Annotated in this window: 50 protein-coding genes and 2 tRNA genes; 30 read left to right on the top strand and 22 right to left on the bottom strand. The window is 66.7% G+C overall.

The window, feature by feature from the left end; translation table 11 throughout:
• Positions 1-257: 257 nt before the first annotated feature.
• From OGL92_RS04620 to OGL92_RS04595, 6 genes are all read left to right on the top strand, one after another.
• Positions 258-629 carry an antitoxin Xre/MbcA/ParS toxin-binding domain-containing protein gene (locus OGL92_RS04620; protein ID WP_263141096.1) on the top strand — a complete coding sequence of 124 codons (372 nt, stop codon included), beginning with the start codon at positions 258-260 and terminating at the stop codon, positions 627-629.
• 4 nt (positions 630-633) lie between these two features.
• Positions 634-1,392 (top strand): RES family NAD+ phosphorylase, encoded by a 759-nt coding sequence (locus OGL92_RS04615; RefSeq protein ID WP_263141095.1) that lies wholly within the window; start codon positions 634-636, stop codon positions 1,390-1,392.
• 538 nt (positions 1,393-1,930) lie between these two features.
• On the top strand, positions 1,931-3,094 hold the full coding sequence (locus OGL92_RS04610; RefSeq protein ID WP_263141094.1) for a DUF5610 domain-containing protein: 1,164 nt from the start codon (positions 1,931-1,933) through the stop codon (positions 3,092-3,094).
• Positions 3,095-3,141: 47 nt separating this feature from the next.
• Positions 3,142-3,378 carry a glutaredoxin family protein gene (locus OGL92_RS04605; RefSeq protein WP_263141092.1) on the top strand — a complete coding sequence of 79 codons (237 nt, stop codon included), beginning with the start codon at positions 3,142-3,144 and terminating at the stop codon, positions 3,376-3,378.
• Positions 3,379-3,554: 176 nt separating this feature from the next.
• Complete coding sequence (gene mprF / locus OGL92_RS04600; RefSeq protein WP_263141091.1) at positions 3,555-6,215, top strand: bifunctional lysylphosphatidylglycerol flippase/synthetase MprF; 2,661 nt, start codon at positions 3,555-3,557, stop codon at positions 6,213-6,215.
• Entirely contained in the window at positions 6,215-7,492 is a 1,278-nt protein-coding gene (locus OGL92_RS04595) for an AcvB/VirJ family lysyl-phosphatidylglycerol hydrolase (protein WP_263141090.1), read from the top strand. The genes mprF and OGL92_RS04595 overlap by 1 nt, the downstream gene beginning before the upstream one ends.
• Positions 7,493-7,527: 35 nt before the next feature.
• Here the strand turns inward: OGL92_RS04595 and OGL92_RS04590 are convergent, their stop codons facing one another.
• Positions 7,528-9,429 carry a potassium transporter Kup gene (locus OGL92_RS04590; protein WP_263141087.1) on the bottom strand — a complete coding sequence of 634 codons (1,902 nt, stop codon included), beginning with the start codon at positions 9,427-9,429 and terminating at the stop codon, positions 7,528-7,530.
• A 206-nt stretch (positions 9,430-9,635) separates the two neighbouring features.
• Here OGL92_RS04590 and rimO point away from each other — a divergent pair, with 206 nt between their 5' ends.
• Both rimO and OGL92_RS04580 read left to right on the top strand, forming a co-directional pair.
• On the top strand, positions 9,636-10,958 hold the full coding sequence (gene rimO / locus OGL92_RS04585) for a 30S ribosomal protein S12 methylthiotransferase RimO (RefSeq protein WP_263141084.1): 1,323 nt from the start codon (positions 9,636-9,638) through the stop codon (positions 10,956-10,958).
• Positions 10,927-11,241 carry a DUF4345 domain-containing protein gene (locus tag OGL92_RS04580; RefSeq protein WP_263141082.1) on the top strand — a complete coding sequence of 105 codons (315 nt, stop codon included), beginning with the start codon at positions 10,927-10,929 and terminating at the stop codon, positions 11,239-11,241. The genes rimO and OGL92_RS04580 overlap by 32 nt, the downstream gene beginning before the upstream one ends.
• 115 nt (positions 11,242-11,356) lie before the next feature.
• On the opposite strand, the gene OGL92_RS04575 is transcribed toward OGL92_RS04580, so the two are convergent.
• Positions 11,357-12,124: a class III extradiol ring-cleavage dioxygenase gene (locus tag OGL92_RS04575; protein ID WP_263141080.1), complete on the bottom strand. Its 768-nt coding sequence runs from the start codon at positions 12,122-12,124 to the stop codon at positions 11,357-11,359.
• Positions 12,125-12,223: 99 nt separating this feature from the next.
• Between OGL92_RS04575 and OGL92_RS04570 the strand changes: the two genes are divergently transcribed.
• Entirely contained in the window at positions 12,224-12,877 is a 654-nt protein-coding gene (locus OGL92_RS04570; protein ID WP_263141078.1) for a thiopurine S-methyltransferase, read from the top strand.
• Here the strand turns inward: OGL92_RS04570 and OGL92_RS04565 are convergent.
• The 4 genes from OGL92_RS04565 to OGL92_RS04550 form a co-directional block, all read right to left on the bottom strand.
• A complete protein-coding gene (locus OGL92_RS04565; RefSeq protein ID WP_263141076.1) occupies positions 12,874-13,521 on the bottom strand; it encodes a DUF2959 domain-containing protein in 648 nt (215 codons plus the stop codon). The two genes, OGL92_RS04570 and OGL92_RS04565, sit on opposite strands and share 4 nt — an antisense overlap.
• A gap of 94 nt (positions 13,522-13,615) precedes the next feature.
• A complete protein-coding gene (gene htpX, locus OGL92_RS04560; RefSeq protein WP_263141074.1) occupies positions 13,616-14,503 on the bottom strand; it encodes a protease HtpX in 888 nt (295 codons plus the stop codon).
• Positions 14,504-14,618: 115 nt separating this feature from the next.
• Positions 14,619-15,065 carry a hypothetical protein gene (locus OGL92_RS04555; RefSeq protein ID WP_263141072.1) on the bottom strand — a complete coding sequence of 149 codons (447 nt, stop codon included), beginning with the start codon at positions 15,063-15,065 and terminating at the stop codon, positions 14,619-14,621.
• A gap of 77 nt (positions 15,066-15,142) precedes the next feature.
• Positions 15,143-16,354: a pyridoxal phosphate-dependent aminotransferase gene (locus OGL92_RS04550; protein WP_263141068.1), complete on the bottom strand. Its 1,212-nt coding sequence runs from the start codon at positions 16,352-16,354 to the stop codon at positions 15,143-15,145.
• A gap of 289 nt (positions 16,355-16,643) precedes the next feature.
• Between OGL92_RS04550 and msrB the strand changes: the two genes are divergently transcribed.
• Complete coding sequence (gene msrB / locus OGL92_RS04545; protein ID WP_263141066.1) at positions 16,644-17,051, top strand: peptide-methionine (R)-S-oxide reductase MsrB; 408 nt, start codon at positions 16,644-16,646, stop codon at positions 17,049-17,051.
• Between the two features lie 118 nt (positions 17,052-17,169).
• A complete protein-coding gene (locus tag OGL92_RS04540; protein WP_263141064.1) occupies positions 17,170-17,655 on the top strand; it encodes a glutathione peroxidase in 486 nt (161 codons plus the stop codon).
• 107 nt (positions 17,656-17,762) lie between these two features.
• On the opposite strand, the gene OGL92_RS04535 is transcribed toward OGL92_RS04540, so the two are convergent.
• A complete protein-coding gene (locus tag OGL92_RS04535) occupies positions 17,763-20,078 on the bottom strand; it encodes a response regulator (RefSeq protein ID WP_263141061.1) in 2,316 nt (771 codons plus the stop codon).
• 118 nt (positions 20,079-20,196) lie between these two features.
• Between OGL92_RS04535 and OGL92_RS04530 the strand changes: the two genes are divergently transcribed.
• On the top strand, positions 20,197-21,087 hold the full coding sequence (locus OGL92_RS04530; RefSeq protein ID WP_263141059.1) for an ATP-binding protein: 891 nt from the start codon (positions 20,197-20,199) through the stop codon (positions 21,085-21,087).
• A complete protein-coding gene (locus OGL92_RS04525; protein ID WP_263141056.1) occupies positions 21,084-21,566 on the top strand; it encodes a GAF domain-containing protein in 483 nt (160 codons plus the stop codon). The genes OGL92_RS04530 and OGL92_RS04525 overlap by 4 nt, the downstream gene beginning before the upstream one ends.
• Positions 21,567-21,620: 54 nt before the next feature.
• Here the strand turns inward: OGL92_RS04525 and OGL92_RS04520 are convergent, their stop codons facing one another.
• Positions 21,621-22,280 carry a glutathione S-transferase family protein gene (locus OGL92_RS04520; protein ID WP_263141054.1) on the bottom strand — a complete coding sequence of 220 codons (660 nt, stop codon included), beginning with the start codon at positions 22,278-22,280 and terminating at the stop codon, positions 21,621-21,623.
• A gap of 37 nt (positions 22,281-22,317) precedes the next feature.
• Positions 22,318-23,094 carry a hypothetical protein gene (locus OGL92_RS04515; protein WP_263141051.1) on the bottom strand — a complete coding sequence of 259 codons (777 nt, stop codon included), beginning with the start codon at positions 23,092-23,094 and terminating at the stop codon, positions 22,318-22,320.
• Between the two features lie 219 nt (positions 23,095-23,313).
• Here OGL92_RS04515 and OGL92_RS04510 point away from each other — a divergent pair.
• Positions 23,314-23,389: transfer RNA gene (locus tag OGL92_RS04510), tRNA-Glu, on the top strand.
• A 4-nt stretch (positions 23,390-23,393) separates the two neighbouring features.
• Positions 23,394-23,469: transfer RNA gene (locus OGL92_RS04505), tRNA-Gly, on the top strand.
• A gap of 215 nt (positions 23,470-23,684) precedes the next feature.
• On the opposite strand, the gene OGL92_RS04500 is transcribed toward OGL92_RS04505, so the two are convergent.
• A complete protein-coding gene (locus tag OGL92_RS04500; RefSeq protein WP_263141049.1) occupies positions 23,685-24,632 on the bottom strand; it encodes a 3-hydroxyacyl-CoA dehydrogenase in 948 nt (315 codons plus the stop codon).
• A 34-nt stretch (positions 24,633-24,666) separates the two neighbouring features.
• The gene (locus tag OGL92_RS04495; protein WP_263141046.1) at positions 24,667-25,779 is read right to left on the bottom strand and encodes an ATP-NAD kinase family protein; all 1,113 of its coding nucleotides are present in this window, start codon (positions 25,777-25,779) and stop codon (positions 24,667-24,669) included.
• A 101-nt stretch (positions 25,780-25,880) separates the two neighbouring features.
• On the opposite strand from OGL92_RS04495, the gene gcvPA reads away from it, so the two are divergent.
• Both gcvPA and gcvPB read left to right on the top strand, forming a co-directional pair.
• On the top strand, positions 25,881-27,290 hold the full coding sequence (gcvPA, locus tag OGL92_RS04490) for an aminomethyl-transferring glycine dehydrogenase subunit GcvPA (RefSeq protein WP_263141045.1): 1,410 nt from the start codon (positions 25,881-25,883) through the stop codon (positions 27,288-27,290).
• On the top strand, positions 27,283-28,818 hold the full coding sequence (gene gcvPB, locus OGL92_RS04485) for an aminomethyl-transferring glycine dehydrogenase subunit GcvPB (RefSeq protein WP_263141043.1): 1,536 nt from the start codon (positions 27,283-27,285) through the stop codon (positions 28,816-28,818). The genes gcvPA and gcvPB overlap by 8 nt, the downstream gene beginning before the upstream one ends.
• Positions 28,819-28,909: 91 nt before the next feature.
• On the opposite strand, the gene OGL92_RS04480 is transcribed toward gcvPB, so the two are convergent.
• The 4 genes from OGL92_RS04480 to OGL92_RS04465 are packed head-to-tail and all read right to left on the bottom strand — an operon-like array spanning position 28,910 to position 32,852.
• On the bottom strand, positions 28,910-29,176 hold the full coding sequence (locus OGL92_RS04480; RefSeq protein WP_263141040.1) for a hypothetical protein: 267 nt from the start codon (positions 29,174-29,176) through the stop codon (positions 28,910-28,912).
• Positions 29,177-29,217: 41 nt separating this feature from the next.
• The gene (locus OGL92_RS04475) at positions 29,218-30,417 is read right to left on the bottom strand and encodes an MFS transporter (RefSeq protein WP_263141037.1); all 1,200 of its coding nucleotides are present in this window, start codon (positions 30,415-30,417) and stop codon (positions 29,218-29,220) included.
• Complete coding sequence (locus tag OGL92_RS04470; RefSeq protein ID WP_263141035.1) at positions 30,414-31,532, bottom strand: alkene reductase; 1,119 nt, start codon at positions 31,530-31,532, stop codon at positions 30,414-30,416. Before OGL92_RS04470 ends, OGL92_RS04475 begins: the two co-directional genes overlap by 4 nt.
• Positions 31,533-31,535: 3 nt before the next feature.
• Positions 31,536-32,852, bottom strand: a complete 1,317-nt coding sequence (locus OGL92_RS04465) for an SGNH/GDSL hydrolase family protein (protein WP_263141032.1) — start codon at positions 32,850-32,852, stop codon at positions 31,536-31,538.
• Between the two features lie 122 nt (positions 32,853-32,974).
• On the opposite strand from OGL92_RS04465, the gene OGL92_RS04460 reads away from it, so the two are divergent.
• Positions 32,975-33,898, top strand: a complete 924-nt coding sequence (locus tag OGL92_RS04460; RefSeq protein WP_263141030.1) for a LysR family transcriptional regulator — start codon at positions 32,975-32,977, stop codon at positions 33,896-33,898.
• A 154-nt stretch (positions 33,899-34,052) separates the two neighbouring features.
• On the opposite strand, the gene OGL92_RS04455 is transcribed toward OGL92_RS04460, so the two are convergent.
• Positions 34,053-35,456 carry an aminotransferase gene (locus OGL92_RS04455; protein ID WP_263141028.1) on the bottom strand — a complete coding sequence of 468 codons (1,404 nt, stop codon included), beginning with the start codon at positions 35,454-35,456 and terminating at the stop codon, positions 34,053-34,055.
• A 116-nt stretch (positions 35,457-35,572) separates the two neighbouring features.
• Here OGL92_RS04455 and OGL92_RS04450 point away from each other — a divergent pair, with 116 nt between their 5' ends.
• The 12 genes from OGL92_RS04450 to OGL92_RS04395 all read left to right on the top strand — a co-directional run bounded on the left by OGL92_RS04450 (position 35,573) and on the right by OGL92_RS04395 (position 48,029).
• Positions 35,573-37,027, top strand: coding sequence for an NAD-dependent succinate-semialdehyde dehydrogenase (locus OGL92_RS04450; protein WP_276583769.1), 1,455 nt, complete (start codon positions 35,573-35,575; stop codon positions 37,025-37,027).
• 63 nt (positions 37,028-37,090) lie between these two features.
• Positions 37,091-37,882, top strand: coding sequence for an IclR family transcriptional regulator C-terminal domain-containing protein (locus OGL92_RS04445; RefSeq protein WP_263141022.1), 792 nt, complete (start codon positions 37,091-37,093; stop codon positions 37,880-37,882).
• 358 nt (positions 37,883-38,240) lie between these two features.
• Positions 38,241-39,008 carry an SDR family oxidoreductase gene (locus OGL92_RS04440; protein ID WP_263141020.1) on the top strand — a complete coding sequence of 256 codons (768 nt, stop codon included), beginning with the start codon at positions 38,241-38,243 and terminating at the stop codon, positions 39,006-39,008.
• A gap of 144 nt (positions 39,009-39,152) precedes the next feature.
• Positions 39,153-39,959, top strand: a complete 807-nt coding sequence (locus OGL92_RS04435; protein ID WP_263141018.1) for a transporter substrate-binding domain-containing protein — start codon at positions 39,153-39,155, stop codon at positions 39,957-39,959.
• A gap of 64 nt (positions 39,960-40,023) precedes the next feature.
• Positions 40,024-40,698 (top strand): amino acid ABC transporter permease, encoded by a 675-nt coding sequence (locus OGL92_RS04430; protein WP_263141017.1) that lies wholly within the window; start codon positions 40,024-40,026, stop codon positions 40,696-40,698.
• Positions 40,698-41,453 (top strand): amino acid ABC transporter permease, encoded by a 756-nt coding sequence (locus OGL92_RS04425; protein ID WP_263141016.1) that lies wholly within the window; start codon positions 40,698-40,700, stop codon positions 41,451-41,453. The genes OGL92_RS04430 and OGL92_RS04425 overlap by 1 nt, the downstream gene beginning before the upstream one ends.
• Positions 41,365-42,102, top strand: a complete 738-nt coding sequence (locus OGL92_RS04420; protein ID WP_263141013.1) for an amino acid ABC transporter ATP-binding protein — start codon at positions 41,365-41,367, stop codon at positions 42,100-42,102. The genes OGL92_RS04425 and OGL92_RS04420 overlap by 89 nt, the downstream gene beginning before the upstream one ends.
• Before the next feature lie 73 nt (positions 42,103-42,175).
• A complete protein-coding gene (locus tag OGL92_RS04415) occupies positions 42,176-43,864 on the top strand; it encodes an FAD-dependent oxidoreductase (protein WP_263141010.1) in 1,689 nt (562 codons plus the stop codon).
• Positions 43,865-44,037: 173 nt separating this feature from the next.
• Positions 44,038-44,973 (top strand): dihydrodipicolinate synthase family protein, encoded by a 936-nt coding sequence (locus OGL92_RS04410; protein ID WP_263141008.1) that lies wholly within the window; start codon positions 44,038-44,040, stop codon positions 44,971-44,973.
• Positions 44,974-44,988: 15 nt separating this feature from the next.
• The gene (locus OGL92_RS04405) at positions 44,989-46,116 is read left to right on the top strand and encodes an NADH:flavin oxidoreductase/NADH oxidase (protein ID WP_263141005.1); all 1,128 of its coding nucleotides are present in this window, start codon (positions 44,989-44,991) and stop codon (positions 46,114-46,116) included.
• A gap of 19 nt (positions 46,117-46,135) precedes the next feature.
• Positions 46,136-47,266, top strand: a complete 1,131-nt coding sequence (locus OGL92_RS04400) for an FAD-dependent oxidoreductase (RefSeq protein ID WP_263141002.1) — start codon at positions 46,136-46,138, stop codon at positions 47,264-47,266.
• A gap of 34 nt (positions 47,267-47,300) precedes the next feature.
• Positions 47,301-48,029, top strand: coding sequence for an SDR family oxidoreductase (locus OGL92_RS04395; protein WP_263140999.1), 729 nt, complete (start codon positions 47,301-47,303; stop codon positions 48,027-48,029).
• Between the two features lie 12 nt (positions 48,030-48,041).
• Here OGL92_RS04395 and guaD read toward each other — a convergent pair whose 3' ends face one another.
• From guaD to lipA, 6 genes are all read right to left on the bottom strand, one after another.
• Positions 48,042-49,346 (bottom strand): guanine deaminase, encoded by a 1,305-nt coding sequence (gene guaD, locus OGL92_RS04390; protein WP_263140997.1) that lies wholly within the window; start codon positions 49,344-49,346, stop codon positions 48,042-48,044.
• Positions 49,347-49,444: 98 nt separating this feature from the next.
• A complete protein-coding gene (gene xdhC / locus OGL92_RS04385) occupies positions 49,445-50,287 on the bottom strand; it encodes a xanthine dehydrogenase accessory protein XdhC (protein ID WP_263140995.1) in 843 nt (280 codons plus the stop codon).
• A 108-nt stretch (positions 50,288-50,395) separates the two neighbouring features.
• A complete protein-coding gene (xdhB, locus tag OGL92_RS04380; protein ID WP_263140993.1) occupies positions 50,396-52,786 on the bottom strand; it encodes a xanthine dehydrogenase molybdopterin binding subunit in 2,391 nt (796 codons plus the stop codon).
• The gene (gene xdhA, locus OGL92_RS04375) at positions 52,779-54,218 is read right to left on the bottom strand and encodes a xanthine dehydrogenase small subunit (RefSeq protein ID WP_263140991.1); all 1,440 of its coding nucleotides are present in this window, start codon (positions 54,216-54,218) and stop codon (positions 52,779-52,781) included. The genes xdhB and xdhA overlap by 8 nt, the downstream gene beginning before the upstream one ends.
• A gap of 262 nt (positions 54,219-54,480) precedes the next feature.
• On the bottom strand, positions 54,481-55,002 hold the full coding sequence (locus OGL92_RS04370) for an ankyrin repeat domain-containing protein (protein WP_263140988.1): 522 nt from the start codon (positions 55,000-55,002) through the stop codon (positions 54,481-54,483).
• A gap of 112 nt (positions 55,003-55,114) precedes the next feature.
• Positions 55,115-56,011, bottom strand: an 897-nt coding sequence (gene lipA, locus OGL92_RS04365; RefSeq protein WP_263140986.1) for a lipoyl synthase, incomplete at its 5' end; no start/stop codon positions are given.

The raw sequence follows: 56,011 nt of genomic DNA, 5'->3' as shown, positions 1-56,011 counted from the left end.
TCTCTGGAGACGGGCTGGCGGCCGATCCCCCATATAGTCCTTTACTGCGTCATCCGGACGAAAACGAGCCTAGACGCGCTTTGGGAAAAATCCCGGCTCGCGTTCATTTTTGAGACGAAGTGCAGATTTTCGGCAAATTTCGCTTCTGTTGATTCATCTGCTGGAAGAGCGTCGTTACAGGTTTCCTGTTCATGGATGAGTGTGAAATCGACAGAAACCGGTTATTTTGTGAAAAAGCATCTGAGGAATAGGAGCACATGACCGCGCTGACCCGGCCACAGCCAGAGGCTGACGAGGTATTGGCCAAGGCCCTGCTGAATACCCGCGAGCACCTGGGCCTGACCCAGCAGGAGCTCGCTGCCATCGTAGGGGTGCATCGCACGGCGTTGACACGCTGGGCGGAAAGCGGCGGCCTGCGTCCGCAAAGCAAGACCGGGGAATTGGCGCTGCTGCTGATTCGCGCCTATCGCTCGCTCTTCGCCCTGTTCGGCGGCAGCCCCGAGGACATCCGGCATTTCCTGCGCACCGAAAATCGCCACCTGGATGGCGTTCCGCTGGACCTGATGAGGCAGGTGCAGGGGCTCGTCCGGGTGGTCGAGTATCTGGATGCGATCCGTGGCAAGGTCTGATGCGGTGTCCGAGATTTGGCTGGCCTGCGAGGGCGAGGGGTGCATCCAGCCTTTGCGTGGCCGCCTGGTGCGCATGGTGGAAAGCCAGGAGCAGGTGGCGACGTCCAGGCTCGTGGATACCTTGGCGGAACAAGCCCTGCTGGAGGAGTTGATCGAAACCTGCAAGCCGCCCTTGCCCGTGGATAGCGATCCCGGGCTGCACTATCTATTGAAAACCCCGTTCCGCTATCCGCCCCTGCGCTGGGGGTCGCGGTTCGGCAGCCGCCAGGAGCCCAGTCTGTTCTATGGTGCGACGCGGGTGGAGACGGCCATGGCGGAGGCCGCGTACTACCGATTCGTGCTCTGGGATGGCATGGTCCTCCCGCCGCCCGGTGGGCGCTTGCTGTCGGAGCACGTGTCGTTCGGTGCCCGCTACGGCGTGGCGAGAGGTGTGCGCTTGCAGGCCGAGCCTTTCTCGGCCTTTGCCGAGGTTCTCACCGATCCCTGCCGCTACAGCGCTACCCAGGCACTGGGCGCGGCGATGCGGGCCGCTGGCGTCCAGGCGTTCGAGTATCGGTCGGCGCGACAAGCATCTGGCGTCAACGTGGCGCTTTTCACGCCACAGGCATTTCTCGAAAGAAAGCCCTTCAATCTGGAGCCGTGGCTGTGCGAAACCACGGCCGACCAGGTGGCCTTCAAGCTGGCGCATTTTCCCAATCAGCCCAGAAGCTTCATGCGTGAAGCCTTCATGACAGCCGGCGGGTTTCCATCGCCCGCGAGCTGAGCGGTCCAATGCCGGCGGGGGCCGCGTGCCCCAAAAAGGGCCGTCCCACGCGAGCAGGCGTAAGACTTGTGCACAATCCGAAAATGGCTTGTCAAGCTTTAGTTCTTTTCTGGCATAAACTCAGCCGGGTTAGTAATTTATACATAACCTATTGATTTATAACGATTATTTTTATTGGTGAAAAAAGCGCCAATTTGACTGAAAGCCCCGTCCTCTCGGCCTTGAGGGGATTTTCCACCACCTTTTGCACAGACTTATCCACAGTTTTTGTGGATTGTCTGAGAGTGAGTTTCAAGATCAACTGCCGGTGTTTTTGACAAGTTTATTTCTTCATAAGAACTGAGGAAAAATCACCGTTTGTCCATCGCTTCAGCATGCTTGCTTGCCCCTTGGCCGCCCGTTTCGCCACGAGCCGCCGAAAGTCAGGAGAGCAAGGCCGATTTTCGTTTCGCGCCGTCTGTCGAAAGGCGATTCACGGTCTCAACTTTTGGCGACGCCTGCCGTCAACCGGTTACATGCCAGCTTTCGAGATACCGCCATGTCCGCCTTGAGCCTCCCCAACTCGACTTCTACCGCTCGGCAAGCCTTTCCTACCCAGCCGACCATACGCAGTAGCGCCGATGCGCAAAGTACCCTCGCCAATCGACTGGCCAATCGCCTGGGTATGGACCCGAGTGCCCTGTCCGGCAAGAAAGAGGACTACACACCCGACAAGGTCTCCGACCGGCTGCTCGGTTTCATCGAGGGACGCCTTAAAAGTGAATCCGCCTCGGGCGCCGACTCCGAGAAAATGCAGAAACTGTTGACCCAGGCCCGCGACGGCATCGAAAAAGGCTTCTCCGAGGCGCGCAAGATCCTTGATGGGATGGGCCTGCTGAAGGGGCAGGTCGCCGAAGACATCGACACGACCTACAACAAAATCCAGGCCGGCCTGGACAACCTGGAAAAAGCCTACGGGGGCGGAAGCGCGGCCAGCGTCCCGGACACTGCGTCCATCTCGTCGGCCGCCTACAGCGAGCGCTCCACTGCCAAGGCGCAGACCTTCGATCTCCAGGTCACGACGAAGGAAGGGGATAAATTACGCATTTCCATCGCCCAGGCATCCTCCGAATGGTCGAAGAGCGCCAGCGTCGGCGATGGGCAGAACAGCGCCACCGCGAGCCGCTCCGGCAACCTGCAGATAGGCGCCTGGAACGTGAGCGTCGAGGGCGATCTCAGCGACGACGAGAAGGCCTCGCTCAAGGATTTGCTGAACCAGGTCCAGGACATTTCCAACAAGTTCTATTCCGGCGACCTATCCGGCGCGTTCGACCGGGCCATGGACCTGCAGCTCGACGGCACGCAGCTGGCGTCCATGTCGCTGAACCTTACCCAGAGCTCGGTCCGCAAGGCGACCGATGCCTATAGCGACGTGGCGCAGCAAGGTGTCGACCCGAGCCAGGGCAGTGGCGCTGCCAGTGCCGTCAACGGCAGCTTGCGCGAATACGCGCAAAACCTGCTGGATGCCATGAACACCGCCAACGATTTCGCCGAAGACGGCAAGAGCACCCTGCAAGACTTGCTCAAGGGCGGTTTCTCCCTCGACGAGCGGTTCGACCAGTCGCTCCTGGACAAGGCGGATACCCTCAACGGCAGCTTGCTGGACGGATTGCAGAAGCTCTTCCCCACGGATACCGCCAAGGCCTCTGGATCGCTTTCCTGAGGCGCGTGGTAGACTCCGCGCCCTGTCTCTAGGAGGAGTGCGCGGCGATGGCTCCCGAATGCCAATTGTTCGGTACGCTGGGTTGTCATTTGTGCGAGCGAGCGGAAATGCTCCTGCACCCCTTCATCGAGCGAGGGCTGACGTTGACCCACGTGGACATCGCCCAGCGCAGCGAGTGGGTCGAGCGGTACGGGCTGAGAATCCCGGTGTTAGTGCGCCTGGATACGGGTGCCGAACTGGGTTGGCCCTTCGCGTCCGAGCAGGTGAACGCGTTCTTGAATTGAGTCGTCCCGTTGTCCGAAAAGCCACTCCTTGGAGTGGCTTTCGTCTTTGTGCCCGACATGGACGAAAAAACACATTGGCAAGGATGCACAGGCGATCGCCTTGACCAAGCCTCCGGAAAGTTTGCTCAAACCCTTGGAACCGGGCATTACGCCTCCTACTCTGAGGGGCATATAGCATGAGGTGCTCGATGCACGCCGATTCACTGCCCAGCGATACCCCCGTTCCTTCCCTGGATATTCCCATCGTCGAACAGCCCGCGCGCCTGCGCTGGCTCGAGCAGGTCAGCGCCTACCGGCAGGCCTTCGGGCTGGGCTTCGCATTGTTGCTGTTCGCCCTGGGCCTGATCGCCTGCTGGCACCTGCTACACGAGCTCGACCCGGAAAGCCTGCGCGGCGCAATGCTGGATGTGCCGCGCAGCAGCCTGTATGGCGCCTTGCTGGCGACGGCCGTGGGCTTCCTCAGCCTGCTCGGCTACGAATGGTCGGCGAGTCGTTTCGCAGGCGTTCACCTGCCGCCGTCGCGTCTCGCGCTGGGTGGGTTCTGCGCGTTCGCCGTGGGCAACGCGGTGGGCCTTTCGCTGCTTTCCGGAGGGTCGGTGCGTTATCGCCTTTACATTCGCGAGGGGCTGGGCGCGGGCGATATCGCGCGGATGACGCTGTTCGCCAGCCTGTCCCTGGGGTGCGCGTTGCCTCCGCTGGCCGCCCTGGCCGCGTTGAGCGACCTGCCGGATGCCGCGCTGGCGCTGAAGCTGCCGGAATGGAGCGTGGCGCTCATTGCCCTCGCGATCCTCGTGCCGATCGCGTCGTTGCTGGTGTATCTGTCGCGGCGGCGTACCGCGGAAATCCCGGCGCCCGGTTGCATCGAGGTGCGCCTGGGGCGTCGACTGGTGCGCTTGCCCGGGCTGCGCCTGAGTGCGCTGCAAATGCTCATCACCCTGGTGGACGTGTGCGCCGCGGCGACAGTGCTGTACCTGATGCTGCCGGAGGCTCCGCCGCTTGGCGCCTTCATGCTGGTCTACCTGCTGGCGCTGGCGGCCGGCGTGCTCAGCCACGTACCCGGCGGGGTCGGGGTCTTCGAGGCGGTGCTGCTGGCAGCCTTCGCCGGCCAAGTCGGCGCCGCACCGCTGGCGGCGGCATTGCTGCTTTATCGATTGATCTACGTGGGCCTGCCGTTGGTGCTGGGCTGCCTGCTGCTGCTGGCCAACGAGGCTCAGCGCTACTTCCCCGCCGGACGCCAGGCGTTTCGCCTGGCGTCCGGCCTGGCCGCGCCGGTGCTCTCGCTGATGGTATTCCTGTCGGGCGTCGTGTTGCTGTTTTCCGGCGCCACGCCGGCGGCGGACATGCGCCTGGAGCACTTGAGTTTCCTGATCCCGAGCCGGTTGATCGATGCTTCGCACCTGGCCGCCAGCCTGATCGGCATTCTCTGCCTGTTGCTCGCCCATGGCCTGCGCCGCCGGTTGTCGGCCGCCTGGGTGCTGACGGTGATCCTGCTGCTGGTGGGCGCCGGGCTTTCCCTGCTCAAGGGGTTCGACTGGGAAGAGGCGAGCCTGCTGACGCTTACCGCCGCGCTGCTGGCGGTATTCCGGCGCGCCTTCTACCGGCCGAGCCGGCTGCTGGAGATGCCCTTTTCGCCGTTCAACCTGGCGGCCAGCGCCTGCGTGCTCGGTGCGGCGATCTGGCTGATGTTCTTCGCCTATCAGGACGTGCCCTACAGCCATGAACTCTGGTGGCAGTTCGCGGTGGACGGCGATGCGCCGCGCACCCTGCGCGCCACCCTCGGCAGCGGGCTGCTCCTGGTGGGGATCGGGCTGGTGTGGCTGTTGCGCCCGGCGCCTCCGGTCATCCATGTACCGGACGCCGAGGAGTTGCAGCGCGCCGCGACCATCGTGCGCCATTCCGAGCAGCCCGATGGGGGCCTTGTGCTCACCGGGGACAAGGCCCTGCTGTTCCATCCCACGGACGAGGCCTTCCTGATGTTCGCCCGCCGCGGTCGCAGCCTGGTGACGCTGTTCGATCCGATCGGTCCGCCGCTGCAGCGTGCCGAGCTGATCTGGCAGTTCCGCGACCTCTGCGATCGCTACCATGCGCGGCCGGTGTTCTATCAGGTCCGCGCGGAGAACCTGCCGTATTACATGGACATCGGCTTGACCGCGCTTAAGCTGGGCGAGGAGGCCTGTGTCGACCTGGTTCGCTTCGATCTCGACAGCAAAGGCAAGAAGGACCTGCGCTACACCTGGAACCGCGGCCAGCGGGACGGACTGAGCCTGGAACTCTATGCGCCCGGTTGTGCGCCGCTGGACGAGCTGCGGATCATTTCCGACGCCTGGATGCTGGGCAAGCAGGTGCGCGAAAAGGGGTTTTCCCTCGGCCGCTTCGACCCCGCCTACCTGCAGCATTTCCGCATCGCCGTGGTGCACGACCAGGGCAAGCCGGTGGCTTTCGCCAACCTGCTGGAAACCGACAGCCTGGAAATCGCCAGCCTGGACCTGATGCGCGTTCACCCGGATGCGCCCAAGCTGACCATGGAATTCCTCATGCTCGGGTTGATCCTGCACTTCAAGGCGCGCGGCCATCAGCGCTTCAGCCTGGGCATGGTTCCCCTGGCCGGCCTGCAGCCGCGGCGTGGCGCGCCCTTGCCGCAGCGCCTCGGAGCCCTGGTATTCCGCCGTGGCGAGCAGTTCTACAACTTCCAGGGGCTGCGGCGTTTCAAGGACAAGTTCCAGCCTGACTGGGAGCCCCGCTACATGGCCGTGCCCGCCGGCCTCGACCCGCTGCTGGCGCTGGCCGACACCGCTGCGTTGATTGCCGGCGGCCTGACTGGATTGGTGAAACGCTGATGTTTTCCTTCAAGCGCGTTTGGCCGCGCCTGCTCGTCGTCTTACTGCTGGTTCTCCTCGCGGCCGGGCTATGGATCTGGTTGCGTATGCCCTCCCAGAGTCGTGTGGAGCCCTTGGCGCTGGAGGACGGGACGCCCGCCCTGCATGCCATGCCCGGCACCGCCCGTGGCCAGCGGGTGCTGCTGGCGGTGCCCGAAGGTCAGGGCTTGAGCGAGGCGGAGCTGTTGGCGCTCGCGGACAGCACCGGAGCCGAGTTGCTGCAATTCACCCTGGCCGGCAACGACTGTTCGCTGCAGGCCGCGCGCTTGCGCGACGCCGGCGGCAAGTTGCAGGCGCCGCCGACTCTGGTGGCGGGCATTGGCCCGGGCGCCGCGCTGGCTTGGCGCTGGCTGGCGGGGCAGGGTGACGATGCCGCGCGGGCGCTGTCCGTGGATTTCTCCCTGGAGCATGCCGACTGCCCCCAGGCCTTGCCGCCGCATACCGCCCACGGGCGCTGGAGCATCGCCTGGAACGACTCGCCGGATGACGACAGCGCACGCTTCGCCCGCGGCGTGGAGAATGCTGAAACCCTCATCGCCGACTACGACGCGGCGTTGCCGGCCTTGCTGCGCAGCGAGTTGCAGCGGTTGTTGCAGGGCAACGGGGAGTCGATCCCGGTGGTGGAGGTGCCGGTCGACAAGGCCAAGGCCAGCGATACCGTCATCCTGTTCTATTCCGGCGATGGCGGCTGGCGCGACCTGGACCGCGACGTCGCGGCGCAGATGGCCGAACTCGGTTACCCGGTGGTGGGGGTGGATACCCTGCGTTACTACTGGCAGCACAAGACCGCAAAGCAATCGGCGGCCGATCTGTCCCAGCTCATGCGCCACTACCGCGAGAAATGGGCCGCCAAGCGTTTCGTGTTGATCGGCTTTTCCTTCGGCGCCAACGTGCTGCCGTCGATCTACGGGCAACTGAGCGAAGGCGAGCAGAAGCAGGTGGACGGTATTTTCCTGCTGTCCATGGAGCGCAGCCTGAGCTTCGAGATTCGCGTCCAGGGCTGGCTCGGCAAGGCTGGCGAGGAAGCGCCGGTGGGGCCTGAGCTGGCCAAGTTGCCGGCGGAGAAACTGCTGTGTATCTACGGCGAGGAAGAGGCCGAGGAAAGCGGCTGTACTTTGCCCGAGTCCCACGGCGAGAACCTGCGGCTGCCCGGTGGCCATCACTACGACGAAGACTATCCCGCCCTGGCCAAGCGCCTGGTCCAGGCGATTCTCCAGCGCCAGCGCGCGCAGCCTTGATGGAACCCGGGCCCGCCTGCGCAGGCCCGGCGCCCTCAGATTTCCACCTGGGTCCCCAGTTCGATCACCCGGTTCAACGGCAGGTTGAAGTAGCGCAGGTTGCTGTTGGCGTTCTTCAGCAGGAAGGCGAATAGCGCCTCGCGCCAGCGCGCCATGCCCATGCGTCGGGTGGGGATCACGGTTTCCCGGCTGAGGAAATAGGTGGTGCGCATCGGCGCGAAGTCCAGCTCGCTCAGCGGGCAGAGCGCCAGCGCCGCCGGTACGTCCGGTTCCTCGATGAAGCCGAAATGCAGCAGCACGCGGAAGAAACCATCGCCGTATGTATCCACCTCGAAGCGGTTTTCCGGCGCGACCCGCGGCTGGTCCGCGCTGATCACCGTGAGCAGCACCACCTGTTCGTGCAGCACCTGGTTATGCAGTAGGTTGTGCAGCAGGGCATGGGGTACGGCGTCCGGCCGCGCGGTGAGGAACACCGCGGTGCCCTGGACGCGATGGGGCGGCTGGCTGCGGATGCTGCCGATGAACAACGGCAAGGGCAGGGCGCTCTCGTCCAGGCGCTCCACCAGGATCTGCCGTCCGCGTTTCCAGGTGGTCATCAGGGCGAACAGGGCGATGCCGGCGATCACCGGGAAGGCGCCGCCCTCGATGATCTTCGGCACGTTGGCGGCGAAGAACAGGCTGTCGACGAAGAGGAAGCCCACCAGCAGCGGAATCGCCAGCCAGAGCGGGGTTTTCCAGAGCAGCAACATGACCGCGGTGACCAGCAGGGTGGTGATCAGCATGGTGCCGGTCACCGCGACGCCGTAGGCCGAGGCCAGGGCGCCGGAGGATTCGAAGCCCAGCACCAGCAGCACCACGCCGACCATCAGGGCCCAGTTCACCGCGCCGATGTAGATCTGTCCCTGTTCATGGCTGGAGGTGTGCTGGATGTGCATGCGCGGCACATAGCCCAGCTGGATGGCCTGCCGCGTCAACGAGAAGGCCCCGGAAATCACTGCTTGCGAGGCGATCACCGTGGCCAGGGTCGACAAGCCCACCAACGGCAGCAGGGCCCAGGACGGCGCCAGCAGGTAGAAGGGGTTGCGTGCCGCCTCGGGGTTCTCCAGCAGCAGCGCGCCCTGGCCGAAGTAGTTCAGCACCAGCCCGGGCAGCACCAGGGCGAACCAGGCGCGGGCGATCGGCTTGCGGCCGAAATGGCCCATGTCCGCGTACAAGGCCTCGGCCCCGGTCAGCGCCAACACGACCGCGCCGAGGATGGCCACGCCGATGGCTGGGTGGACGATGAAGAAGTGCACGCCCCAGTAGGGGTTCAGTGCCTTGAGGACTTCCGGGCGTTGGAGGATGCCGTAGAGGCCGAGGATGCCGAGCACGCTGAACCAGAGCACCATGATCGGCCCGAAGAGGATGCCGATCTGCGCGGTGCCGCGCTTCTGGATCAGGAACAGACCGATCAGCAGGACCAGCGCCAGGGGCACCACCCAATGCTCCAGGCCGTCGAAGGCGATTTCCAGGCCCTCCACCGCCGACAGTACGGAAATGGCCGGGGTGATCATGCTGTCGCCGTAGAACAGCGCCGCGCCGAACAGGCCGAGCAGCACCAGCACGGTCTTCAGCCGCGGGTAGGGCAGGGCGGCGCGGCGGGCCAGGGCGGTCAGGGCGATCACGCCGCCTTCGCCCTGGTTGTCGGCGCGCAGGATGAACAGCACGTATTTGATCGAGACGACCCAGATCAACGACCAGAAGATCAGCGACAGAATGCCCAGCACGCCGTCGTGGTTGGCCTGCACGCCGTAGTGCCCGGCGAATACCTCTTTCAGGGTGTACAGGGGGCTGGTGCCGATGTCGCCATACACCACCCCTACCGCGGCCACTAGCATTCCCATCGAGGACGAGACCGGTCCGGCATGCTGAGCCGGTCGTGCGACGTTTTCGCTCATTCAACCCATCCTGCGAAGAAAAATGTTGCGCATCCTCGTCCAGCCGTCCCTCGCAGACAAGTGCCGGATGGCGAGATGTCGCAGTTTCGATCTTTTAGCCTAGCCGGCGACCGGTCGCTCGGAAGACTGTTCAAGCCTTCGAGCTGCCGCTAGAATTGCGCACTTTTTGATCAGAGGCGCCCCCTGAGCGCCCGTCGAGGTTAGCCATGTCCACCCTGTCCACGCCCAAAGTCGGCTTCGTTTCCCTGGGATGCCCCAAGGCCCTCGTCGATTCCGAACGTATCCTCACCCAGTTGCGCATGGAAGGGTACGAAGTCGTCTCGACCTACCAGGACGCCGATGTGGTGGTGGTCAACACCTGTGGGTTTATCGACAGCGCCAAGGCCGAATCGTTGGAAGTCATCGGCGAGGCCATCGCCGAGAACGGCAAAGTGATCGTCACCGGCTGCATGGGGGGGGAGGAGGGCTCCATTCGTAATGTGCATCCCAGCGTGCTGGCGGTGACCGGTCCACAGCAGTACGAGCAGGTGGTGTCCGCCGTCCACCAAGTCGTGCCGCCGCAGACCGAGCACAACCCGCTGATCGACCTGGTACCGCCCCAGGGCATCAAGCTGACGCCCCGGCACTACGCCTACCTGAAGATTTCCGAAGGCTGCAACCACAGCTGCAGCTTTTGCATCATCCCGTCGATGCGCGGCAAGCTGGTCAGCCGCCCGGTGGGCAGCGTGCTCGGCGAGGCCGAGCGCTTGGTCAAGGCGGGGGTGAAGGAGTTGCTGGTGATCTCCCAGGACACCAGCGCCTACGGCGTCGACCTGAAATACAAGACCGACTTCTGGAACGGCCAGCCGGTGAAGACCCGCATGCTGGAGCTCTGCGAAGCGCTGTCGAGCATGGGCGTATGGGTGCGCTTGCACTATGTCTATCCCTATCCCAACGTGGACGACGTGATCCCGCTGATGGCGGCCGGCAAGTTGTTGCCGTACCTGGACATTCCGTTCCAGCACGCCAGCCCCAAGGTGCTCAAGGCGATGAAGCGCCCGGCGTTCGAGGACAAGACCCTGGCGCGGATCAAGCAATGGCGGGCCATCTGCCCCGAGTTGACGATCCGCTCCACCTTCATCGTCGGGTTTCCCGGCGAAACCGAGGAAGATTTCCAGTACCTGCTGAACTGGCTGACCGAAGCCCAACTCGACCGGGTGGGTTGCTTCCAGTATTCGCCCGTGGACGGGGCGCCGGCCAACGCGCTGGGCGATGCGGTTCCCGACGAGGTCAAGCAGGATCGCTGGGAGCGTTTCATGGCCCACCAGCAGGCCATCTCCGCGGCGCGCCTGCAGCTCAAGGTCGGTCGGGAAATCGAGGTGCTGATCGACGAGGTCGACGAGCAGGGCGCCGTGGGCCGCTCCTATGCGGATGCGCCGGAAATCGACGGCAACGTGTTCATCGATACCCAGGCCGTCAAGCCGGGCGACCGGATACGCGTGCGCATCACCGATGCCGATGAATACGACCTGTGGGCCGAACCCCTTTGAACCGGGGTGCGTGAAGGGTTTGCGGGTATTCCTCGCCGCGTCGGGCGTCGCGATCGGCGCGCTCTACGGCATCGCCCCGCGCTTCGTCGTCGAGCCTGTGCTCGGCTTGAGCCTGCGGCAGGAGCAGTTGCACATTTTCCGTGCCATCATGGGGCTTTACGCGGGGATAGGCGGGCTGTTGCTGTACGCCGCGGGCGATGCGCGTCGATATCGCGCCGGGCTGTTGCTGGAAACGGTGTTCCTCGGCCGCCTTCAGCGGGCGCCTGCTCAGCTTCGCCGTTGACGGCACCGTTTACGGGGTTCGCCTGGCTGGCGGTGGCCGTGGAGGTGCCGATGTTCCTCATCGGCCTCTGCCTGCTGGCACGCAGTGCCGGGCACGAGCCCGAAGCGCCCTGCGCTCAGTCGAAACGGTAGATATCCATACCCAGTGCCCCCAGGGTGAACCCCTGGTGGGCCAGGCCGAAGCGCTGGCCGGCGCCGCGGGCGAAATACAGCGGCAACAGATGCTCGTCCCGCGGATGGTTGCGGACGGCGTGGGGCGCACGTTGCCGATAGTCGTGCAGCGCGCTTTCGTCGTCCTCGGCGAGACGCGCGACCATCCAGTCGCGGAAGGCCCCGGCCCAGGGCTCGATGACTTCGGGCCCGGCGCGCCAATCCAGTTCGCCCAGGTTATGGGTGATGCTGCCGGAGCCGATCAGCAGGACGTCTTCGCCCCGCAGGCTCGCCAGCGCTCGGCCGATGCGAGTCTGCAGGGTCGGGCCGAAGGCGCTGGGCAAGGACAGTTGCACGACCGGAATGTCGGCCTGCGGATACATCAGGGACAGCGGCACCCAGGCGCCGTGGTCGCGCGGGCGTTCGCCGTCCAGTCGCGCCGGCAGTCCGGCGGCGGCCAGGCGCTCGACGATCGTCCGGGCGAGTCGCGGGTCGCCCGGCGCGGGATATTCCACCCCGTAGAGCGCCGGGGGGAAGCCATGGAAGTCGTGCCAGGTGGCCGGTTGGGGATTGCCGCTGACCAGCAGTTCGTTGCTTTCCCAGTGGGCGGACACCACCAGAATCGCCCGGGGACGTGGCAGCTCGGCGGCCAACCTGGCCAATGCCGGGCCGCTGGCGCCCGGCTCCAGGGCGAGCATGGGCGATCCGTGGGAGATGAACAGACTGGGAAGCATGATGTGGACGACCTCCGCTGGAAGGGCTTCCATCTTCCCCAGCAGGCCTATCCTGAACCAGTATAAATTCCTGTGCATTTTGATCGAATCGGTGGAGCAATGGACCCGGCATTCTGGCAAAGGCGGTGGACCCGCAACGAAATCGGCTTTCACCTCAACGAGGTGAACCCCTACCTGATCCGCCACTGGCCCTCGCTCGGCCTGGCATCCGGCTCGCGGGTCCTGGTACCGCTGTGCGGCAAGACCCTGGACATGGCGTGGTTGGCGCACCAAGGCCACAGGGTGCTGGGTGTGGAGTTGATGGAGAAGGCGGTGCAGGACTTCTTCGCCGAGCAGGGATTGCAGGCGGAAATGCAGGCCCAGGGGGCTTTCGTGCGCTACCGAGCCGCGGGCCTCGAGCTCTGGTGCGGCGATTTCTTTTCTCTCACCGCCGAGGATGTCGCCGATTGCAGCGGGCTGTACGACCGGGCTGCGCTGATCGCGCTCCCGGCGGACATGCGCGCGCGTTATCGGACCCATCTGGCGGCGATACTGCCGACGCCGCTCAAGGGCCTGCTGATCACCCTCGATTACGAGCAGGACGGGATGGCCGGTCCGCCCTTCGCCGTCAGCGACGCGGAAGTGCGCGAGGGCTACGCCCCGGCGTTCGGCGTGGAGTTGCTGGAAAGCCCCGATGTGCTGGCGGAAAACTGGAAGTTCCTCAAGCGCGGCCTGGACCGGCTCGAGGAGCGCATCTATCGAATCGACCGCTAGTCCTTGCTCGATTGCAGATGGCGAATGAAGGCATCGGCCTCGTCGATCGAGCGCTGCATGTCACGCATCAACTGGTCGACGTTGCCTTGCAGGCTGACGTACTCGCCCTGCAAGGCGCCGATGGCCCGCGCATTGAGGTTGTGCTTGAGGAACAGGACTTGGTCGTGCAGCACGCTCAGTACCGGGTCGATGCGTTTCTCCGCCGCCTTCATGCGCTGCAGCAGCCCTTTGTATTCTTGGCGGGTACGGCTCAGTTCCTTGGCGCTGGTGGCCCGCAGACTGGCGTTGCTGTATTCGCCCAGCTCGTCGTTCCATTCGTCGAACAGCGCCTCGGCGACATCCTCCACCGCGGCGATTCGTGCCTTGACGTCGTTGGCGCTGGCCACGCTGGCCTCGTATTCGGCATTCAGCGCGTCGTAGCGGGCCTCGAGTTCGCCGCCCTGCACCTGTACCACGCTGCGGTAGCGTTCCAGGGCATCCTTGAATTGCTGCTTGGCGTCTTGCTGGGAATCACGGGCCGCCTCCACCCGGTCGACGAGGATGTCGCGCTTGTGCACGCCGGCTTTTTCCATCGCGGCGTAGTAGGTGCTCTGGCATCCGCCCAGGGCGAGCAAAGCGGTGAACAGGAGGACGGGAAAACGCATGGCTGACTCCGGAGGAAGGTAACGCGCCACCTTAACCCGGATCGCCTGACAAGAAAAAAGGCGGCTGTCGAGCCGCCTTCTTCCGCCGCCGGATTCAACCGCGCCGACGCAGCGCCTCGATACGCTCCTCGAGGGGCGGGTGGCTCATGAACAGGCCGGCCAAACCGTGCTTGAGGGCGCCGTTGATGCCGAAGGCGGCGAGGCTGTCGGGCATCTGCACCGGGACGCCCTGTTCGGCGCGCAGGCGTTGCAGGGCGCCGATCATCGCGGCATTGCCGGCCAAGCGGGCACCGGCTTCGTCGGCACGGAATTCGCGTTTGCGGGAGAACCACATGACGATGATGCTGGCGAGGATGCCCAGCACCAGCTCCGCGACGATGGTGGCGACATAGTAGGCGATGCCATGGCCTTCTTCGTTCTTGAAGATCGCCCGGTCGACGAAGTTGCCGAAGATCCGTGCGAAGAACATCACGAAGGTGTTCACCACGCCCTGCATCAGCGCCAGGGTGACCATGTCGCCATTCGCCACGTGGCCAATTTCGTGGGCCAGCACCGCCTTGACTTCGTCCGGCGAGAAACGCTCCAGCAGGCCCTGGCTGACCGCCACCAGGGCATCGTTCTTGTTCCAGCCGGTGGCGAAGGCGTTGGATTCGTAGGCGGGGAAAATCCCCACCTCGGGCATCTTGATGCCGGCATCGCGGGACAGTTGTTCGACGGTTTGCAACAGCCACTGCTCGTGACGAGTGCGCGGCTGGCTGATGATCTCGGTGCCGGTGCTCATTTTCGCCATCCACTTGGAGATGAACAGCGAGAACAGCGAACCGGCGAAGCCGAACACGGCGCAGAACACCAGCAGGCTACCGAGGTTGAGATCGATCCCGTTGGCCGCCATGAAACCGTTGAAGCCCAGAAGGCTCAGGGTGATGCTGGCAATCAGCACCACCGCCATATTGGTGGCTAGGAACAGCAGGATGCGCATCATGGTCGGAACGGACTCCTCACGGCGAAGACATAGTTATGCCGGGTTATATAAGGGGCACCCGACCTCGATTCAACTTGCAGCTATTTCAAACTGTGTCGCTTGCCGGCGCTGGGGCTCATTCGCCCGGGTCGGGCAGGCGGCTTTCGAACAGATGGCGGATCAGCCGGGCGAGGCGCTCGGTGTTGCCGGCGAGCAGCGCTTCGCGCAATTGATAGGCGAGGGTGCCATGGACGCGCCGCACGCTGGGCGGGAGCGCGTCGCCCGCGGCCAACGCGTGGGGGAGGCTGCGCGACAGGCGCAGGAAGCCCTTTTCGCTGAGCACCGCCTGGTCCAGGGCCTCGTAGCGAATGGCCGAATCGAAGCGGATATAGCCTTCCTCGGCCAGCCACAGCAACGCGCCCAGGCAACCCTGGTGGCGCTTGCTCGGCAGGCCGAACTCGTCCGGCTCTTCCAGGCCGATCAGGTCCTCCACGTACAGGGCTACCTTGCGCGGGAACGCCTGGTACAGGTGCAGCAAGCCGCTGGTGCAGTCCTTGTAGAAGTCGTCGATGTGCAGGTCCATGGTGAAAGCCTGGCTGGGGAGTGTGGGGGGCCGGAGCCGCTGCGAACCGGCCGCGCGGCTTCGGGGGCGGTCGGCGTCTATTGGCGATAGCTCTTGAGGAAATGCCCGATGCGGCCGATCGCCTGCTCCAGGTCGTCGACCCGCGGCAGGGTGACTACCCGGAAGTGATCCGGCCAGGGCCAGTTGAAGGCGGTGCCCTGGACGATCAGCAGTTTCTCGGACAGCAGCAAGTCGAGGACGAACTTCTCGTCGTTATGGATCGGGCAGATCTTGGGGTCGATCCTCGGGAAGGCATAGAGCGCGCCCATGGGCTTGACGCAACTGACGCCGGGAATGTCGTTGAGCAGCTCCCAGGTGCGGTTACGCTGTTCCAGCAGGCGCCCGGCCGGCAACACCAGGTCGTTGATGCTCTGGTAGCCGCCCAGCGCGGTCTGGATCGCGTGCTGCGCGGGGACGTTGGCGCACAGGCGCATGTTGGCGAGGATGTCGAGGCCCTCGATGTAGCTTTGCGCGCAATGCTTGGGGCCGGAAATCGCCAGCCAGCCGGAGCGGAAACCCGCGACCCGGTAGGATTTCGACAGGCCGTTGAAGGTCAGGCAGAGCACGTCCGGGGCGAGGGAGGCGGTGGCGATGTGCACGGCCTGGTCGTACAGGATCTTGTCGTAGATCTCGTCGGAGAACAGCACCAGGCCGTGTTGCCGGGCCAGTTCGACGATGCCTTCCAGCACGTCCTTGGAGTACACCGCGCCGGTCGGGTTGTTGGGGTTGATCAGCACGATGGCCTTGGTGTTGGGCGTGATTTTCGCCCGCATGTCGGCGAGATCGGGAAACCAGTCGGCCTGCTCGTCGCACAGGTAATGCACCGGCTTGCCGCCGGCCAGGGCGACCGCCGCGGTCCACAGCGGGTAGTCCGGCGCCGGGATCAGCACCTCGTCGCCGTTGTTGAGCAGGGCCTGCATGGCCATCACGATCAGCTCGGACACGCCATTGCCGAGGTAGATGTCCTCGATGCCGACGCCTTCCACTTGTTTCTGCTGGTAGTACTGCATCACCGCCTTGCGGGCGCTGAACAGGCCTTTCGAGTCGCTGTAGCCCTGGGCCGTCGGCAGGTTGCGGATCACGTCCTGGAGGATTTCCTCCGGCGCCTCGAACCCGAACGGCGCCGGGTTGCCGATGTTCAGCTTGAGGATGCGCTGGCCTTCCTCTTCAAGGCGTTTGGCGTGCTTGAGCACCGGTCCGCGGATGTCGTAGCAGACGTTGGCGAGCTTGTTCGATTTGCTGACCTGCATGAACCTGATTCCCGAGTGAAAGACGCTGCGGATCGGGCGACGCGGCCGGCCGAGCCTTGAAAAGGACGCGCGAAGCGTCCATCTAGCGCAGGTGAACGGCGATGTTCCCCGCCCGGCGCCATGGATCTGGCGCTCCGATCTGGCCGGAATGGCGGCGAATGTCGTTGATCCTTCCGTCTTGCGAGCTGCACGCGCGCGTCTGCGGAAGGTCCAAGAGTGACGCATCATACGTGCGGCCCCCCCCACCGGAAAAGGTGCGCGCGGGGCTTTTTTCACTACGAGGTGACCTATGGAAAAGCTGGATAAACCCCTGGAGTCCTGGCGCGAGGAATTGTCCGAGGAGCAGTTTCACGTCTGCCGGCTGGGCGGCACCGAGCGCGCCTTCACCGGCGAGTACCACGACACCAAGACACCCGGCATCTATCACTGCGCCTGCTGCGGCACGGCCCTGTTCGATTCCGATGCCAAGTACGACTCGGGCAGCGGATGGCCGAGCTATTTCCAGCCGGTTTCCGCCGAGGCGATCCGCGAGAAGGAGGACAACAGCCATGGCATGCGGCGCATCGAGGTGACCTGTGCCAAGTGCGACGCCCACCTTGGCCATGTCTTTCCCGATGGTCCGCGGCCGACCGGGATGCGTTATTGCATCAACTCGGTCTCGCTGAAACTCGAGCCCCGCGACCCTCCTTCCGCCTGAGCGCCATAATCCCGGGTGCGGCCCGCTCATCAGCGGGCCTGATCCACCCGATTTCCCCCGCGCATGGACCGCGCCGCAAGGCTACTCTTCGCGTTCGACTTCACACGGAGCGGCCGACATGGGCGAATCCCTTCTCGATATACCCTGCACCACCCTCAAGGGCGAACGGAAAACCCTGGCCGACTTCGCCGGCAAGGCGGTGCTGGTGGTCAACACCGCCAGCAAGTGCGGCTTCACTCCCCAGTACCAGGGGCTCGAAGCCCTCTGGCAGCGCTATAAGGATCGCGGCCTGGTGGTGCTGGGGTTCCCCTGCAACCAGTTCGGCAAGCAGGAACCGGGCGACGAGGGCGCCATCTCGCAATTCTGCGAGCTGAATTACGGGGTGAGTTTCCCCCTGTTCAAGAAGGTGGAAGTCAACGGTGCGGATGCCCACCCACTGTTCGTGCAGTTGAAACGGCGCGCGCCCGGTGTGCTGGGCAGCCAGGGCATCAAGTGGAATTTCACCAAGTTCCTGATCGGCCGCGACGGCCAGCAGGTCGAACGCTTCGCCCCCACCACCAAGCCCGAGGCGCTGGCCGGCGCGATCGAGGCCCTGCTGAAGTGACTGCGCGTCTTCCGGGCCGCTGATTCCCGAACCCTCGCGCTGCGCGGAGCCATCTTTGCGCGACGCATGCCGAATCCTCCCTGCGCGATCCGCCGCGCAAGAAGCCGCTAGCTCGGTTGCGCCGCCGGCAGCCAGGTATCCAGCAGTGCGATCAGATCCTCGCGGCGGAAGGGCTTCGCCAGGTAATCGTTCATGCCGGCGGCACGGCAGCGCTCGCGCTCGTCCGGCAGCGCGTTGGCGGTCAAGGCGATGATCGGCAGCTCCGGCCAGCGGCCGCTCTGGCGGATTCGCCGGCTGGCTTCGTAGCCATCCATCACCGGCATGTTGCAGTCCATCAGGATCAGGTCGACCGACGCCTGGGACAGGTAATTCAACGCCTCCTCGCCATGCCCGGCGACGCTCACTTCACACCCGAGCTTGCTCAGCATCCCCTTGGCCACCAACTGATTCACCGGGTTGTCCTCGACCAGCAGGATGTGGGCATTGCGCCGCACGGTGGGGGGACGGGCGCTGATCGCCGCCGGAGCCGCGGGTTCCTGGTGCAGCGCACGGCGCAGCGCGTGGTACAGCGTGCTGCGCGACAGCGGCCGGGGCAGTTGCTCCATGGGTGTCAGGGCCGCGCTTTGCGCGCTCGGCATGAAGCTTCCGTAGGCGGTGACCAGCAGGAAAGGCACCGGCAACGCCGGGCGCAGTTCGAGCAGGCGCTCGGGGCTGTCGCCGATGACCAGGTCGGCGTGGACGCTTGGCGGCTGCTCACCCAGAGGCTGGAATCCCAGTCCCCAGGCCGGCAGCCAGGCCTTGAGCATGTCCATCAGCCCGCTGTTGGCCGCGCACAGCAGCAAGGCCTGGCCCTGGAGCGGCGCCCAGTGCAGCGGTGGCGTATGGGTCGGCAACGGCAGCTCGGCGACGAACTGGCTGCCCAGGCCTTCGCTGGAGCTGACCTCCAGGGCGCCGCGCATGGCTTCGCAGAGCTTGCGGGTCAGGGCCAGGCCCAGCCCGGTGCCGCCGTACTGGCGGGTGATGATCGCGCCGCCCTGGGCGAAGGGCTGGAACAGTCGCGGCAGGGTGTCGGCGGAAATGCCGATGCCGGTGTCGCGCACCGCGATGCTGATGCCGGTGGCGCTCGGTGCGACGCGGACATCCACGCGGCCGAAACGGGTGAACTTGAGGGCATTGGACAGCAGGTTGCTGACCACCTGGCGTACCCGGGTCGGGTCGCCGTGGACCATGGCCGGCAACTGGGGGTCGATCAGGCAGGTCAGCTCGACCCCCGGCGACGCGTTCTGCGACAGCAGGCTGGCGGTTTCCTCCACCAGGGCGCCGAGGTCGAACGGAATGCGCTCCAGCTCCAGTTGCCCGGCCTCGAACTTGGACAGGTCGAGAATATCGTTGAGCAGCTCCACCAGGACTTCGCCGGAGTCGTAGGCGATATCCAGTTGCTGGCGCTGCTCGTCGCTCAAGGGGCCGTCCAGGGCCAGCGCCAGCATGCCGAGCAGGCCATTCAGCGGGGTGCGGATCTCGTGGCTCATGTTCGCCACGAAGGCGGCGCGCGCCTGGGCCATTTCCAGCGCCTGGGCGCGAGCGACATCGAGTTCCTGGTTGGACTGGCTGAGGCGATCATTGGCGGCCTTGAGCGCCGCGGTGCGCTCGGAGACGATGTTTTCCAATTCGCCTAGGTACCCGGTCAGGCGATCCTCGGCCTGCCGACGTTGCTCGTTCTCGCTGGCGATACTGGCCAGTTGGCGATTGGTCACTTCCACCAGCACGCCGATCTCGTCCTTCTCATGGCCTGGTGGGCAAGGGAGGCGATCCCGCGCCAAGGAGAGGATGTCGCGTTCGCTGAGCGAGCGGATCAGCCCGACCAGCGGCTTGGTCAGCATGGCGTAGAACAGCACCAGGAGGATCAGCGACAGCAGCAGGCTGCGCACGAAGCCGACCACCAGGGTCAGCAGCGCGCGACGCAGGAAGCTGCTGCCGAACGCGTAGGTGTCGATTTCCAGGTTGAGGGTGCCGAGGTTTTCCAGCGGGGCGTGAGTGATGTACAGCGGATCGGTGAAGTAGCGGCGTTCGCCGAAGAGGAAGTCGCTCAACATCCGGTCGCCGCTTTCGCTGCGGGGTCGTTTCACCCGGGCCAGGACCATGCCGCTGTTGTCGACGATCTCCGCGCCGATCACCGCCGGCGAGCGCAGCAAGCCGAGCACCAGTTCCTGGGCCAGCTCGGCGTCGATGTTGTAGGCGATGCGTGCGGCGGGACTGTGGCTGATTTCCAGAAGCGTGCGAATTTCCCGGTCGATGGAGGCATCTTCGGTCGCGAAGTCGATGCCGACCTGGATCAGGCTGAGCAGCAGGCCGAGCATGAACGCCACCAACACCGTCAGACTGGCTTGTTTGAATGACAGGCGTTGGGTGAGCGATATATCCATGGGCTACAAACTCGGCCTTGTTCCCTGCGCAGCCCAAGCATAGCCTATCCCCCGTCCCGGTAGACCCGTCCTGCGCCGGCGCGCGAGCGTCCGGTGCGCCGAAGCCTAGGAGTAGCGTGTGGATTCCCGTCTGAATGATTTTCTTGACCGTGTCGACCAAGTGCTGGCACGCCTCGATCCCCTGTTGCCGGCCCAGCCGCCGGTCATCGACTGGACCCAGTGTCTCGCGGCCCGTTGGCACCGCGAGGGCCGTAGCGGCTACCTGCAGCCGTTGCAGGTCAGCCTCGACCTGGATCTGACCGACCTGATCGGCATCGATACCCAGCGCGAGCACCTGGCGCGCAACACCCGCCAGTTCGTCGCCGGCCTGCCGGCCAACCACGCGCTGCTGTGGGGCGCGCGCGGCACCGGAAAATCCTCGCTGGTACGCGCGCTGCTCGGCGAGCACGCAGCGGCTGGCCTGCGCCTGATCGAGATCGAGCGCGACCACCTGGCCGATCTGCCGCGGCTGGTGGAGTGCCTGGCGGGCTTGCCGCAGCGCTTCGTGCTGTTCTGCGACGACCTGTCGTTCGACGCCGGGGAGGGCGATTTCCGCGTGCTGAAGAGCGTGCTGGACGGTTCCTTGGAGCGCGCGCCGGACAACGTGCTGTTGTACGCCACCTCCAATCGCCGCCACCTGGTGCCGGAGCACGAAAGCGACAACGAGAACTGGAAACGGGTGGACGGCGAACTGCATCCGAACGAAGCGGTGGAGGACAAGATCGCGCTTTCCGACCGGTTCGGCCTCTGGCTGTCTTTCTATCCCTTCACCCAGGATCATTACCTGGCGGTGGTGCGGCACTGGATCGAGGTGCTGGCCGCGTCGGCGCAGCTCGACTGGCAGTGGGACGACGAGCTGGGCAAGCTCGCCATTCGCTGGGCGCTGGGGCGGGGCAATCGCAACGGCCGCTGCGCCTACCAATTCGCCCGCCAGTGGGTCGGCACCGCCTTGCTGGAGTCTTCGCCATGATCGATTTGCAACACGCCGGCGCGGGTCTGCAAGGCTATGGGTTGCTGGCGGCCCAGTTGGAAGCCCTGCTGGCCGACGAGCGCGACTTCATCGCCAACGCCTCGCAGTTCGCCGCGTTCCTCTACCACGAGTTGCCGGATCTGAACTGGGCGGGGTTCTACCTGAACAAGCAGGATCAACTGGTCCTCGGGCCATTCCAGGGCAAGGTCGCGTGCGTGCGCATTCCGTTCGGCAAGGGCGTCTGTGGCGCGGCGGCGCTGACCAGGTCGACCCAGCGCGTCGAGGACGTGCACGCCTTCCCCGGGCACATCGCCTGCGACAGCGCTTCCAACAGCGAACTGGTGGTGCCGTTGCTCGACGGCGACCGGCTGATCGGCGTGCTCGACCTGGACAGTCCGAAAACGGCGCGCTTCAGCGCAGAGGATCAGGCGGGGATAGAGCGATTGGCGGAGATCTTTCTGCGCGCCAGCGATGGCTGACGAAGGCCTGAGGGTGCGTCGGGGGGCGAACCCTCAGGCGCGTAGTGCGCGGCGTCAGCGGGCGCCGCACAGCTGCGCGAGCACCTGCCGCTCGCCGGTCAGCAGGTCTCGCACCAGGGGGCGTGCCTTGATCCGGGCGTAATGCGCGGCGAGCTTTGGCCAGCGCTGCTCGTCCAGCGTCTCGCCGGCGTACTCCAGGTTCACCCACTGGCAGACCGTCGCCAGGTCCGCGACGCTCAAAGCCCCTCCGACGAAATAATCGGCATCGCCCAGGGCCCTTTCGAGGTAGTCGAGGTGCGGCGGCAGTTTCTCCAGGTGAGCCTGCACGGCCGCCTCGTCGCTCGCTTTGCCCATGATGGGTTTCAGCACCCGGTTGCGGAACACACCGAAGGTGGTGAGCGGCGCCAACTCGTAGTCGGCGTATTTCTCCAGCCAGCGCACCCGCGCGCGGGCCTCGGGATCGGACCCGCACAAGGGCTGGCGGTCGGTGTGCTTGTCCTGGAGGTATTGGCAGATGACGCTGGAGTCAGCGAGGGTGAAATCGCCGTCGCGCAGGGCGGGGATCCGCGCCAGCGGGTTCAATTCGCGATACCAGGCGGGGGCGGCCCAGGGCGTGACCATTTCCAGATGGTAGTCGAGCGCCTGCTCGGCCAGGAACAGGCGCACTTTGCGGACGAAGGGAGAAAGCGGAGCGCCGTACAACGTCAAACTCATCGGATGTCCTCGGGTTGTCCCGTAGCGAAAAGGTGAGTCACTCGTAGAAGTTCTTCTTGCGCCAGATATCTTCTTCTTCCGTCAGCTCCTTGAGCCCGTCGTTGAGTTGGCTGTTTTCCTCGTCCTCCGGGTTGGCGTTGTCCTCCATCACCAGGGCCGTGGCTTTCTCCAGATGGGCTTGCAACTGGGACAGCTGCTTCTGGTAATGGCCGGGTTCCGGCTGCTTGCGCAGGTACTGCACGCCCCGTTCGAAGGACAACCTGGCCTGGCGCGGCTGCTTCTGCATGAGCAACTGCTGGCCCATGTTGGTGAAGAACTCGACGTGCAGGTAGACCAGCATATGGCGCAGTTCCTTGGCCCAGCTCTTGGCTTCGATGGGCTGCAGGAAACCGTCCTTCACCGCCCGGCCGAGTTGGCCGTGGAGGGTTTCCAGGAGGAACCTGACTTCCTTGGCCTTGGCTTCGCTGAGCACCGGCTGGACGAGATTGCCGACGGTGATGGCGTCGCCCTTGGCGACCTCGGCGCGCAGTTCCTGGAGGCGGGCTTGCAGCGCCGCGTTGCCTTTATCCACCAGCGCCATGCGTTCGCTGAGTTGCATGAGCAGCCGGGTGAGCATCAGCTTCAGCGCGGGCGACATCAATTGCCCCGGCAGCGAGTCGGACACCTCCGCGCAGCGCCGCAGGCGATCGCTCAGGTCGGCCTTGAGCCGGGCCTTTTCCAGCTTGCTGCTTTCCATCATGTGGTTGATGTAACCGATGCCGAACAAGGCCACGACGACAACGACGATCAAGCTGGTAATCAGGAGTGGCGACACCGTTACGTTCTCCCATGGGCGGCTTTCGCCCGAGTGTAGTGCCTTAGTCAAAACGCTGATAGAGAGGTGTCGCGAATTGGCTCGAAGTCGTTGATTTGAAAAATTTTTATCGAAGGGTTGACGAACCCCGAACGGCTCCATAAAATGCGCGCCACTTCCAGCGTAAAGCCTAAAGCGAAACGCCGGAAGCCGGAAAATCTGTTGTAAGTTCCGGGCCGCGTCCCCTTCGTCTAGTGGCCTAGGACACCGCCCTTTCACGGCGGTAACAGGGGTTCGAGTCCCCTAGGGGACGCCATATTGCGGGAATAGCTCAGTTGGTAGAGCACGACCTTGCCAAGGTCGGGGTCGCGAGTTCGAGTCTCGTTTCCCGCTCCAAATCTGGAGCAATGGACTTCACCAAGGTCCATGACTCATCGAAGAAGAGGCCGAAAGGCCTCTTTTTTCGTTTCCGCTCCACTGAAAATTCCTCCGGCGTGGCGTCCTGTCGCGTTATTCGCGGCCCGCCTTTCTGCGCTCGTTCCCCGCCAGGGCGTGATCACTCTGCAAGCGTCGTGGCCTGCGGCGTCCTTGCCGCATCGCTCGTGTCGGTGTCAGTCGCGGTCGCGTTTCGCCCGTTCGCGTGCGGCCTGCATGAGCTGGCGATCACGCCAAGCCACCCGTTCCTCCCAATCTTCCAGAGGCACCAGGGCGCGTCGCTGGCTTTCGACGGTGGCGACCAGCTCCGCCGTCCAGGGGTCCTGTTGACCGCGTTCCGCGCCCATGCGGGCGTAGGCGGGTCCCATTTTCTGGGCGTGGGAGCCGATGCCGCCGCGGGTGTTGAGGTCGACGGTCTCGAAAGGGCCCATGAAGGCCCAGCGCAAGCCGAGCCCCTGGCTGACCACCTTGTCGATATCCGCCACCGAGCTTATACCGTCGCGCACCAGGCAATAGGCCTCGCGCAACAGCGCGCCCTGCAGGCGATTGAAGACGAAGCCCTCGATCTCCCGGTTCAGGCGTATCGGCGACAGGCCGGCCTCGGCGTAGAGCGCCGAGGCGCGCTCGACGACGTCGGGCTCGGTGAACGGAGCCGGGACGATCTCGATCACCGGCAGCAGGTAAGGGGGGTTGCCGGGGTGCGCCACGAGGCAGCGGGCGCGGCCGGGCAGCTCCCCGGCGAAGCGCGAGCTGGGCAGCGCCGACGAGGAACTGGCGAGGATCGCCGAGGCGGGCGCGCAGGCGTCGAGTCGGCGGAACAGCTCGACCTTGAGGTCGAGGCGCTCCGGGGCGCATTCCTGGACCAGGCTGGCGTCGGCGACCGCCGTCTCCAGGTCGGCGTGCAGGCTGATCCGTGCGCACAGCGCCGAGGGCGTTTCCTCGAGCAGGCCGTAGCGCGAGAGGTCGGCGCAGCGATCGGCGACCTCGTCCAGGGCCGTTTTCAATCTTTGAGGGTCGGGGTCTTGCAGGCGCAGGGTCCAGCCGGCGCGGGCGAAGACGATGGCGAAGGCCACGCCGATGCTGCCGGCGCCGATCACGGCGACCACGGGTGAAGAGGGGTTCATGGGCGGGTCCTGTTTCGGGGAGTGGAAGGGATTCTCAATGAACGACGCGGACCATGGCGCTCCTGCCGGGCGCGGTATGGACCCGGATGAAGCCGCTGAGGCGAGCGTCCAGTTGCGGGTCGCCGCTGTCGACGAACAGGCGGCCCTGGGGCAGGGCGGCGATTTTCGCGCTGCTCGCCAGGACGTGCAGGCGATCCGCGGGCAGGTTCGCCAGCAGCCGGGGGCCGATCTGTTGATTGCCGCGGCCGAACAGGCAGCCCTGGCCGCCGGTCACGCTGACCACGACGTGGGTGGGATGGCGCGCCGCCAGTGCCAGCAGTTCGGTTTCGCTGGCGTCGCGGCAGACCAGCTCGCGTCCCAGGTAAGCGTCCACCCCCAGCAGCGTGGCCTGGCCGTTCAGCCGCTCGGCCAGGGCCTGGATCGTCCGCCCCGGCCCGAGGATGTAGAGGTGGTCCCCCCGCAGGGTCTCGGCGAAGGCCGCGGCGACGGCTTCGGCGGCGCGGTCGGGATTCGCGCCGGAGGCCTTGGCGCTTTGCAGGTGCTGCCTGTCGGCGGGCACCCGGGCATAGCCATGCAATCGGGTGCTGACCCGGTCGGCCCGCGAGGCGCTTTCGTCGATGTCGAGCAGTTCCGCCTCTTGGGTGTCGATCCGTCCGCTCGCATAACGCAGCGCCAGTTCGCCGGCATGCTCCGGGGACAGCGCGAACACCCCGGAATACATCTTCACGCCGCAGGGAATGCCGAGGATCGGCGGCGGCTGCGGAGCACCCGCCAGGGCCTGCGCCACGTCGCGCGCGGTACCGTCGCCGCCGGCGAACAGCAGCAGGTCGACGCCTTCCTCGAGGAAGGCCGCGCAGGCGTCTTGAGTGTCGCGAGCCGAGCCCTGCGGGTGCGGCGGGCCGATCACCCGCGCTTCGATCCCGGCTTCTCGGCAGACCTGCTCGCCCAGTTCGCCGGTGGCGGTGATCACTTCCATCTGGCTGCCGGCCAGCCGCTGCAAGGCCCGCAGGGCGCGGGCGGGCGCGTTACCGTGGGCACCCAGCCGGCGGGCTCGGGCGACCACCTCGGCACCGTCGCTGCCCTTCAGGCCGACCGCTCCGCCCAGGCCGGCGAAGGGGTTGATCACCAGCCCCAGTGTGAAACCCATGGCATGCCTCGTCGAAGATTGACTGCGAAAGCGTTGCAGGATCGATTGTGCGCGATGCAAACTAAGGTTCGCATTTTCCTACTATTGCGTTCGGAGGCAGCATGAGTCAATCCGCAACAGCACATCCGTTCATGGCCAACTCGCTGGCTTCCATCAAGCAGGAGATGCTGGATGCGGTGGGGGTCCAGGATATCGAGGCGCTCTTCGAGCAAATTCCCACAGCCCATCGACTCGCCGAACTTCCCGAACTAATGGGCGCCATGCGCTCTGAAATGGCCCTGGGTCGACATCTCAAGGACATCCTGGCGCGTAATCGCAATTGCGCCGACACCCTGAGCTTCCTGGGCGGCGGGTGCTGGCGTCATCACGTGCCGGCCATTTGCAACGAAATCGTCGGACGAAGCGAGTTCCTCACCTCGGTGTGGGGCACGCCCTCGTCGGACCAGGGTCGCTGCCAGGCCTGGTTCGAGTTCAGCAGCCAGCTCGGCGAACTGGTGAACTGCGACTACGTCGGCCTGCCGGTCTACAGCTGGGGATGCGCCGCCGGTCACGCCCTGCGCATGGCCTCGCGGCTCACCGGGCGCCGCGTGGTGCTGCTGCCGGAAATCATCGACCCGGAGCGCCTGGCGGTCATCCGCAACTACTGCGAGCCGGCGATGACGGGGGAATTGACGATCGAATTCATCGCCGCCGACCCGGCGAGCGGCGGACTGGACCTGCACGACCTGCGCGCCAGGCTCGACGAGCGCGTGGCGGCGGTCTACCTGGAGATGCCCAGTTACTTCGGCCTGATCGAGGCGGCGGTCGAGGAGGTCGCGGCGCTGGTCCACGGGCAGGGGGCGGAGTTCGTCGTCGGGGTCGACCCGATTTCCCTCGGCGTGCTGGCGCCGCCGCCCGACTACGGCGCCGACATCGTGGTGGGCACCACCCAGACCCTGGGCATTCCCATGTACGGCGGCGGCGGGCTGGGCGGTTTCATCGCCACCCGTGACGAAGAGCGCTATGCCCGCGAGTACCCGACCCTGTTGATCAGCCTGACCACCACCCTGCGTCCCGGCGAGCGCGGTTTCGGCTTGTCCCTGGCCGAGCAGTCTTCCTACGGCGCCCGCGAGAACGGCAAGGACTGGACCGGCAATTCGGTCTATCTGTGGGCGATCGCCAACGCCGTCTATATGTCCCTGATGGGGCCGCAGGGCTTCCGCGAGGTGGGCGAGCTGATCGTCAGCCAAGCCCATGCCGCGGCGCGCCGGCTCGGCGAGTTGCCGGGCGTCGCGATCCGCCATGGCGAGGCCTTCTTCAAGGAGTTCGTGGTGGATTTCAACGCCAGCGGCAAGACCGTCGCGGCGATCAACGAGGCGCTGGTCGCCCGTGGCATCTTCGGCGGGCACGACCTCAGCGGGGAATTCCCGGGGCTCGGCCAATGCGCCCTGTACTGCGTGACCGAATTGCACGATGACGCCGACCTCGACCGTCTGATCCAAACCCTGAGCGAGGTACTGAGCCATGACTGAGCCCGTCGAATTGCGTCGCTACCAGGCGGCCGTGTGGGACGAACCGGTGGTGATGGAGCTGGGCCGCGCTGGCCGGCGTGGGGTGGTCTTTCCCCGGCCGGCGGGGGGCGTCGACCTCGAAGGCATTCCGCCCGGGCTGCGCCGCAAGGCCTTGCCGGGGCTGCCGGAAATGTCCGAGCCGGACGTGCTGCGGCATTACCTGCATCTCTCGCAGCAGACCCTGGGCATGATGGGCATCTCGCTGTTCGGCACCTGCACCATGAAATACAACGCTCGGGTCAACGAGGCGATCACCGCCCTGGACGACGTGGCACAGTTGCATCCCCGGCAGGCCGAGGCGACCCTGCAAGGCTCCCTGCAGATCATGCACGACCTGGAGCTGAACCTGCGCGCGCTGTCCGGCATGGATCGCTTCGTGTTCCAGGCGGCCGGCGGCGCCGACGCGGCCTTCCTGCATGTCTGCGTGACCCGCGCCTACCATGCGGCCCGCGGCGAGTTGGAAACCCGCGACGAGATCATCACCTCCATCCAGTCCCACCCCTGCAACCCGGCCACCGCGGCCACCGCCGGCTTCAAGATCGTGACCCTGCCGCTGGAGGAGAACGGCTACCCCTCCCTGGACGCGCTGAAGGCCGCGGTGTCGCCGCGGACCGCGGCGCTGATGATCAACAACCCCGACGACATGGGCATCTACAACCCGGACATCGCCGAATGGGTGCGGATCGTCCACGAGGCCGGCGGCCTGTGTTTCTACGACCACGCCAACTTCAATGGGGTGATGAGCAAGATCCGCGCGCGCGACCTGGGCTTCGACGCCTGCATGTTCATGCTGCACAAGACCTTCGGCGCGCCCAAGGGCGGCGGCGGGCCGGCGGTCGGCGCCTATGGTTGCAGCGAGGCGCTGCTGCCCTACCTGCCGGGCCCCGTGCTGGTGAAGGAGGACGACGGCTTCCATCTGCGCGCGGGCGGGCCCCACAGCATCGGTCGGGTCCGCGAATTCCTCGGCAACCTTCCGCAGATGATCAAGGCCTACGCCTGGATCAGGGCCATGGGCATCGAAGGCATCGCCGAGGCGTCCGACCTGTCGGTGCTCGCCAACAACTACATGGGCAAGGCGCTCGCGCGGATCCGTGGGGTGAGCTGTTCCCATCCGCACATTGACGCCTGGCGCCTGGAGATGACGCGCTTCAGCCTGGAGACCCTGGAGCGGGAGACCGGGATCACCGCCTACGACGTGCAGAACCGCATGGTCGACTATGGCGTGGATGCCTTCTGGCTGGCCCACGAGCCCTGGGTGATCCCGCAACCCTTCACCCCCGAGGCGGGGGAGATGTGGTCCAAGGAGGACCTGGACTACTGGATCGCGGTGCTCGCCAAGGTGTGCCAGGAAGCCTACGAGGACCCCGAGCGGGTGCGCACCGCGCCACACAATCACCCCATCGGCCGGCTGGACCCCGCTCCGCTGGAAGATCCGGCTCGCTGGGCGACCACCTGGCGCGCCTACAAGCGCAAGCACGGAGTCGAATAGCCCGCCAAAAAAGGGCCGGTGCCTAGCCCCTGGCGATGCCGCGCCTCAGTGGATCGCTCCGGACGGGCCAGGCGACGGCGTCACCGCCCCGTCATCGGCGCGGGCCAAAGCCGCGTCGTGCAAGGGCCGTGATCCGCTGCGACAGCGGTGCGGCGGAATCGGCTTTGGCTTTTCCTCGGCACGGCGGCAGACAGGCGGGATGCCGTCGGACAGCGCGATGCGCAACGGGCGTGGAAAGCAGGGCGGTAGCCTTCATGCTGTCGCGCGCCTGCTGCCAGGCGACGAAGACCCGCGACAGCGGCGACTGTTCGATGCGCAAAGGCTCGGCCGCGCGGATGAAATGCCGCTCTTCGGCCATGGCCGGCACGCCGTGCCGATGACCTGGTGCCCTCCCGGCCCCTATGCCTCGGTCGTGGGTGCTGCCGGAGCTTTTTTCGATCTCGCCAGCAGCCACACCAGTGGCAATTGCGCGATCACCGCCAGGCCCAGGCCTGCCCACGGCGTCAGCGCCATGCCGTTCCGCGTTACCAAGGCGCTGCCGAGCGTTTCGCCCAGCGTGATGCCCAGATTGAAAGCGGAAATATTCAGCGCCGAGGCAAAGCCGACCGCATGGGGCGTCCAGCGTTCGGCTGTCTCCAGCATGCCGGCCTGAAACCCCGGCGACATACCGAAGGCGAGGAATCCCCAGACGAACAGCAAGGCCACCATCGGCATCCGATAGGGCATCAGCGACTCCAGCGCGACGAGCGAAAGCGACAGCCCGATCAGCATCCATCGCAGCGTCGGCGCCCAACCCCAATGAGCCGCCCAGCGGCCTCCCGCGAGATTGCCCACCAGGGTGGCGGCTCCGAAAACCACCAACGACAGGCTGGCCCCATGGATCGAGAAGCCGGCGATCCCGGTCAGGATGGGTGTGATGAAGGTGAAGGCCGGAAAGCTGGCGCCGAAGCCCAGTACCGTGATGCTCATCATCGCCAGGATTTCGGGGCGTACCAAGGCCGCCAACTGCGTGCCGGCCCGGCCGGTTTTTCGGGCGGGTAGGGCAGGCACCCAGCGCAAGGTCGCCAGCCAGCCCGCTGCCGCCAGCATGGCCACCGCGAGGAACGGCAGCCGCCAGCCCAGCGCGTTGCCGATCAGGCTACCCAAAGGCACGCCCACCACCATCGCCAGCGTCAGCCCGGCGAACATCAGCGCCAGGGCGCGGCTGGCCTGGCCCTCGGGGGCCAGGCGCGCCGCCACCGTTGCGCCGATGGCGAAGAAGCTGCCGTGTGCGACGGCCGTCACCATGCGTCCGCCCAGCAGCATGGCGTAGCTGTGTGAAACGGCCGACAGCAGATTGCCCGCCAGGAAAACAGCGATCAGTCCGAGCAGCACGGGCTTGCCAGGAAATCGCGCCAGCCCGAGCACCACCAGCGGCGTACCGATGGCCAGCGCCAGCGCATACAGCCCGACCAAGCCGCCTGCCCGCGCCAGCGGTATCGCCAGATCGGCAGCGATGGCCGGCAGCACGCCGACCACGATGAACTCGGCCACGCCGATGGCAAAGGCCGTGACCGCCAGCGCCCAGATGCCGGGCTGCGATTGCCGGGGCCGGGTCATGGCGCGTCATTTCCCGCCATGGCGGCCGGGTAGTCGGTGTAACCGACTTGCGCGCCGCCGAAGAAGTGATTGCCATCGGGTTCGTTCAGCGGCAAACCTCGCCGCAGGCGGTTGGGCAGGTCGGGGTTGGCGACGAAGGGCCGGCCAAAGCCGATCAGGTCGGCCCAGCCATCGTGCAATGCCGTTTCGGCGCGCTCGGCCGTGTATCGGCCCGCGTAGATCAGCGTGCCGCGATAGATCAACCGCAACGCCTCCTTGAACGCCGGTGGCATCTCGGGCGCGTCCTCCCAATCGGCTTCGGCGATGTGGAGATAAACCACGCCGATGTCGTCGAGCGCTTTGGCGGCGCCCAGGTAAGTCGCTTGCGGCGTGTCGTCCACCGTCCCTTGCAGCGTGGTCAGCGGTGCCAGGCGCACCCCCAGGCGTTCCGGCCCGGTGACCGCCGCGACGGCTTCGCTGACTTCGCGCAAGAATCGCAGCCGATTGGGCAGCGAGCCTCCATAGCCATCCGTGCGCGTATTCGCCCGGGAGTCGATGAACTGGTTGATCAGGTAGCCATTGGCGCCATGCAATTCCACGCCATCGAAGCCGGCCTCCAGCGCGTTGCGCGCGGCGCTGGCGAAGTCCCGTACGACTTGGGCGATTTCCGCCTCGGACAAGGCGCGCGGCACGGAATGCTGCACCATTCCGCCGACGCCGGTTTCCGGCCCTTTGCCATCGGGGTCGATGAACACCTTGACGCCATCGGCCACCCGCGGCGAAGACGATACGGGCGCCGCGCCACCGGGTTGCAGGGAAACGTGCGACACGCGGCCGACGTGCCAGAGCTGCGCGAAGAGGCGCCCGCCGGCGGCATGTACGGCATCGGTGACGCCGCGCCAGCCGGCTATTTGCTCGGGCGTGTGGATGCCGGGCGTCCAGGCGTAGCCCTGGCCCTGCTGGCTGATCTGCGTACCCTCGCTGATGATCAGGCCGGCCGAAGCGCGCTGGGCGTAATACTCCGCCATCAACGCAGTGGGCACATTGCCGGCAGCCGCCCGCGAGCGGGTCATCGGGGGCATGACGATGCGGTTGGGAAGCGCCAGGCCGCCCAGGCGATAGGAGGTGAACAGCATGATTCAACGCTCCTGCGACGTCTTGGAGGAAACAGTGCCCGGCATGGCATCCAGCCCCGGCAGCAGCGCTTCGAGATCGACCGCTTCGGCCATCGCACGGTTGCCTTCATCGCCAGGGTGCAGGTGGTCGCCGGAGTCGTAGCGCGCGGCAATCCGGGTCGGATGGACGGAATCGCGCAGGGTCGCATCGAAGTCGATCACCGCATCGAATACGCCGCTCTGGCGAATCCAGTCGTTCACCCGCTGGCGCAGGGCGTCCTTGTCGGGGTGGTAGTAGTTGCCCAGCGGCGTGCCGGGCAATGCGCCCTCGAAAGGCGTCAGCGTGGCGCCGATCACGCGCACGCCGCGCGCATGGGCCTGTGCCACCACTTGCCGGTAGCCGGCCGCCAGCGCATCCAGCGTCGGGCGCGGCGCATCCGGCGCGAAGGCGGTACCCGGCCAGGAAATGTCGTTGATGCCCAGCATCACGATCAGGCTTTGCACGCCAGGCTGGGCCAGTACGTCGCGCTCCAGTCGCGCCAGTGCGTTGACGCCCATGCCGTCGGACAGCAGCCGCGCGCCGGAGATACCCGCATTGACGACCGCCACGCCATGCCGGGCCAGCCGGGTGGCGAGGAAGTCCGGCCAGCGGCTGTCCTTGTCGAGGCTCGCGGTCGCGCCGTCGGTTATGGAGTCGCCCATCACCACGACTGCCCGCGCGACCTGTTCGGTTTCGACCTGGATGCCCGCCAGCAGCGGACGGGCCGTGGTGCGCTGCGTGGCGGCATCGGCTTTCGTCCATGTCGCGCTCGAGGTTTGGTCGCCGGGCGCGATTAAGGTCGTCTGGCGGCCGTCCCAGTGGAAGGTGCTCACGGGCGTTGCATTCGGCAGGTGGATGCTGACCGCCACCTGGGCAAGCGCCGGCACCTGCAAGGCCACGGGGTCGCTGACCAGCGATGCGCCTGGAAGGATCGTTGCCCCCTCCTGCCCGCCGAAGGTCACCGACCGCAGGCTGCCAGCGGCAATCGCCCCCTTCGCGTCTGGCCGCGCGAGGGTGGTCTTGCCCACGACGACCGGCTCGCGACCGTAGGCGTTGGACAGCACGACGCGCAGGCGTGACCCGCCCAGGCTGATGCGCGCCACCTGGCGCACGCTCTGGTCATGCAAGAGCGGCGGGACATTGGAGGGAAACAGAAAGTCCGTTCCCCAGGTGGGTTGCGGGCTGGCCTGCCAGCTTGCCACCCAGCTCAGCTTGTCCGCCCGCGCGGTCGCGGCGGGTAGGGCTGCGCCCGCCGCGACCGCCAAGGCCAGCATGGCCGAGGCCCTGGAACGTAATGTCATGGGATTGCCCTTTTGGTGAATTGAAAAACTGCGGATGGCCAAATTATGAGTTCGGGGATCAGCTTGGAGTAGGCTGTCCGGAGGAACATCATTTGTGAGTTCACTTCATCGAGGACACGCCCTTGGCCCGTCTTGAAGTCAACCGATCCGGCGAGCTGGAAGTGTTCGTGCGGGTCATCGAGCTGGGCGGCTTTTCCGCCGCCGCCCGCGCCTGTGGCATGACGCCCTCGGCCGTCAGCAAGCTGGTTGCGCGGCTGGAACAGCGCTTGGGCACGCGCCTGGTAAACCGCTCCACCCGCCAGCTCCAGCTCACCGCCGAAGGCTGCGCGTTCTACGAGCGCGGCGTGCGCATCCTGGCCGACCTGGAAGAAGCCGAACGCTGCGCCAGCGAGCACACTGCCCCGCGCGGTCGCCTGCGGGTGAATGCCAACGTGCCGTTCGGCCACCATTTCCTGCTGCCGCTGGTGCCCGAATTCCTGCAGCGCCATCCCGACGTGACGCTGGACATCGTGTTGACCGACGAGGTCATCGACATCCTGGAGCAGCGCACCGACGTGGCCGTGCGCGCCGGCCCGCTGAAAAGCTCGACCCTGATAGCGCGCACGCTCGGCGCCACGCGTATGGTGATCGTCGGCGCGCCGGGCTACCTGGCGAGGCATGGCACGCCTGCCACTCCGGAGGCGCTGCTGGCGCACAACCGCCTGGGTGCGAACTACGCGCGGGCGCAATCCGGCTGGCCGCTGCGCCATGCGGGCGACGATCTTGTGCTGCCAGTGACCGGCAACGCCCAGGCCAGCGATGGCGAGGCATTGCACCGGCTGGCCCTGGCCGGACTCGGGCTGGCGCGTCTGGCGGCTTTCCAGGTGCGTGACGACATCGCCGCCGGCCGCCTGCTGCCCGTACTCGAAGACTGCAATCCGGGCGATGTCGAGGAAGTCCACGCGATCTATGTCGGCCAAGGCGGCTACTTGCCGCTGCGCGTGCGTGCCTTTCTGGATTTCCTGGCCGAACGGGTGGACGTCGGGCAGGGGGCGGTGCGTGCCTAACGTGGGGGGCGCTTCGCGTTGCCGGCATGGCGCTGGGCCGCGCCATCGAGCCTCGGCCTAGCCCGGCGAATTGTGGTGTTGGAGTCATCGTGAACACAAAAAAGCCCCGTCGGGTGACGGGGCCTGCGCGCCCGAGTGCGGCGTCGAGTCTCGTTCAGCCTTTCCAGTGGCCTTCGGCGTGCAGCCCGGCGAACACCTTGTCCACCGCGCGGCGGGCGCGGGCCACCATCTCGGCGGTTTCCTCTTCGCTGATGACGAATGGCGGCGAGAAGGAAATCGAATCGCCCTGGGGCAGGGCGCGGGTGATCAGGCCTTCTTCGAGGGCGGCGCGGGCGATCCGCCCGGCTACTTTCAGGGCGGGATCGAACGGGGTCGCCGGGTCGCGCCGGGCGACGAATTCCACTGCGCCCATCAGGCCCACGCCCCGGATGTCGCCGACGGCCGGGTGGTCGGCGAAGCTTTCGCGAAGCAGCCGGTGCATCAGTTCGCCGCGCGCCGCGGCCTGGGCCACCAGGCCTTCGTCCTCGATGATCTGCAGGTTGGTCAGCGCCGCCGCGGCCGCCAGCGGGTGGCCGCTGTAGGTGTAGCCGTGGGCGAAGGCGCCATAGCGTTCGCCGCCCAGCAGCAGGCCCTGCCAGATTTTCTCCGAGAGGATGCAGGCGGACAGCGGCACGTAGGCCGAGGTGATGCCCTTGGCCACGGTCATCAGGTCCGGGCGCATGCCCATCTTCTCGCTGCCGAACGTGGTGCCCAGGCGGCCGAAACCGCAGATCACTTCGTCGGCGATCAGCAGCACGTCGTATTTGTCCAGCACGGCCTGGATCGCCGCGTAATAGCCAGGGGGCGGCACGATCACGCCGCCGGCGCCCATCACCGGTTCCATGATCATCGCCGCGACGGTTTCCGGGCCTTCTTCGAGGATCAGGTTTTCCAGGTCGGCCGCCAGGCGCGCGACGAAGGCGGCGTCGCTCTGCCCGGGTTCGGCCTGCCACAGGCGGTGCGGCGCGGTGGTGTGGCGGACGAAGGGCAACGGCAGGTCGAAGCCGTTGTGCATGCTCTGCAGGCCGGTCAGGCCGGCGGAGACGATTGTCACACCGTGGTAGCCGCGCTGGCGCGCGATGATCTTCTTCTTCTGCGGCAGGCCGCGGGCGTTGTTGTAGTACCAGACCAGTTTCACTTGAGTGTCGTTGGCGTCGGAACCGGAGTTGCCGAAGAACACTTTCGACATGGGCACCGGCGACAGCTCGATCAGCTTCTCCGCGAGGAGGATCGAGGTGTCGGTGCCCATCGACGAGAACGAATGATAGTAGGGCAGGCGCATCGCCTGGTCGTGCAGGGTGGTGGCGATCTCCTTGCGCCCATAGCCGATGTTGACGCACCACAGCCCGGCCATCGAATCGATGTAGCGACGGCCCTCGCTGTCCTCCAGCCAGACCCCTTCGCCCTTGACCATGACCAGCGGGCCCTTGCGTTCATGCTCGGCCAGGGCGGTGAACGGATGCATCAGATACTGCCGATCCTTGTCGTGAAGCGCGGCCGATGGAGTGCTCAGGTTCATTGGAATCTCCTGTCTGAATCAAAATTAGAAGGTGATTTTGTGCGCATTGCGGTGTTATGGGCGTTATGCGAACATGAATGTAGCATCTTGAACCCGTATCGAGGAAACAAATCATGCTGAACTTGAAAGATCCTTCGCTGCTCCAGCAGGCCATCTTCGTCGAGGGCGCCTGGCGGGTTCCGGAAGGCTGCGGCTGGATCGAGGTGAGCAACCCGAGCACCGGCGACGCGGTGGGCCGGGTGCCCAAGGCGGGGCGGGCGGAAACCGTCGCGGCGATCGAGGCGGCGGAGCGGGCCTTCCGCGCCTGGTCGGTGCGGCCGGCCGCCGAGCGGGCGCGGATCGTCAAGCGCTGGTACGAATTGATCGTCGAGCACGCCGACGATCTGGCGCTGATCCTCACCGTCGAGCAAGGCAAGCCGCTGGCGGAAGCCAAGGGCGAGATCCTCTATGGCGCGGCGTTCTTCGAGTGGTCGGCGGAGGAAGCCAAGCGCCTGTATGGGGAAATCCTGCCGGCGCCGCAGCGCGGGCAGCGGATGATGGTGCTGCGCCAGCCGATCGGCGTCTGCGCGGCGATCACGCCGTGGAATTTCCCCATGGCGATGATCCCGCGCAAGGCCGGCCCGGCCATCGCGGCGGGCTGCAGCATGGTGCTCAAGCCGGCCAGCGCGACGCCCTTTTCGGCCCTGGCGCTGGCGGAGCTGGGCCGGCGCGCCGGCTTGCCGGCTGGCGTCTTCAACGTGGTGACCGGCTCCGCCGGCGAGGTGGGCGACGAACTGACCAGCCACCCGCTGGTGCGCAAGGTCACCTTCACCGGTTCCACCGAGGTCGGTCGCACCCTGATGGCCAGGGCGGCGGGCACCATCAAGAAGGTCGCCCTGGAACTGGGCGGCAACGCCCCGCTAATCGTGTTCGACGACGCGGACCTGGAGGTGGCGGTGGCCGGTGCCATGGCCTCCAAGTTCCGCAACATGGGCCAGACCTGCGTCTGCGCCAACCGCCTGTACGTCCAGGCCGGCATCCACGATCGTTTCGTCGAGCGCCTCGCCGAGGCGGTCGCCGCCCTGCGGGTGGGCGATGGCCTGCTGCCGGGCACCCAGCAAGGGCCGTTGATCGACGAGGCCGCGGTGGAGAAAGTCCAGGCGCATATCGACGATGCCCTGGCGCGGGGCGCGCAGCTGGTGACCGGCGGCAAGCGCCACGCCCTGGGACGGACTTTCTACGAGCCCACGGTACTCGCCGAGGTGACCGCCGAGATGCGCATCGCCCGCGAGGAAACCTTCGGCCCGGTGGCCCCGGTGTTCCGCTTCGAGACCGAGGCGCAGGCGATCGAGGCGGCCAACGCCACCGAGTTCGGGCTCGCGGCCTATTTCTTCACGCGCGACAATGGGCGCGTCTGGCGCGTCAGCGAGGCGCTGGAGTTCGGCATCGTCGGGGTGAATACCGGGGCCACTTCCTACGAAGGCGCGCCGTTCGGCGGGGTGAAATCCTCGGGGATCGGCCGCGAGGGCTCGCACCACGCCATCGAAGAGTTCACCGAGCTCAAATATGTTTGCGTGGCCGAGGTGGGCTGATATATTTCCAGCTGATTGGTCTGTGCGCCTACCGCACAGACCTTATAAAAAAGGAATGCTGCAATGCTCGAAACGGAATCATCAATCGACGACGAGAATCGTGATCGCGATTATGTTGGTTCTTTCGCCCGCGGCCTCGAGGTCATCAAGACCTTCACCCGGCACACGCCGCGCCGCACCCTCAGCGAGGTGGCCGAAGCCAGCAACATGAGCCGCGCCACGGCGCGGCGCTTCCTGCTGACCCTGGTCCGCGAGGGCTATGCCGAGACCGACGGGAAGTACTTCAGCCTCAAGCCGAAGATCCTCGAGATCGGCTTCTCCGCCTTGTCTTCGATGAACATCTGGGACGTGGCCCAGCCGATCATGAACGCCCTGGCCGCGCGTCTGCAGGAGTCCTGCTTCGCCGCGGTGCTCGACGGCGACTCGGTGATCTACGTCGCCCGGGCCAATTCGACCCGGGTGGTCAACATCAGCATTTCCATCGGCAGCCGCTCGCCGGCCCACACCGTCTCCACCGGGCGCGTGCTGCTGGCGGCGCTGCCGGAGGCCGAGCTGCAGGACTACCTGGAAAAGACCACGCTGACCAAGTTCACCCAATACACGGTGACGTCCAAGGTCAAGCTGCGCGAGCTGATCAACGAGACGCGGCTGCGCGGCTGGTCGATCGTCGACCAAGAGCTGGAGATCAGCCTGCGTTCCATTTCCGTGCCCATCCGCGACCGTGACGGTCGGGTGGTCGCCGCGCTCAACGTACCCTGTCCGACCGAGCGTGTGACCCAGCAGGACATGAGCACGCGCATTCTCACGGAATTGCTGGAAGCCTCGAAAAACATCACTCAGGCCCTGCAAGGCTAGGCCCATTCCTCTGGCCGCATGCGCGGCCGGCAGCACACGCGCCCCGAATCCCGGGGCGTTTTTGTTCGTGTCCTTCATGCGCCTTCTTGGTGCAGTACTTTCGTGAACATTGGTTTGCATTGCGCACATACGTGCGCTAGCGTTACACGCATCATCTAGAACAACAATCGATAACGATGAATGCCGCATCCGATCGGTCCGCCCCTGGCGTCCCCGTCCACCTCTCGCCCCTTGGGCGCCTGCCCGACGTCCGCCTCGATCGAGGCCGCGCGTCGCGTTCCCTCGTCGGCCTTGACCGGCCAGCTCACCCCGCGCCGCGCACCGATGCCGTGCGCAGGCCCTTTCAAGGAGTTGCTGCATGCATGACCTGAACGGAAAGACCCTGCTCGTCACCGGTGCGTCGAAAGGCATCGGCGCCGCCATCGCGACCGCCCTCGGCGCGGCGGGCGCCCGGGTCATTGCTCATTACGGCGGCGATCGCGCGGGCGCCGAGGCCGCGCTGGCGGAGGTCCCCCCGGAGCGGAAATTGCTGCTGCAAGCCGACCTGCACGACCCTCGCGCGGTGGAGTCGCTCTGGGCGCGTGCCCAGGCCTGGCAAGGCCGTATCGACGGCTTCATCAACAATGCCGCGATCATGCGCTGGCACGGAGGCATGGCGGCCGACGACGGCGCCTGGGACGAGGTGTGGGAGGAGACCCTGAACGTCAACGTGCTGGCCCCGGCGCGGCTGATCCGCCGCGCGGTCGCGCACTTCCAGGCCAGTGGCGGCGGTGTGCTGATCAGCATTTCCAGTTGGGCCGCGCAGCGTGGCGTGACCAACCCCGACACCCTGGCCTACGCCGCTTCCAAGGCCGCGGTGCGCTCCATGACCCAGACCGTGGCGCGGGCCTACGCTAAGCAGGGCATCCTCGCTTACATCGTGGCGCCCGGCGTGGTACGGACCCAGATGTCCGAAGTCTTCGCCCAGACCCAGGGCGGTGAGGAGGCCGTGACCGCGCAACTGGCGATGGGCGAATGGGTACCGCCGGGCGATATCGCCGAGCTGGTGACCTTTCTCGCCAGCGGGCGCTGCCGGCACCTGAGCGGCGCGACGCTGGACGTGAATGGGGCCAGTTATGTGCGCTGAGCGTGCGGCTCGCCTTATTTAAGTGCGCAATAAAAACAAATGTGCGCATGGCGCATAAAATTATTGACATAGAAGCGTTAAAGCCAGACATTGAGTTTCCAGCCGGTGGCTGGCGCGCCCATCAATCGAACCAGGGGGTCTCCCATGCTCAAATTGAACGCAGTCGTTCTCTCGCTGACCGTCGCTGTCATGGCGGTCTCCGGCGCCGTGCAGGCGCGCAGCCTCGACGAAATCATCAAGAGCGGAACCCTCCGCGTCGGGATCAACCCGAACTTCCCGCCGATGAGCTCGTACAACGACCAGAACGAGCTGACCGGCTTCGATATCGACGCGGCGAACGAGATCGCCCGCAACCTGAATGTCAAGGCAGAATTCGTGCCGACCGAAAGCGCCCAGCGCGTGCCTTTCCTGCAGTCCGACCGCATCGACATCTCCCTGGGCGCCCTGACGCGCAATTCCGAGCGCGCCAAGCTGATCGACTTCACCGTGCCCCTGCACACCGAGAGCATGGCGGTGCTGACCACCGAGAAACTCACCGCGAGCAACTGGAAGGAGCTGGACAGCCCCGACGTCAAGCTGGTGAACATGCGCGGCAACTGGTCGGTGGACTACCTGAAGAAAGAGCTGCCGAAAGCCAATGTCTTGCTGGTGGAAACCATCGCCGACACGGTTCGCGCGGTGGCCCAGGGCCGGGGCGACGCCATCGTCGAGAACATCGACTTCTTCATGGGCTTCACCAAGAACTACCCCGACGTGAAGTGGAAGGTGCTCAAGGACCCGATCTCGGTGGGCTACGACTGCATCGGCGTGGCCAAGAACAGCAGCGGCTTGCGCGACTACCTGAACGTGGTGCTGTTCGAGATGCACAGCAGCGGCTTCGTGAACAGCGCCTGGCAGAAAGCCTATGGCGCACCCATGCTCAAGCCGGTGGACGCGATCCCGTACTTCTAACTCCCGTGGCGATTCGCGCGGGCGGGCGGCCGCGCGCGAATCGACGAAAAGGACGGATAGCCTCGTGGACTACACCTTTCAGTTCTCCAACGTCATCACCAACCTCCCTTACCTGTTGAAGGGCGCGTTGCTGACCCTCGAAATCGCCTTCGTGTCCTTCTGGCTCGGCGCGGCCATCGGCCTGGCGGGCGCCATGGCCAAGCTGCATGGCGGGCGGGTGCTGCGCGGCGTGGTGAGCGTCTACATCACGCTGTTCACCAACACGCCGGCCCTGGTGCAGATCTTCTTCCTGTTCTATGCCTTGCCGGACGTGGGCATCGTGCTGGAGCCGATGACTGCCGTGCTGATCGGCCTGACCCTGAATTCCGGCGCCTACCTGATCGACATCCTGCGCTCCGGGGTCGAGTCGGTGCGCCAGGCGGAGATCGAGACCGCCACCACCCTGGGCATGTCCGGCTTGCAGACGGTGCGCTACGTGATCCTGCCGCACATCGCCAAGACCATCTACGCGCCCTTGTGCAACTTCTTCGTCTGGCTGGTGCTGGGGAGCTCGATCGGGGCGATTTTCGGGGTCGAGGAACTGACCGGCCGCGCCATCAACATTTCCACCGCCAACCTGCGCACCATCGAGACCTTCTCGGTGGTGGCGGCGATCTACGTGGCCCTGACCTTCGTCGCCTCCGTCGTGCTGGGGCTGGTCGGCCGTCACCTGTTCCGCGCCAAAATCAAGGTGTTCTGATGTTCGATCTGATCATTTCCCAGGCTCCGCGCTTCTTCACCGGGTACACCCTGGTCTTCATCCTCGAAGCCATGGGCCGGACCTTGCTGATGACGCTGATCGGCTGCTCCGTCGGGGCCCTGGCCGGGTTCGCGATCAGTGTGCTGCGCAGCACCACCGGCCAGTGGCTGGCCCCGCTGCGCCTGCTGGCGACCTTCTACGTGGAAGTGTTCCGGCGCATTCCCTTCCTGGTCATCCTGTTCATCGTGATGTACGCCTCGCAGGGCTTCGGCTCCACCGTCTCGCTGTCCACCATCGCCACCCTCTCGGTGTGCCTGGTGGCGACCGCGTTCCTCTCGGAGATCATCCGCGCCGGGCTGGAGTCGGTGCCGCGCCAGCAGCTGGAAGCGGCCCAGGTGATGAACTTCGGGTTCGCCCGCACCCTGTTCAGGGTGCTGCTGCCGCAGTCCTGGAAGGTCATCCTGCCGCCGGCCTTCGCCTTCATGGTGATGTTCATCAAGGACACCTCCCTGGCCTCGCAGATGGGCGTCGTCGAGTTGACGTTCGCCGGCAAGGTGCTGATGAACCGCGGCTATTCGCCCTTCCTGGTGTACGCCGTGGTGCTCGCTGCCTATTTCACCCTCTCGTACCCACTCAGCCGTCTGGGCGCCTACCTGGAGAATCGTCTTGCCTCACCTCAACGTCGTAAATCTGTCCAGCGCGTACGCGCACATACCGGTCCTGCAGAACGTGAGCTTGTCGGTCGACCGCGGTGAGGTGATCAGCCTCATCGGCCCTTCGGGGTCGGGTAAAAGCACGTTGCTGCGGGTGCTCATGGGGCTGTTGCCGCCCACCGACGGCCAGGTCCTGATCGACGACACGCCGCTCGACTACGTGTCGAAGAAGAGCCTGCGCACGGCGCGGGACAAGATGGCCATCGTGTTCCAGCAGTACAACCTGTTCCAGAACATGGACGTGCTGCGCAACGTGACCATCGCGCCGATCAAGATCAAGCGGCGTCCGCGCGCCGAGGTGGAAGCCGAGGCCAAGGCGCTGTTGCACAAGGTCGGGCTGGGGGAGAAGCACCATGCCTATCCCGACGAGCTGTCCGGCGGCCAGCAGCAGCGCGTGGCGATCGCCCGGGCGCTGGCGCTCAAGCCGCAGATCCTGCTGCTCGACGAGGTCACCGCGGCGCTGGACCCGGAACTGGTCAACGAGGTGCTGGACACGGTCCGCGGCCTGGCCCGGGAGGGCATCACCATGTTGCTGGTGTCCCACGAGATGGCCTTCGTCCGCGAGGTGTCCACGCGCATCGTGATGATGGATAAGGGCCAGGTGATCGAGGTGGGCACGCCGCAGCAAATCTTCGAGGCGCCCAGCGAGCCGCGGACCCGCGAATTCGTCGGCAAGATTCTCCGCCATTGATCATCTCCCGCCCGCCCTCGCGCCCGTTCGTCGAGGCGCGGGACGGGCGCCGTTCGCCGCAGGGGTAAGCACCATGGATCGCATCCCGATCACGTTCGAAGGCCAGGTCCTGTACGCCCGTCGCGGCGAATCCCTGGCCGCCGCCCTGATCGCCGGCGGGGTCCGGCATTTCCGCGAAACCCGCAACGGCGCCTGCCGCGGGCTCTTTTGCGGCATGGGGGTGTGCCAGGAATGCCTGGTGGAGATCGATGGCCGCCCCAACCAGCGGGCCTGCATGACCAAGGTGGTGACGCCGATGCGGGTCGCCCGCAGCCTCGCCGACGCGACCCTGCCGCTGGAGCGGTCGCGCAGCGAACCGGTCGAGGAAACCCAGGTGGAAACCCCCGACGTGCTGGTGATCGGCGCCGGGCCCGGCGGCTTGTCCGCCGCCCTGTCGGCGCGCCAGGCCGGTGCGCGGGTGGTGATGCTGGACGAGCGCAGCCTGGCCGGCGGCCAGTACTACAAGCAACTGAGCGTCGAAGGGCCGGACATCGCGCCGCCCGACCGCCAGCACCGCGAAGGGGCGCGGCTGATCGCCGAGGTGCGCGCGGCGGGCGTCGAGTTGATCGGCGATGCGCTGGTCTGGGGAGCGTTCGAGCCCGGCGAGTACGGGGTCGCCATCGAGGGTCGCAGCCAGCGCTGGAAGCCCCGTTGCACGGTGATCGCCACCGGCGCCTACGAGCGCGGCTGGGCGGTGCCGGGGTGGACCCTGCCGGGGGTGATGACCACCGGCGCGGCGCAGACCCTGTGGCGCACCGCGCGTCGGCTTCCCGGCCGGCGCGTGCTGATCGCCGGCAACGGACCGCTGAACCTGCAATTGGCGGCCGAATTGAGCGCCGGCGGGGCCGAGGTGGTCGCGGTGGTGGAGGCCGCGGTGGCGCCGGGCTTGGCGCAGCTCGGCGATTTGCTGCGCATGGCCTGCCTCGTGCCGCGGTTGCTGCTCGACGGCTTGGGCTATCGCCTGGCGTTGCGGCGCGGCAAGGGACGAATGATCCACGGCGCACTGGTGGCGGGGATCGAGGCCCGTGGCGAGTCGCTGCACGTCGCCCTGTGCCGGGCGGACGGCCAGCCGCTGGCGGATGCCTTCGAGGTCGATTGCGTCTGCCTGGGCTATGGCTTCGAGCCGGCCAACGAATTGCTCCGCGCCCTGGGGTGCGGGCACGACTACGACGCCGCGCGCCGCCAGTTGGTGACCCGTCGCGACGCCCAGGGCCAGACCGATATCCCCGGGGTCTACGCGCTCGGCGACTGCACCGGCCTCGGCGGTGCCAAGGCCGCATTGGCCGAGGGCCGGGTGATCGGCGTGGAGGCCGCCCGCGCCTGTGGCTACCGACCTTCCGCGGCGTTGCGCCGGGTCCACGACGCCGCGCTCGTCGAGCTGGAGCGCCAGCGTGCGTTCCAGAGCGCCTTGTGGAGCCTCTACCGCGCCGCGCCCAAGCCGCCGTCGGCGGGCGGCTGCCTGGTATGCCGCTGCGAAGAAGTCAGTTTCGCCACCCTGCAAGAGGCCCTCGACGAAGGCTTCAGTACCCTCGGCGCCATCAAGCGGCATACGCGCATCGGCATGGGTCGTTGCCAGGGTCGCTATTGCGCGGCGACCCTCGACGAACGCCTGTGCGCCCTCACCGGGCAGACCCGCAGCGACACCTCGGGGTTCGCTCCGCGCCTGCCGGTGAAGCCGGTGAGCATCACCGAGCTGGCCGGGACTGCGGAAAAACAGCGTTAATCATTTCGCGAACCATTGTTCGCCATGCTAACATTTGTGCGAAAGTTACCTGGGTTCGCGAAACAGAATTACGGTATGAAAGGCGATTGATGCCGAATCGCGTCAAAAAACCTGGCTTTCTAAGCGAACTCATTTCGTCAGTGCGCACAAAACCGCAACCATTGGAGTCGAGCATGAGAAAAGCATTTCGCGGCAGCTACGGAGTCACGGTCACTCCGTTCACCGAGGACGGCAGCCAGATAGACGAAAAGGCCCTGGCCGCCTTCATCGACTGGCAGGTGCAGGCCGGTTCGCCGGGCATCATCATCCTCGGCACCACCGGCGAGTTCCTCACCCTGTCGCACGACGAGCGCACCCGCTACGTGGAAGCCACGGTCAAGCTGGCCGCCGGCCGTCTCGACGTGCTGGTCGGGGCCTCGGACGCCTTCACCGCGAACGCGGTGCGCTTCGCCCGCGAGGCCGAGGCGCTCGGCGCCGACGGGTTGATGGTGGCGCCGCCCTACTACTACACCCCGACCGACGACGAAATCTTCAATTACTACAGCGCGGTGTCCGAAGCCACCTCGCTGCCGATCATGCTGTACAACAACCCGATCACCACCAACGTGGACATGTCGGCGGCCCTGGTCGCCCGCATGACCCGGGCGCTGGACAACGTGCGCTACATCAAGGAAGCCAGCATGGACGTCGGGCGGGTCTACGACATCGTCGAGGCGACCCGGGGCGTGATGAACGTCTTCGCCGGCGAGCGGCCGGTGGAAAGCTTCCTGCTCGGTGCCGTCGGCTACGTGAACCCCTACGCGAACTACATCCCCCGTGCCTCGACGCGGCTCTGGGAAGCCCTGGTGGACGGCCGACTGGAGGAAGCCCGGACGATCCAGGCGATGATCGCCAGCTTCGATCACATCATCGCCGAAGGGCACCCGACCTACGGCCACCAGTGCTATTCCAAGGCGCTGGCCGCGTCCCAGGGCTACCCGGTGGGCGACGTGCGCCAACCCCTGACGCCCTTCTCGGCGCTGGGCGAGGAAGGCATCCAGCGGCGCGACCGGATCGTCGCCATCATCGATGACCTCAACCGCTACGTGGCGGCCCAGGCCGCGCGCTGAAACCGGAGGGGCGGCATGAGCGTTCCAGCACTGTTCACAGCCTTCGATTCCCGGGGCGTGCGCTTTCGCAATCGCATCCTGGTGTCGCCCATGTGCCAGTACCAGGCGGTCGAAGGCCTGGCCAACGACTGGCACTATGCCCACCACGCGCGGTTCGCGCTCGGCGGGGTCGGCGGTGCGCTGCTCGAAGCCACCGCCGTGGAGCCCGAGGGACGCATCAGCCCCGGCTGCCTGGGGCTGTGGCACGACGGACAGATCGAGGGCCTGCGCCGGCTCGCCGACCTCTACCACGACCAGGGCATCCCCCTGGGGGTGCAGCTCGCCCACGCCGGGCGCAAGGCCAGCTCGGCGGTGCCCTGGGCGGGTGCCGGCCCGCTGCGGCCCGACAGCCCTTACCCGGCCTGGCCGACGCTCGCTCCTTCGGCCCTGGCCCACTCGGCGGACTGGCCCACGCCGAACGCCGCCCGCCGCGAGGACATCGACCGGGTGGTCGGCGCCTTCGCCGCCAGTGCCCGGCGCGCGGTGGCGGCCGGCCTGGATTTCGTCGAGATCCATGGCGCCCACGGCTACCTGATCCACGAATTCTTTTCCCCCCTGGCGAACCGGCGTACCGACGCCTACGGCGGGGCCTTCGACAACCGCGCGCGGCTGGCCCTGGAGATCGTCCGGGCGGTACGCGACGCGGTGCCGGCGGCGATGCCGGTCTGGTGCCGCCTGTCCTGCATGGACGACGGCGAAGGCGGCGTGACCCTGGACGACAGCGTGCGGCTGGCGAAGGCCCTGGCGCGGGAAGGGGTCGACCTGGTGGACTGTTCGGCGGGCGGCATCCTCGGCCCGGTGGCGCGCTCGGCGACCCAGGCGACCCCCGGCCACCAGGTGCCCTATGCCGCGCGGATCCGTGCCGAGGCGGGCGTGGCGAGCATGGCGGTGGGGTTGATCGTCGACGCCGAACAGGCCGAGCGGATCGTCGCCGACGGCGCCGCCGACCTGGTCGCCCTGGGACGCGGCCTGCTGGATGATCCCAGCTTCGCCTACCATGCGGCGCGACGCCTGGGCCTGGCCGACGCGCACCGCCTGCTGCCGGTGCCCCACGGGTTCTTCCTGGGCCGTCAGCAGGCCCGCGAGCAGGCGGCCGCGTCGTGAGCCTCCGGGGGAGAAGCCCATGGCCGAGGTAATCGTCATCGGCGGCGGCCTGGCGGGTTGCGCCACCGCCTATTACCTGGCGAAGGACGGGGTGGACGTCGTGCTGCTGGAGCGCGGCGAGCTGAACACCCAGGCCTCGGGTTCCAACGCCGGCAGCCTGCACGCGCAGATCCCCCACGACCCCTTCGTCAACAAGGGCCCCGAATGGGCCCGGCGTTTCGCCCCGAGCATCCAGTTGATGGCGCGTTCCATCGAGATGTGGCACCAGTTGCCGGCCGAGCTGGGGGTGGACCTGGAGGTCTCCACCAAGGGTGGCCTGCTGGTGGCCAGTAGCGAGCAGCAATTGCGCGAGGTCGAGGCCAAGGCGCGGCTGGAGCGCGAGCACGGCCTGGACGTGCGCCTGCTCGACCGGCGGGAGGTGCGCGACCTGGCGCCCTACCTGTCGGACCGCGTACTCGGCGGGGCCTTCTGCCCCATCGAGGGCAAGGCCAGCCCGCTGATCGCGACCCTGGCCTACGCCAATGCGGCCAAGCGCCTGGGGGTGAGCTTTCGCCGCCACAGCCCGGTGCTGGACATCGAACGGGGCCAGGGCAACTACCGCGTGGTGCTCGGCGAGGGCTCGCTGGTCGCGCCGCGGGTGGTGAACGCCGCCGGTGCCGACGCCGGGCGCATCGCCGCCATGCTGGGGATCGCCACCGATGTGCAGGGCTTCGCCATCCAGGTCGCGGTCACCGAGCAGACCGGTCCGCTGATTCCCCACCTGGTCTATTCGGCCGGCGAAAAGCTGACCCTCAAGCAGAACGCCATCGGCTCGGTGCTGATCGGCGGCGGTTGGCCGGCGCGCTGGCACGGCCGCGGGCATCCGGTGACCGACCCGGACTCCCTGGCGCAAAACATGGCGCTGGCCTTGCAGACCGTTCCTGCCCTGGGGCCGCTGCGGGTGATCCGTACCTGGGCGGCGGTGGTCAATGGCACCGACGATTGGCGGCCGATCCTCGGCGAAGTGCCGGGCGCGCCGGGCTTCTTCATGAATTTCTTCCCCTGGATGGGGTTCACCGCCGGCCCGTTGATCGCCCGGGTCATCGCCAGCCTGGTGCAGGGCAAGGCGGTTCCCCTGGATGTCGACTACCGGCCTTTTCTCTACCGCTGAGCCTGGACGCCGAGCCGGCTGGCCTGGAGCCCCCATGAAAGACAAAGTGGTACTGATCACCGGCGGTGCCGGCGGCCTCGGCCAGGCCCTGGCCGCCCGTTTCCGCGCGGCCGGCGCGCGAGTGCATGGCGCCGACCTGGGGCCGGCGACCGCCGAGGTCATCGCCTGCGACGTGAGCCGTCCGGAAGACTTGCAGGACGCGGTGGCGCGGGTCCTCGCCGAGCATGGGCGCCTGGACGTGGTGGTTGCCAACGCCGGCTGGGTGCCGCCCTGGAGCGGCACCGCCGAGCTGGACCCGGCGGTCTGGGACAAGACCCAGGCGATCAACGTCCGCGGCGTCGCCTTCACCCTCGCGGCGGCCGCCGAGGCGCTGAAGGCCAGCCGCGGCGTGGCCCTGTTGATGGCGTCGGTCAACGGCCGCTTCGCCCATGGCCAGCAGATGGCCTACAGCGCTTCCAAGCACGCGGTCCTCGGGATCATGCGCGCCGCGGCCCGCGACCTGGGCCCTCAGGGTGTGCGGGTCAACGCCCTGGCGCCCGGCCCGGTCGCCACCCCGGCGCTGCTGGCGCGGGTCAGCAGCCGCAGTGCCGGCGACGCGGCGCGGGAAGCCGAGGCCCTGCAGGCCATGGGCGAATGCAATGCGCTCAGGCGCCTGGTGACGGCCGAGGAAGTCGCCGAGGCCAGCCACTTCCTGTGTTCGTCCGCCGCCAGCGGGATCACCGGAGTCGTCTTGCCGGTGGATGCCGGGATCGAGCGCTTCTGAGCGCCGCGCGGGTCAGTCGCGGCGGTGCACCGAGCGGCCGGCGGCGAAGGTTTCCTTCACCGCGCGGTCGTCGCCGAGGAGCATCAGGGCGAAGAGCTTTTCCGCCAGGTCCTTGGCCTGCCCCAGGCGATAGGCGAGCAGCGGCGTGGCCCGGTAGTCGAGCACCACGAAGTCGGCGTCCTTGCCGGGCTCGAAGTTGCCGATCCGCTGGTCCAGGTAAAGTGCCCGGGCGCCGCCCAGGGTCGCCAGGTAGAGCGACTGGAAGGGATCGAGTTTCTTGCCCTGCAACTGCATGACCTTGTAGGCCTCGTTGAGGGTCTGCAATTGGGAAAAACTGGTGCCGGCACCGATGTCGGTGCCCAGCCCGACCCGCACGCCGTGGCGTTGCAGCTTCGGCAGGTCGAACAGGCCGCTGCCGAGGAACAGGTTCGAGGTGGGGCAGAAGGCCACGGCCGATCCGCTGTCGCCCAGGCGCGCGCATTCCTCGTCGCAGAGGTGCACGCCATGGGCGAACACCGCGCGCGGGCCGATCAGCCGGTAGTGGTCGTAGACGTCGAGGTAGCCGCTGCGCTCGGGGAACAGCGCCTTCACCCATTCGATCTCCTTGAGGTTCTCGGACAGGTGGGTGTGCATGTACAGGTCCGGGTATTCATGGAACAGGCGGCCGGCCAGGTCCAGTTGCTCCGGCGTGCTGGTGGGCGCGAAGCGCGGGGTCACCGCGTAGTGCAGGCGGCCCTTGCCGTGCCAGCGCTCGATCAGCGCCTTGCTCTGGGCATAGCCGCTTTCGGCGCTGTCGAGCAGGTCGTCGGGGGCGTTGCGGTCCATCAGCACCTTGCCGGCGATCATCCGCAGGTCCAGGGCCTGGGCGGCTTCGAAGAAGGCGTCCACCGATTGCGGATGCACGCTGCAGAACACCAGGGCGGTGGTGGTGCCGTTGCGCAGCAGTTCGCCGAGGAACAGCGAGGCGACCTCGCGGGCATGGGCCGGGTCGGCGAAACGCGCCTCGGTGGGAAAGGTGTAGGTATTCAGCCAGTCCAGCAGTTGTTCGCCATAGGCGGCGACCATTCCGGTCTGCGGGTAGTGGATGTGGGTGTCGATGAACCCCGGGGTGATCAGCGCGTCGCGGTATTCGACGACCTCCACGCCGGCGAGGCCGGGGAGCAGGGCCGCGGCTTCGCCGACCTGGACCACGCGGCCATCCTCCACCAGCAGCAGGCCGTCCTCGAAGTACGCATAGGAGCGCTCGACGCCCACGTCGGCGGGGTCGGCGAGGCTGTGCAGGATGGCGGCGCGGTAGGCTTTCACGGAAGTGCTCATGGAGGTCCTGTATCGGGGCGAGGGGAGGGCGCCACACCCGGGCGCGGTGACGCCCTGGAGGGATGGGACACCCGCCGTTGGGTGGTTCGGGTTCGGTTTCAGCCGGCGCGATCGCGCCGCGCCGTGGGCAACAAGTGGGTGACCGGGACGCCCCGGGAGGCGTTCTTCCGCTGGTCGAAGGTGGCGTTGTAGGTGGCGATCACTTCGCCGGCGATGGACACGGCGATCTCCGCCGGCAACTTGCCTTTCACTTCCGGCAAGCCCATCGGACAGCGCATGCGCTGTATGACGTCGGCGGCGAAGCCGCGTTCGCGCAGGCGGTGCTCGAACTTGACGCGCTTGGTCCGCGAGCCGATCAGCCCGTAATAGGCGAAGTCGCCGCGGGCGAGAATCTCCATGCTCAGGCGCAGGTCCAGCGGGTGATCGTGGGTCATGACGATGAAATAGCTGCCCGGCGGCATCCCGGCGACTTCTTCGAGCACGTCGTCATTGACCACTTTCTCCACGCCAGCCGGAATCTGCGCGGGGAATTCCGCTTCCCGCGAGTCGATCCAGCGCACCCGGCAGGGTAGGCTGGCGAGCAGCGGCACCAGCGCGCGGCCGACGTGGCCGGCACCGAACACGGCGATCCGCGCCTGGGGCTGGCCCATCGGCTCGAACAGCAATACGGCCGCGCCACCGCAGCACTGGCCGAGGCTGGCGCCGAGGCTGAAGCGCTCCAGGCGGGTGGCCTGGCTGCGCTGGGCGAGCATCTCGCGGGCGATTTCCAGGGCCTTGTATTCGAGGTGGCCGCCGCCGATGGTGGCGAACAGACGGTCGGCGCTGACCACCATCTTCGAACCGGCGTCGCGCGGGGTGGAGCCCTGCTCCTCGATGATGGTCACCAGCACGCAGGGCTCACCCCGGGCCTGCAATTCGGCGAGGGCGCTGATCCAGCTCATCGACGCGCGCTCCGCCGCGGCCCGCCACGGCCATGCGGATGCGCCTCCGGGAAGGACGACGCACGGGGGATGAGCGGGGCAAGGATGGGCGTCATGGGATTCTCCGCATCAGGCCGGCAGAGGGTGGTCGAGGGCGTCGGCCGGCGAGGGCTGGCGCAAGGCGTTCATCTGCTGCACGCCCCAGAGCACCCGCTCCGGAGTCGCCGGCGCGTCGATCCGCGGCTGTACGCGGTAGTCCGCGAGGCTGGCCACCGCATCCTTGAGCGCGCACCACACGGCGATGCCGAGCATGAACGGGGGCTCGCCCACGGCCTTGGAATGGAACACCGTGTCTTCCGGGTTCTTGCGGTTCTCCACCAGCTTCACCCGCAGGTCCAGGGGCATGTCGGCGATGGCCGGGATCTTGTAGCTCGCCGGGCCGCTGGTCATCAGCTTGCCCTTGGCGTTCCAGACCAGCTCCTCCATGGTCAGCCAGCCCATGCCCTGGATGAAGCCGCCCTCCACCTGGCCGATGTCGATGGCCGGGTTCAGCGATGCACCGACGTCATGGAGAATGTCGGTGCGCAGCATGCGGTACTCGCCGGTGAGGGTATCCACCAGAACCTCGGCGCAGGCGGCGCCGAAGGCGAAATAGTAGAAGGGCCGGCCGCGCGCCTTGTCGCGGTCGTAGAAGATCTTCGGGGTGCGGTAGAAGCCGGTGCTGGACAGCGACACCTGATTGAAATAGGCGAGCTGCACGGTTTCCTCGAAGGACAGGTAGTGCTCGCGGACGCGCACCTGGCCATTGCGGAACTCCACGTCCTCCGGACTCACCTTGAACTGCTGGACGAGGAAGTCCACCAGGCGCTGGCGCAGGGTTTCGGCGGCGTTCTGCGCGGCCTTGCCGTTCAGGTCGGCGCCCGAGGAGGCGGCGGTGGGCGAGGTGTTGGGGACCTTGTCGGTGTTGGTGGCGGTGATCTGGATGCGCGAAATGTCCACCTGGAACACCTCGGCCACCACCTGCGCCACCTTGGTGTTCAGGCCCTGGCCCATCTCGGTGCCGCCGTGGTTCAGGTGGATGCTGCCGTCGGTGTAGATATGGATCAGCGCGCCGGCCTGGTTGAGGAAGCTGGCGGTGAAGCTGATGCCGAACTTCACCGGGGTCAGCGCGAGGCCCTTCTTCAACACCGGACTGCGTGCATTGAACGCGCGGATTTCCTCGCGGCGCCGGGCATAGTCGCTGCTGGCCTCCAGCTCGGCGGTCAGCTCGGCGAGGAGGTTGTGCTCGACCTTCTGGTAGTAGTGGGTGACGTTGCGCGTGTCCTTGCCGTAGTAGTTGAGCTTGCGCACCGCCAACGGGTCCTTGCCCAGGCTGCGGGCGATGGCGTCCATGATCTCCTCGATGGCCACCATGCCCTGGGGGCCGCCGAAGCCGCGATAGGCGGTGTTGGAGGCGGTGTTGGTCTTGCAGCGGTGGCCGTTGATGGTGACGTCGCCCAGGTAGTAGGCGTTGTCCGCGTGGAACATGGCGCGGTCGACGATGGAGCCGGAAAGGTCCGGGGAATAGCCGCAGTTGCCGGCCAGCTCGATCTCGATCCCCTGAAGCAGGCCGTCGTCGTCGAAGCCGACGTCGTACTCCACGTAGAAGGGGTGGCGCTTGCCGGTGATCTGCATGTCCTCGACCCGCGGCAGGCGCATCTTGGTCGGTCGCCCGGTGAGGTGGGCGATCACCGCGCACAGGCAGGCCGGCCCGGCCGCCTGGGTTTCCTTGCCGCCGAACCCGCCGCCCATGCGGCGCATGTCGATGACGATCTTGTGCATCGGCACGCCGAGCACCTCGGCCACCAGTTTCTGCACCTCGGTGGGGTTCTGTGTCGAGGTGTAGACCAGCATGCCGCCGTCCTCGCCGGGCATCACCGAGGACACCTGGGTCTCCAGGTAGAAGTGTTCCTGGCCGCCGATGTGCAACCGGCCCTGCAGGCGCCGCGGCGCGGCGGCCAGGGCGGCCGCGGAGTCGCCGCGCTTGTGCTGGTGGCTGTCGAGCACGAAGTACCGCTTGCGCAACGCCTCTTCCACGTCCAGCACCGGCTCCAGGTCCTCGTATTCGATGAGGGCGGCCATCGCGCCCTTGCGGGCGTTTTCCAGGCTGTCCGCCGCCACCGCCAATACCACCTGGCCGACGTACTCCACCTTGCCGTCCGCCAGCAGCGGGTCGCCGGCGATCACCGGGCCGATGTCCAACTGCCCCGGCACGTCGTCGCGGGTGATGGCGATGGCCACCCCGGGTATCCCGTAGCAGGGCGTGGTGTCGATGCGCAGGATGCGCGCGTGGGCGCGGTCGGACAGCCGCGCGTAAACGTGCAGTTGATTGGGGAATTCCAGGCGGTCGTCGACGTACACCGCCTCGCCGGAGACGTGCTTGCTGGCGCTCTCGTGCTTCACGCTGCGGCCGACCCCGGTGTGCATGTCGGCGCTGAACAGCGCGGCCAGTTCGTCCTGGTTGAGGCTGGGCTTATGCATGAGAGGTCACCCGTGTCTCGACGTCGGGGGTCAGCAGCTCGATGAAGCATTTGCGCAGCAGGTTCTGCGCCGTCAGCAGGCGGTACTCCTTGCTCGCGCGGAAATCGCTGAGCGGCGCGAAGTCCTCCGCCAGGGCGGCGCAGGCCCGTTCGAGGGTGCGTGAGTCCAGGGGCGCGCCGTCCAGCGCAGCCTCGCAGGCGCGGGCGCGCTTGGGGATCGCTGCCATGCCGCCGTAGGCCACCCGTGCCTCGCGGATGACGCCGCCCTCCAGGGCCAGGTTGAAGCCGGCGCAGACCGCGGAGATGTCGTCGTCCAGGCGCTTGGACACCTTATAGGCGCGGAACGCCCGGCCCGGCTGGCGGCGTGGCACCAGCACCCGTTCGATGAACTCGCCTTCGCGACGGGCGGTGACCTTGTAGTCGAGGAAGTAGTCTTCCAGCGGCAGGCGGCGGGTGGACGCCCCTTGGCGCAACACCAGGTGAGCGCCGAGGGCGATCAGCAGGGGCGGCGAATCGCCGATCGGCGAGGCGTTGCCGATGTTGCCGCCCAGGGTGCCCTGGTTGCGGATCTGCAACGACGCGAAACGGTGCAGCAGTTCGCCGAAGTCCGGGTATTCCGCGGCCAGCGCGGCGTAGCAATCGGAAAGCGGCGCCGCGGCGCCGATGTCCAGGCGGTCGGCATCCTTCTCGACGGTCTTCAACGCCGGGATGTGGGCGAGGTGGATCATCGCCGGCAAGTCGCGGTGGAACTGGGTGACCTCCAGGGCCAGGTCGGTGCCGCCGGCCAGCAGGCGCGCCTGGGGATTGGCCAGGTAGAGCTCGGCCAGCTCGTCCACCGTCAGCGGCAGCAGGCAGGTCTTCTCGCCATCGCCGAGTTCGCCGCCAGACCGCGGGGCGATGGCTTTCAGGCGTGCCAGGGTCTCGGCCTGCTCGGCATCGAAATGGTCCGGGTCATGCGCGGCGCACGCCTGTTCGGCGGCAGCGAGGATCGGCCGGTAGCCGGTGCAGCGGCACAGGTTGCCCGCCAGGGCTTCCAGGCTGCCGGCCTTGTCGAAGCCGTCGCTGTTCTTCTGCAGGGCGAACAGCGACATGACGAAGCCGGGCGTGCAGAACCCGCACTGCGAGCCGTGGCAGTCCACCATCGCCTGTTGCACGCTGTGCAGCCGGCCACGGTGCTTGAGGTCTTCGACGGAGATCAATTGCTTGCCGTGTAGCGCGGAGACGAAGGTCAGGCAGGCGTTCAGGCTGCGGTAGCGGAGCCGTTCGCCCTCGATCTCGCCGACCACCACGGTGCAGGCGCCGCAATCGCCGGAGGCGCAGCCTTCCTTGGTACCGGGCCGGCCGAGAGGGCCGCGCAAGTAGTTGAGCACGGTCAGGTTGGGATCGAGGGCGTGTTCGGTGCGCAGTTCCCGGTTGAGTAAAAACTGAATCACGGACGATCTCCAGGCCACTTTATTGTTGTGTGCGGCGGTTTTTTGCGCAGGCTCGTATGGGCGGCAATTTAGTGCTGGCTGACTTTCAGGTCAAATAATTTTGACCTGAAAGTCAGGAAGTGCCGCGAGCCTATCGCGCGCGACATGTCCGATTGGCAAGCGTATTTCGTGCCAGGCGCGGCGGGCGGTGGACGCAAGGGCTGGCGGGAGACGCCTCGCTCGCGATGGGACGAGGCTGGAGCGGGTGGCTAGGCGATGGTCGTCAGGCGTTGCGGGTCAGGCGCGCGATGCTGTCCTCGGCGCCCATGGCCTGGGCCGCCCCCAGGGCGTCGATGCCCCTGCCGTCGCGCGCCGCCGGGTCCGCGCCGCGCTCCAGCAGCAGGTCGATAATCGCCACCCGGTTGAACATCGCCGCCATCATCAGCACGGTCTTGCCGTCGGCCCCGGCACCCTCCACGTCGGCGCCGCCATCCAGCAGCAGGCGGACCATCTCCAGGTCGCCCTTGAACGCAGCACCGGCCAGGGGGACCTGCCCGTTGTCGTTGCGCAGTTCCGGGTCGGCGCCGTGCTGCAGCAGCACCTCAACGGCGCGATGGTGGCCATGGTAGCTGGCGAGCATCAGCAGGCTGTCGCCCTTGTGGTTGCGCAGGTTCGGCGCCAGGCCTTTTTCCAGCAGGCGACCGAGCATGTCGGCGTCGCCTTCGCGGGCCACCTGGAAGACCTGGTTGGCGAATTCGATGGCTTCTTCTTCGGTCATCGGGGTGCCGGCGGCGGGGTTCGACATGGTGGGACTCCTGGACATGGCGTGGGCGGGCGGTTGGGGCCCGCGGTCTCCAGCTATGACCGCGCGTGCGCGCAAAGTCTCCAGCGGCGTGCCGCCGGTCCGGTCGCCCCGCTCAGCTCTTCGCGCCGTGGGCCTGTTGGTCGGCGTGGTAGGAGGAACGCACCAGCGGGCCGGAGGCGACGTTCTTGAAGCCCATCCGGGTGCCTTCCTCGGCGAAACCGGCGAAGGTGTCCGGGTGCACGAAACGGTGCACCGGCAGGTGGCTGCGCGAGGGTTGCAGGTACTGGCCGAGGGTGAGCATGTCGATCTCGTGCTCGCGCATGCGCTGCATCACTTCGATGACTTCTTCGTCGGTCTCGCCCAGGCCGAGCATCAGCCCGGACTTGGTCGGCACGTGCGGCACGCGCTTCTTGAAGTTCTCCAGCAGGTCCAGCGACCACTCGAAGTCCGAGCCCGGGCGCGCCGCCTTGTACAGCCGCGGCACGGTTTCCAGGTTGTGGTTGAACACGTCCGGTGGCTCGGCGGCGGTGATGTCCAGCGCCACGTCCATGCGTCCGCGGTAGTCCGGCACCAGGGTTTCCAGTTGCACGCCGGGCGACAGCGCGCGGATTTCCCGCAGGCAGTCGGCGAAGTGCTGGGCGCCGCCGTCGCGCAGGTCGTCGCGGTCCACCGAAGTGATCACCACGTACTTCAGGCGCAGGTCGGCGATGGCCACCGCGAGGTTCTTCGGCTCGTCGACGTCCAGCGGCCGGGGACGGCCATGGCCGACGTCGCAGAACGGGCAGCGGCGGGTGCAGATGTCGCCCATGATCATGAAGGTCGCGGTGCCGCCGGAGAAGCACTCGCCCAGGTTCGGGCAGGAGGCCTCCTCGCAGACGCTGTGCAGCTTGTGCTTGCGCAGCAGTTGCTTGATCCGGTCGACCTCGGGCGAGACCGGGATGCGCACGCGGATCCAGTCGGGTTTCTTCGGCAATTCCTCGGTGGGGATGATCTTCACCGGGATGCGCGC

It is taken from the genome of Pseudomonas sp. RIT-PI-AD (assembly GCF_025642785.1).
Lineage (GTDB): Bacteria > Pseudomonadota > Gammaproteobacteria > Pseudomonadales > Pseudomonadaceae > Pseudomonas_T.
Note: the sequence above shows the minus strand (reverse complement) of the source record. Positions and strands in the feature narration are given on the sequence as shown.

What these genes read in the sequence shown, in the direction of transcription:
- OGL92_RS04620 (WP_263141096.1), top strand. Translation starts at nt 258, where the DNA reads ATGACCGCGCTGACCCGGCCACAGCCAGAGGCTGACGAGGTATTGGCC.
- OGL92_RS04610 (WP_263141094.1), top strand. Translation starts at nt 1,931, where the DNA reads ATGTCCGCCTTGAGCCTCCCCAACTCGACTTCTACCGCTCGGCAAGCC.
- OGL92_RS04605 (WP_263141092.1), top strand. Translation starts at nt 3,142, where the DNA reads ATGGCTCCCGAATGCCAATTGTTCGGTACGCTGGGTTGTCATTTGTGC.
- mprF (WP_263141091.1), top strand. Translation starts at nt 3,555, where the DNA reads ATGAGGTGCTCGATGCACGCCGATTCACTGCCCAGCGATACCCCCGTT.
- OGL92_RS04595 (WP_263141090.1), top strand. Translation starts at nt 6,215, where the DNA reads ATGTTTTCCTTCAAGCGCGTTTGGCCGCGCCTGCTCGTCGTCTTACTG.
- OGL92_RS04590 (WP_263141087.1), bottom strand. Translation starts at nt 9,429, where the DNA reads ATGAGCGAAAACGTCGCACGACCGGCTCAGCATGCCGGACCGGTCTCG.
- rimO (WP_263141084.1), top strand. Translation starts at nt 9,636, where the DNA reads ATGTCCACCCTGTCCACGCCCAAAGTCGGCTTCGTTTCCCTGGGATGC.
- OGL92_RS04580 (WP_263141082.1), top strand. Translation starts at nt 10,927, where the DNA reads ATGAATACGACCTGTGGGCCGAACCCCTTTGAACCGGGGTGCGTGAAG.
- OGL92_RS04575 (WP_263141080.1), bottom strand. Translation starts at nt 12,124, where the DNA reads ATGCTTCCCAGTCTGTTCATCTCCCACGGATCGCCCATGCTCGCCCTG.
- OGL92_RS04570 (WP_263141078.1), top strand. Translation starts at nt 12,224, where the DNA reads ATGGACCCGGCATTCTGGCAAAGGCGGTGGACCCGCAACGAAATCGGC.
- OGL92_RS04565 (WP_263141076.1), bottom strand. Translation starts at nt 13,521, where the DNA reads ATGCGTTTTCCCGTCCTCCTGTTCACCGCTTTGCTCGCCCTGGGCGGA.
- htpX (WP_263141074.1), bottom strand. Translation starts at nt 14,503, where the DNA reads ATGATGCGCATCCTGCTGTTCCTAGCCACCAATATGGCGGTGGTGCTG.
- OGL92_RS04555 (WP_263141072.1), bottom strand. Translation starts at nt 15,065, where the DNA reads ATGGACCTGCACATCGACGACTTCTACAAGGACTGCACCAGCGGCTTG.
- OGL92_RS04550 (WP_263141068.1), bottom strand. Translation starts at nt 16,354, where the DNA reads ATGCAGGTCAGCAAATCGAACAAGCTCGCCAACGTCTGCTACGACATC.
- msrB (WP_263141066.1), top strand. Translation starts at nt 16,644, where the DNA reads ATGGAAAAGCTGGATAAACCCCTGGAGTCCTGGCGCGAGGAATTGTCC.
- OGL92_RS04540 (WP_263141064.1), top strand. Translation starts at nt 17,170, where the DNA reads ATGGGCGAATCCCTTCTCGATATACCCTGCACCACCCTCAAGGGCGAA.
- OGL92_RS04535 (WP_263141061.1), bottom strand. Translation starts at nt 20,078, where the DNA reads ATGGATATATCGCTCACCCAACGCCTGTCATTCAAACAAGCCAGTCTG.
- OGL92_RS04525 (WP_263141056.1), top strand. Translation starts at nt 21,084, where the DNA reads ATGATCGATTTGCAACACGCCGGCGCGGGTCTGCAAGGCTATGGGTTG.
- OGL92_RS04520 (WP_263141054.1), bottom strand. Translation starts at nt 22,280, where the DNA reads ATGAGTTTGACGTTGTACGGCGCTCCGCTTTCTCCCTTCGTCCGCAAA.
- OGL92_RS04500 (WP_263141049.1), bottom strand. Translation starts at nt 24,632, where the DNA reads ATGAACCCCTCTTCACCCGTGGTCGCCGTGATCGGCGCCGGCAGCATC.
- OGL92_RS04495 (WP_263141046.1), bottom strand. Translation starts at nt 25,779, where the DNA reads ATGGGTTTCACACTGGGGCTGGTGATCAACCCCTTCGCCGGCCTGGGC.
- gcvPA (WP_263141045.1), top strand. Translation starts at nt 25,881, where the DNA reads ATGAGTCAATCCGCAACAGCACATCCGTTCATGGCCAACTCGCTGGCT.
- gcvPB (WP_263141043.1), top strand. Translation starts at nt 27,283, where the DNA reads ATGACTGAGCCCGTCGAATTGCGTCGCTACCAGGCGGCCGTGTGGGAC.
- OGL92_RS04480 (WP_263141040.1), bottom strand. Translation starts at nt 29,176, where the DNA reads ATGGCCGAAGAGCGGCATTTCATCCGCGCGGCCGAGCCTTTGCGCATC.
- OGL92_RS04475 (WP_263141037.1), bottom strand. Translation starts at nt 30,417, where the DNA reads ATGACCCGGCCCCGGCAATCGCAGCCCGGCATCTGGGCGCTGGCGGTC.
- OGL92_RS04470 (WP_263141035.1), bottom strand. Translation starts at nt 31,532, where the DNA reads ATGCTGTTCACCTCCTATCGCCTGGGCGGCCTGGCGCTTCCCAACCGC.
- OGL92_RS04465 (WP_263141032.1), bottom strand. Translation starts at nt 32,852, where the DNA reads ATGACATTACGTTCCAGGGCCTCGGCCATGCTGGCCTTGGCGGTCGCG.
- OGL92_RS04455 (WP_263141028.1), bottom strand. Translation starts at nt 35,456, where the DNA reads ATGAACCTGAGCACTCCATCGGCCGCGCTTCACGACAAGGATCGGCAG.
- OGL92_RS04445 (WP_263141022.1), top strand. Translation starts at nt 37,091, where the DNA reads ATGCTCGAAACGGAATCATCAATCGACGACGAGAATCGTGATCGCGAT.
- OGL92_RS04440 (WP_263141020.1), top strand. Translation starts at nt 38,241, where the DNA reads ATGCATGACCTGAACGGAAAGACCCTGCTCGTCACCGGTGCGTCGAAA.
- OGL92_RS04435 (WP_263141018.1), top strand. Translation starts at nt 39,153, where the DNA reads ATGCTCAAATTGAACGCAGTCGTTCTCTCGCTGACCGTCGCTGTCATG.
- OGL92_RS04425 (WP_263141016.1), top strand. Translation starts at nt 40,698, where the DNA reads ATGTTCGATCTGATCATTTCCCAGGCTCCGCGCTTCTTCACCGGGTAC.
- OGL92_RS04415 (WP_263141010.1), top strand. Translation starts at nt 42,176, where the DNA reads ATGGATCGCATCCCGATCACGTTCGAAGGCCAGGTCCTGTACGCCCGT.
- OGL92_RS04410 (WP_263141008.1), top strand. Translation starts at nt 44,038, where the DNA reads ATGAGAAAAGCATTTCGCGGCAGCTACGGAGTCACGGTCACTCCGTTC.
- OGL92_RS04405 (WP_263141005.1), top strand. Translation starts at nt 44,989, where the DNA reads ATGAGCGTTCCAGCACTGTTCACAGCCTTCGATTCCCGGGGCGTGCGC.
- OGL92_RS04400 (WP_263141002.1), top strand. Translation starts at nt 46,136, where the DNA reads ATGGCCGAGGTAATCGTCATCGGCGGCGGCCTGGCGGGTTGCGCCACC.
- OGL92_RS04395 (WP_263140999.1), top strand. Translation starts at nt 47,301, where the DNA reads ATGAAAGACAAAGTGGTACTGATCACCGGCGGTGCCGGCGGCCTCGGC.
- guaD (WP_263140997.1), bottom strand. Translation starts at nt 49,346, where the DNA reads ATGAGCACTTCCGTGAAAGCCTACCGCGCCGCCATCCTGCACAGCCTC.
- xdhC (WP_263140995.1), bottom strand. Translation starts at nt 50,287, where the DNA reads ATGAGCTGGATCAGCGCCCTCGCCGAATTGCAGGCCCGGGGTGAGCCC.
- xdhB (WP_263140993.1), bottom strand. Translation starts at nt 52,786, where the DNA reads ATGCATAAGCCCAGCCTCAACCAGGACGAACTGGCCGCGCTGTTCAGC.
- OGL92_RS04370 (WP_263140988.1), bottom strand. Translation starts at nt 55,002, where the DNA reads ATGTCGAACCCCGCCGCCGGCACCCCGATGACCGAAGAAGAAGCCATC.